This window comes from Bacteroides cellulosilyticus, assembly GCF_020091405.1.
Lineage (GTDB): Bacteria > Bacteroidota > Bacteroidia > Bacteroidales > Bacteroidaceae > Bacteroides.
Map to the genome: position 1 here is coordinate 6,172,822 of NZ_CP081903.1, position 57,671 is coordinate 6,230,492.

The window sequence follows — 57,671 nt, forward strand, 5'->3', positions numbered from 1 at the left end:
TAGCGGCTTTGCCGCTAAATTAAGTTACGAGCTACGAGCTACCAGTAACGAGTTGCTGCGCTGTACTCGTGGGCGAATAATAATTCGCCCGGCTATCACGCCGAAAGGTACTTGTCACTTGTAGCTTGTAGCTCGTTACTTATCGCGCTTTGCGCGATAAATTATCATTTATCCTTCTTTTGTGCCCGCAAAGGTACGCAAGAAAACTTTTTCAGAAAGTTCAGTTTTGCTGAATAAATGTTCTAAAAAACCACTTTTGCACGAAACACTTCCTTTTGCAGGCTGTTGTATATATCTTAAACGACGCGAAAAGCATCGAAAACCAATTAATAACCTAAACAACTTAATTATGGAATGGATAATAAACCAGCTCAGGGAGCGCCCCGAACTTGCCATATTCCTCACCCTGTTCCTGGGGTTCTGGCTTGGCAAGCTACGCATCGGGAAGTTCAGCTTGGGGACGGTCACAAGCGTACTGCTTGTAGGCGTATTGGTAGGACAGTTGAAGATTGACGTGCCAGGCCCCATCAAATCCGTGTTCTTTCTTCTCTTTCTGTTCGCCGTCGGGTATAAAGTAGGGCCGCAGTTCTTCCGCGGACTGAAAAAAGACGGACTCCCCCAGGTAGGCTTTGCCGTACTGATGTGTGTATCCGTATTGGTAGTGACCTGGCTTCTCGCCCTCGTGATGGGCTACAATCCCGGTGAAGCCGCCGGATTACTGGCAGGTTCGCAAACCATCTCCGCCGTCATCGGAGTAGCCGAAGACACCATGGCAAACATGGGACTGGACGAAGCGCAACGCCAAAGTTATATCAATATCATCCCCGTATCTTATGCAGTGACTTACGTTTTCGGTACGGCAGGTTCAGCCTGGGTACTCTCCTCCCTCGGTCCCAAACTATTGGGCGGATTGGAAAAAGTAAAAGCCGCCTGCAAAGAACTGGAAGCCAAAATGGGTAGTTCCGAGGCAGACGAACCAGGATTTATGCACGCCGCACGCCCTGTAACCTTCCGCGCCTACAAGATAGAAAACGAATGGTTCAAACAAGGCCGCCGGGTGATAGACCTGGAAATGTACTTCCAGAAAGATGGTAAACGCCTGTTTGTAGAGCGTCTGCGCAAGCAAGGAGTCGTTCGGGATGTAGCCCCGAATACCGTATTGAATATAGGAGACGAAGTCGTTCTCAGCGGACGCCGTGAATTCGTTATCGGCGAAGAGGACTGGATAGGCGAAGAAGTACAGGACGCGCAGTTACTCGATTTCCCGGCAGAAACGTTACCTGTCACGGTCACAAAGAAAACGTTCGCCGGAAAGACTGTGGCGAATATCCGCCGGCATAAATTCATGCATGGCGTCAGCATCCGCAGCATCAAGCGTGCGGGAATTGAAATACCTGTACTGGCACAGACCAAATTGGATGCCGGCGACGTCATCGAAGTAGTAGGCACCAAACAGGAAGTGGAAAGTGCCGCTGTACAAATAGGATATGTGGATCGGCCTACCCACCAAACGGATATGATATTCGTTGGATTAGGTATTCTGATAGGTGGTTTGTTCGGTGCATTATCCATCCACATCGGTGGTGTTCCCATCAGTCTGAGTACGAGTGGAGGCGCATTGATAGCCGGATTATTCTTCGGCTGGCTACGCAGCAAGCATCCTACGTTCGGACGTATCCCCGAAGCTTCCCTGTGGGTACTGAATAATGTAGGGCTGAATATGTTCATCGCTGTAGTGGGAATAGCCGCCGGACCGAGTTTCGTACAAGGCTTCCGGGATGTCGGACTCAGTTTGTTCATTGTAGGTGCCATAGCCACTACCCTGCCGTTGATTATCGGTTTGTTGCTTGCAAAGTACATCTTCAAGTTCCATCCCGCCATTGCCCTGGGGTGCTGCGCCGGAGCACGTACTACAACAGCCGCACTGGGAGCGATACAAGATGCAGTGGAGAGTGAGACGCCTGCACTGGGTTATACGGTGACGTATGCCGTAGGAAATACCTTATTGATAATATGGGGTGTTGCCATTGTGCTCATGGTTTAAACGATAAATCTTCATCAGATGAAGAGCTAATATCTGCGATATGGAGAACTAATATCTGCGATGCAAGAAACTAATCCCCGGAGTGCAAGAAACTAATCCCGGAGATGCATATAATTATTCATACAACAATTGTTGTAAGAAAGTATTATAACTATTGTAAGATAGTATAACAGCTATTGTAAGAAACAATAATAATTATAGTATGAATAATTTCTTGCAACGCAGATATTAGTTTCTTGCAACGCAGAGATTAGTTTCCTGCAGCCGCAAGATTAGTTTACCGCACCCGAAGAATTTATAAGATACAAACTTAAACTTAACAATATGGATACTAAGAATTTTGAAAAGAAAATGGAGACCATCAGCCCATTCGAGCTGAAGAATCAATTGATCGATATGGCTGATGAAAGCCTGAAGAAAACTGCCCGCACCATGCTGAACGCCGGACGCGGTAACCCTAACTGGATTGCTACCACCCCTCGCGAGGCCTTCTTCCTCCTGGGACAGTTCGGACTGGAAGAATGTCGCCGCGTCATGAACCTCCCCGAAGGCATTGCCGGCATTCCCGAAAAGTCCGGCATTGCCTCCCGCTTCGAAGCATTCCTCAAAAAAAACAATACCGCCCACGGCGCCAAACTCCTGGAGCAAACCTATAACTACCTGTTAATGCAACATGCCGCCGACCCCGACTCCCTGGTGCATGAATGGGCAGAAGCCATCATCGGCGACCAGTACCCTGTGCCCGACCGCATCCTGCATTTCACCGAAATACTGGTACAAGATTATCTGTCACAGGAAATGTGCGACAACCGCCCTCCACGCGGCACATTCGACCTCTTTGCCACCGAAGGCGGAACCGCCGCCATGTGTTACCTCTTCGACTCCCTTCAGGAAAACTTCCTGCTGGACAAAGGTGACGGCATCGCCCTTATGGTGCCCGCCTTCACTCCTTATATCGAAATTCCGCAACTGAGCCGCTACCAGTTCAACATGATAGAGCTGCATGCCGACCGTATGACGGACGACGGGTTCCACCTCTGGCAATACAATGACAAGGACATCGACCGTCTGAAAGATCCCTCCATCAAAGCGCTCTTCGTGACCAACCCCAGCAATCCGCCCAGTTATGCCCTCAGTCCGGAGACAATGGCACGCATTGTCAATATCGTGAAGAATGATAACCCGAACCTGATGGTTATCACGGATGATGTATACGGCACATTCAGCCCGCACTTCCGCTCATTCATGGCTGAACTGCCGCACAATACGCTTTGCGTCTATTCCTTCTCCAAATATTTCGGAGCTACCGGCTGGCGTGATGCCGTCATTGCCCTGCACGAAGACAACATTTACGACAAGCAAATCGCTCGCCTGCCGGAAGATAAACGCAATGCGCTGAACCGCCGTTACTCAAGTCTGACCCTGCAACCCGAAAAAATGAAGTTCATCGACCGCATGGTAGCCGACAGCCGACAGGTTGCACTGAACCATACCGCCGGCCTGTCATTGCCTCAACAGATGCAAATGAGTTTATTCGCTTCCTTCGCCCTGCTGGATAAGGAAAATAAATATAAACTGAAGATGATGGAAATCATTGAAAAGCGTCTGCACGCCTTGTGGGATAATACGGGATTCACGTTGATAAAAGACCCGCTCCGCGTAGGGTATTATACGGAGATCGACATGCTGGTATGGGCAAAGAAATTCTATGGAGATGATTTCGTAGAATACCTGAAACGTACCTACAGCCCGCTGAACGTCGTATTCCGCCTGGCGAAAGAAACGTCTCTCGTCCTGCTGAACGGCGGTGGCTTCGACGGTCCGGAATGGAGCATACGCGCCTCGCTTGCCAACCTGAACGAAAAGGACTATGTGGTCATCGGCCAGGGCATCAAGCGGATTCTTGACGAATACGCGAAAAGTTACAAGCTATAAGCTACAAGCTACGAGCTACGAGCTACAAGTGGGCTGCGCTATAATGCCGCAAGGTACTTGTAGCTCGTAACTCGTAGCCCAGTCACTTCTTCCCTATGGGAAGATTATGCGGAAGCGTGTCAACCCATCACTGTACGTGCGTAAAGAGAACGTACACCCATGACGGGTAAGCACCTCGCGAATAAACACCAGACCGATTCCCTGCCCGTTCGGTTTGGTGGAAAAGAAGGGACTGAAGAGCTTTGCTTCAGTCTCTTTTGTTATACCGGGGCCATTATCTACCACTTCAATCGTGGTAGGAGCGATTGTACGGACTACAACCCTACCCTGCTGGATCGTTCCTTCGGGCGCATGTTCGATACTTTCCGCAGCATTCTTGATAATATTCACCAATACCTGTTCCAGCAATGCCGCATCAAAGCGTACCGGTTCCAGCTTCGGATCACATTCCAGCCAGAGAAGAATATTCCGGTCGTTGCACATACCCTCCATAAAGCGTTTACACATGGAGGCCAATTCATTCAGTTTGCCTGTAGCCAAGGTGGGCTCAGGAATTTTCACGACATCGGCAAAACGGGTGATAAAGCGACTCATAGAGAAGCAACGCTCGGTACAAACGCGCATTACATCGCAGATATCCTCCATATCCTCTTCGGTGGAAAGGGCTTGCTCCACGGTATCGAGAGTAGATGTAATACCCGCCGTCGTATTGTTCACCTCGTGCGCAATCATGCGGATCACCTTCTCATACGCTTTCTTTTCAGCACGCATCACCTCGTCCGTCATCTTCTCTATCAGATAGAAAGGATGATGAAAACCTCTGTCGATAAAGGAGGAATGGGTACATTTGTAGATATTCGAGTCATTCAGACGCACTACTGCCGTCTGATCTTTTGAGATATTCGCCAGTTCTTCAGCCAAAGGAGAGTCTATATTCTCTATTTTCTTTCCCATAATCTCTTCCAGACGTACTCCCATCATCTTCAATCCCATCGGATTGAGCTGGGATATTTCACCGTTCAGTGTGGTAATAACAACTCCCATCGGCGAAGCCTGGATTAGCAAGTCCAGAAAATGGTTTTGCTCGCGCAGACGCAAACGTTCGTTCTTCAATTGCTCCATCATACGGTTGAACACATTTACAATGCGGTCCGCCTCGTATTGCCCTACTTTGCTGAGCCTGCTGCTGAAATCCTGTTCGCGCAGCAATTCCATACCGCTGCCGATAATATTCATCGGTTTCACAATCTTACGGTAGAAGATAAACAGGAACACCAGGATAAATGCAATGATTCCCTCTACAATGTAGAGGTGCAACGGCTTCATCCCCTTTGCCAAGTAGAGAAGCACACCACCTAAACCCAGAAGGAAAAGGACAAGTATGGAGAAATAGAACTTTATTCTCACTTTTCTGTGACTGTTATATTAAACTTTTCCAGTCGGCGATAGAGGGCGGCACGACTAATGCCGAGCGTCATAGCTACCTGACTGAGATTTCCCTTATGGCGATCGAGCGCCTGCAAAATAGTCTGACGCTCTATTTCATCCAGCGTCATGCCTGCCAGAGACGATGCGTCCGAAGCCTTCACCGGTTCATCATGGCGCAGATATTGTGCGTCAAAATCCGAAGCATCCAGCGTCGGTTTTCCGCTGACGAGGATCGTACGCTCTACCAAATTCTTCAATTCACGAATATTTCCCGGATAAGGCAAGCGGGAAAGGAAGTTCAGGGCATCTGCCGAGAATTCCGTGCGGGGCAGTCCGTTAAGCTCTGCCTGGCGGTCGGCAAAGTGGCGTGCCAGCAAAGGAATATCTTCACGGCGTTCGCGAAGGGATGGCAACTTAACGGTTATCAGGTTGATACGATAAAACAAATCTTCGCGGAATGTGCGTTCCGATACCATCTTACGGAGGTCGGCATTGGTGGCGGATACCACACGGATATCCGTCTTGCGGGGACGGCTGTCTCCCAGCACTTCAAACGTCTGATCCTGCAATACACGAAGCAGTTTCACCTGGCAGGAAGGATCGAGGTCACCAATTTCATCCAGGAAGATAGTACCCTTGTTGGCAAGTTCAAAGCGTCCTATACGGTCTGTTGTCGCATCCGTAAAAGCCCCTTTCTTATGGCCGAACATTTCGCTTTCAAAAAGGCTCTGCGAGATACCGCCCAGGTTGACCTTTACAAACGGCTGTTTCACCCGCTGGCTGTTGATGTGGATGGCTTCGGCAATCAACTCCTTACCCGTTCCACTCTCACCGGTAATCAGTACCGAGGCATTGGTACGCGCAATGCGTGCCACCGTATTCAGCACTTCCATCAATCCCTGAGATTTTCCGATGATATGGCTGCGGTTCAGCGTCTCGCTCTGTTCTTCCGGTGCATTTTTCGGGACGGCAGTCAGTTCAAGGGCTGTCTCGATGCGTTGCAGCAAAGCGGCATTGTTCCACGGCTTCGTGATAAAGTCGAACGCGCCTGCCTGCATACCCTGCACGGCAAGTTGTATACTCCCCCATGCTGTCATCAGGATAACGGGTACATCGGGGCGGAATATTTTCACTTGCTTCAGCAGAGTCAATCCTTCTTCTCCCGTTGTGGAAAGGGTGAAGTTCATGTCCATCAAAATGAGGGCAGGTGCCTCGGCACGCACCACATCCATTGCTTCGCGCGGTCCGGGAACAGTTTGCGCTTCATATCCTGCACGTTTCAGCATAAAACTGAGGGAAGAACGTACGGCACTATCATCGTCGATTATCAGTATCATAAGATTTCGTTGTTTTATGGTTTGCAAAAATAACTATTTTAACCACAGAGGACACAGAGGACACAGAGTTTTTTCAATATATTTTCTTTACCTCTGTGTTCTCTGTGCCCTCCGTGGTGAAATTATCCTCTCACAATTTCTTCAAAGTCCGCCTCCAGTTCACAATTCCGTTCAAAATCCCAAAGTGTCAGACTGCGGATCTGATAGAAATAGTACCAATAATAATAAAGCTCGGAAATATGTTTCTGTCTTGCTTCATCTTTTGATTTCTGTGCGTCGTTCAGGTCCAGCGTACTGATTTGTCCGATCATAAAGGTTTCCACACTGGTTTTATAACGTTTCTCGGCAATGCCGTCAGCTTCCTGTGCAATACCCAATTGTTGTGCCTGATTATTGAAGTTCGCTACGAGCAGGAAGATATCCTGATTGAAGTCCATCTGTTCCTGACGGATTCTGGAAAGCACCACTTCACGGTTACTCTTTGCCACACGTACTTTTCCTCGGCGTTTTCCCCAGTCCAAGATAGGTACTTTCACACCTACCTGCACAATCTGATTATCAAGCAGCCCCTTGTAAGCGGAAGTCAAATCACGATCCTGCCCTGTATAACCCACACTGGCAAACAGGTCAATGCTGCGCAAATTTCCGCGAGCCGTAGCTACTTCATAGTCCGCTTCCAACTGACGACGACGGATATTCTGTGCAAACGAGTTCCGATCCAGAGCTTTGTTCAATACAAGATTATATTCCATCTTCATATCCGGTGCAGAAGTCGGCAACATCGGATTCAGGCTCTCGTCTTCCGACAAACCGAGGAACGAACGCAACTGGAACATTTTCGCATTCAGGTTACTCTCCGCTTCCGTCACATCCGCCTTGCCTTGCAAAGCATTCAATTTCAACTGCAACAGGTCATTTTCAGAAATCTGCCCCATCTTGCGCTTTGCCACTGCCACTTCATAGAGGCGGTCAGCATTCACTTTATTCTGGTGAGCAGTTTTCAAATTTTCTTTAGCCAGCAGCAGATTGAAAAAATAAGTGATTGTCTTCATCGTCACCTGTTCCGTAGCAGTGATAAAGGCTGCTTTTGCTTCCGCATATCTCACCGGTTCAATACGACGGTTCCATTTTAAGTTGTTCACTCCGAAAATAGGTTGCGACAATTCCAGGCTGACGGGGACGGACATAAACCGTTTATCTCCTCCTGAACCTAATTGCTTGATATATTCAAGAGAAGAGGCCAGTGACAATTTACCGCCCGTAAACCATAAGTTCTGGTCTATGGAGAGCGTTCCGGAAAGTCCCAGCGTATTGTTACGCACGAATGAGTAGGAACCATCCGAGTTTTGATATCTACTGTAAGATTTATTGTAATTGGGTAAAGTACCGTTCAGATTCACTTCCGGTAACAGGTCGGCACGGAAAGTACGATATTCCCAGTATGAAGTCTTCAATTCATTCAGCGCTACGGCGGCATCCACTGACTGGGTACGTGCCAAAGCTATCGCTTCATTTAAAGTGATGAGACGTTCACGTTCGTTTGTCAATGTATCGTTCTGTGCAAAAGCGGCGAACGGAAATAGCATCCAAGCTGCGAGTAAAATATTCCTTTTCATGTTTATCAAAAAATAGTTGTAAACAGAAAAGCAAAGAGCGTGCCAAAGCGCCAGGATGCTTCTGGACAGGGGTGGGTGTTCATTATCGGACAGTGGGGATGTCCATTTCTGAACGGTGAGAGAAATATGAAGTATGAAGTATAAGTATTAAGTATGAAGTATAAGCTGCGCCGTGACTCTGCATAGCTATACTTAATACTTCATACTTAATACTTAATACTTCATACTTAATATTTAGATTAAAGCACTCCCTTCGAACTCGGCAATTCAAAGTGATAGATATCCCTCTTCACCGCCATCTTTATAGCGCGGGCCAGCGCTTTGAAAATACCTTCTATCTTATGGTGCTCGTTCTGGCCTTCCGCTTTTACATTCAGGTTCATCTTGGCAGCATCGCTCAGGGATTTGAAGAAATGCAGGAACATTTCTGTTGGCATCTCACCAATCTTTTCACGATTGAATTCTGCATCCCATACCAGCCAGGGACGTCCGCCGAAGTCCAGGCAAACCTGGCAAAGGCAGTCATCCATCGTCAGGGCATAGCCATAACGCTCGATACCACGCTTGTTGCCCAATGCCTGATAGATGCAATCGCCTAATGCAATCGCAGTGTCTTCTATGGTGTGATGCTCATCTACTTCCAGATCGCCTTTCACATGGATCGTCAGGTCCAGACCACCATGCTTTCCTATTTGCTCCAGCATGTGGTCGAAGAAACCCAGTCCGGTATGGATGTCGCAGGCACCGTTACCATCCAGATTCAGAGACACGAAAATATCCGTTTCCTTTGTTGTGCGGCGTACTTCCGCTTTCCGTTCTCCGGCAAAAAGAAATTCGGCAATTTTATCCCAATCTTTCGTGACAAGGGCACATACCTCTTCCAGACCTTCGCAGGCAGCAGTTCCACCTTCGGATTCCAGCTTCAGCAATACAGTATCATCCTGCAAATAAATAGCCCGGCAACCCAAATTCTTAGCCAGTTCCACATCCGTCGGACGGTCACCGATAACGAAACTTCCGGCAAGATCGTACTCCGGATTATTCAGATACTTCGTCAACATCCCTGTGCGCGGCTTCCGGGTCGGTGCCATATCTTCCGGCATACTACGATCGATGAAGATTTCATCAAACGTAATCCCTTCACCTTCTAGCGTCTTCATCATCAGGTTATGCGCAGGCCAGAAAGTTTCTTCCGGGAAAGAAGCCGTGCCCAAACCATCTTGATTAGTCACCATCGCAAACTCGAAATCCAATTTGCTACGGATAAAACCGAGATTACGCATCACTTTGGGATAAAACTCCAACTTTTCCAGCGAATCCAACTGGTAATCTACGGGCGGTTCAATCACCAAAGTCCCGTCACGGTCTATAAATAATACTTTCTTCATGTACTCAAAAATTGTACTTTGTAAATTATCAGATTATAAATCCCTGCAACGCTTCTATCAGTTTATCATTCTCCATCCTCGTTCCTACCGTCACACGCAAGCAGTTGCCACAAAGCGATATAGAATTACGGTTGCGGACGATGATCCCCTCTCCTACCAGATAATTATAGATTTTCACCGCATCCGTCACCCGTGCCAGGAAGAAATTGGCATCAGACGGAAATACTTCCACCGTCAACGGCAGTTCGGAAAAACGTTTCTCCAAATCCTCGCGTTCATCTTTCAGCCTCTTCACCCAACGCTCTATCTCATAGTACTTATGCAACATCTCTATTGCCTGTTTCTGAGTCAGTTGGTTCACATTATAAGGGTACTTTATCTTGCTCAGGATACCGATGATTTCCGTAGAAGCAAACGCCATTCCCAGGCGGATAGCCGCACAGCCCCATGCTTTAGAAAAAGTCTGGAACACAACAAGATTCGGATATTTATCTAAATCCAGCAAGAACGACGGGGATTCTGAAAAGTCACTGTATGCCTCATCCAGTATCACCAGCCCTTCAAACTCACGCAGCAACTTCTCTATCTCACTGCGCAACAGATCGTTCCCCGTAGGATTATTAGGCGAGCACAGGAAAATCAGCTTCGTCCGTTCATCCGCAGCTGCCAGCAACTTGTCTGCCGAGAACTGGAAATGCTCGTTGAGCAGGACTTTGCGATACTCCACATTATTCACATCAGCACATACCTGATACATGCCGTAAGTGGGATCGATAGCCACCACATTGTCCACTCCCGGCTCACAGAAAGCACGAAAGACCAGGTCGATAGCTTCGTCGCTACCATTGCCCAGGAAAATATGCTCGGGAGACACCTTCTTTATCTTGGAAAGTTCCGTTTTCAGTTCCCACTGCATCGGGTCGGGATAGCGGTTGTGCGGCAGGTTGTACGGGTTCTCGTTCGCATCGAGAAATACCGATGCCGTTACACCTTTATATTCATCACGTGCCGAAGAATAAGGTTTCAACTTCCAGATATTCGGACGGGTCAGTTCTTGCAATGTTTTCATGATCTATAATATGATAAAGTATTGAACACTAATTACGCGAATTACACAAATTTCATCTTTACCCTTATTCGTGTAATTCATGTAATTTGTATTCTATATTGTTTTTAATCTCACTGTTACCGCATTTTTATGCGCATCCAGATGTTCGTTCGCCGCCATCTCTTCAATAGCAGGGCCGATATTCTTCATACCTTCCGAACGGATTTCCTGGAACGTAATCTTGCGGATAAAACTATCTAGGCTCACACCGCTATAAGCTTTCGCATATCCGTTCGTCGGCAAGGTATGATTCGTTCCCGAGGCATAGTCTCCCGCACTTTCCGGTGAGAGTGATCCCAAGAAAACGGAGCCCGCATTCACCACAAGTTCTGCCACCTGCATATAGTCCGCAGTTTCCACAATCAGGTGTTCGGGTGCATATTCGTTCGTCAGTTCGATGGCCTCTTCCATATCCTTCACCACAATAAGCTTACTGTTGGCAAGAGATTTCTCCGCAATTTCCTTACGGGGCAGAAGTTCCAACTGACGTTCTACTTCCTCTTTCACAGCCTGTTGCAAAGCCTCCGAAGTGGTAATCAGCATCGCCTGACTATCCACACCGTGTTCAGCCTGGCTCAGCAGGTCCGCAGCTACAAATACCGGATTCGCCGTTTCATCCGCCAGCACTTCCACTTCCGATGGACCGGCAGGCATATCAATCGCCACATCACGCAGACTGACCAACTGTTTCGCTGCCGTCACATACTGGTTTCCCGGACCGAATATCTTGTAAACCTTCGGCACGCTTTCCGTTCCATAAGCCATCGAAGCAATAGCCTGTACGCCACCTGCCTTGAATATCCGGCTCACCCCCGCCACCTGTGCGGCAAAAAGAATAGCAGGATGCACCCTTCCTTCTTTATCTGGCGGTGTGCAAAGCACAATCTCCTTACAACCCGCAATCTTCGCAGGCACAGCCAGCATCAGCACCGTAGAGAACAGAGGAGCCGTTCCTCCGGGAATATACAATCCCACCTTTTCAATAGCCACCGCCTTTTGCCAACACGTCACGCCCGGCATGGTTTCCACCTTCTTACCCTCAAAGTGCTGTGCAGCATGAAAAGTCTCTATATTCTGTTTAGCCAGACGGATAGCTGCCTTCAGCTTTTCATCCACCAGCGTCTCCGCTTCTTTCAGCTCCGCCTCCGTCACCGCCAGCGATGTCAGCTCCACCTTATCAAACTTTGCCTCCATCTCCAGCACCGCACGGTCACCGTCCGACTTCACGCGGTCTATAATCTCCCGCACCGTATCGAACAGATTCTCAGTATTCATCACCGGACGTTTCAGTATTTCCGCCCATTGTGATCTATCCGGATTATTAATTAATTTCATACCCTATTCCATTTTTTATATTCATTCTACACCATCACCCCGAATGGTCCCCCGGCCTCACTGTAGGAGCGTCAAACGCTGAAAATGCTACCGGAGTAGCTCCGGAAGTGCAGCCTTGAGTTTTTCTTTTGGTATCTTTTCTTTTGTCTCAAGACAAAAGAAAAGTACATCACAATATCATTTTTTCAATCGGCAACACCAAAATTCCCTCTGCCCCCAGCGACTTCAGCTTTCCGATAATTTCCCAGAAGCACTTTTCATCCAGCACTGTATGTACCGAGCACCAACCCTCCTGTGCCAACGGCATCACCGTCGGGCTCTTCATACCCGGAAGCACCTGGATAATCTCTTCCAAACGTTCTTTCGGTGCATTCATCAGCACATACTTCTTATCTTCCGCCGTCTTCACAGCATCCATACGGAAAAGCAACTCTTTCAAGATTTCCTTTTTCTCGTCACACAGATTCCTGTTACCAATCAGCAGTGCTTCCGATTTCATCACCACTTCCACTTCTCTCAACCGGTTACTCACCAGCGTAGAACCCGAACTAACAATGTCAAAAATCGCGTCCGCCAGTCCGATGCCCGGTGCCACTTCTACCGAACCCGTAATCACGTGTATCTCCGCACTCACATTCTGTGTTTTCAGGAATGTACTGAGGATACCCGGATACGACGTCGCAATCTTCCGTCCTTCAAACCACTGTACACCCGGATATTCGATATCCTTCGGAATAGCCAGTGACAAGCGGCATTTGCTGAATCCGAGACGCTTTACAATTTCTGCATTTTCATTCTTCTCCACATATTCATTCTCGCCTACGATACCTATATCCGCCACACCTGTTGCCACTGACTGCGGAATATCATCATCACGCAAAAATAATACCTCTACAGGAAAATTAGACGATTGTACCAGCAGTGAACGTTTCACCGCATTCAATTTGATATCCGACTCTCCCAGAAATGACATCGTCTCGTCATAAAGACGACCTTTAACTTGTACTGCAATTCTTAATAACATAATCTTATTTATAATTTTACGATTTAACTACTCACAAAAACTAAACTAGACTTAACTAAACTCTTGAAAACAAAAAACGAGGCTTGCCATTATCCGGCAAGCCTCGTCGTTTATATGTTTATTCATTATGCACATACAATCATACGCCTACCGATTATTCGTCAGGTAATGATGATGGTGATGATGTGCAACAATATTTTTCATACAATTCTTTTGTTTTGATGCGACAAAAGTAAACTATCCGTTTGAAACTTCCAAAGATTTATCACAAAAAGTTTCGTTTTCCTATCATTTTCTTAGTTTACGTTACAAGTCACACTGATTTGTACAGACCAATTTATTATAGTGCAGAAATGAAACAAATGATAAATGAGATTTTAGACACGGATTACACTGTTGTTTTTATATACTGCAACAGTGTAATCCGTGTCTAAAATATATTCATAACTGGTGCAGACATGAATCAATAGATACGCGGACGACGCGGATAAGGCGGACGAACGCGGATTAAAAAAGCTGCGCTATACTATTAATAAATTAAAGTCCGCGTTCGTCCGCCTTATCCGCGTCGTCCGCGTACCCATTTGATTCATAACCCTATAATAGTGAGCAAACTTAAATCAGCGGCAAAATCTCCTCCTTCTCCACATCGCAGTGATGAAAGTGCATTTCCTGTTCCGCCTTCTCCTTCGGGAAAGTGAAATAAGTGCATACCGCCTCCGAGCACACCTCTCCCGCCTCATTATAAAGTTTCGCGTCGATAATCACGATATTCCGCTTCTGCTCGCGTATGGAAGCCCTCAACACGACGTGCGAGTCTGTAGTCGACACCGGTTTACGAAAACGAGTTTCCATCTTCGAGGTCACCCCGCTTGTCTGCAACTTACGCACTACCACCCATCCGCAAATTTCATCCAGCAGCACCGACTGAATGCCACCATGCAACGTATTCAGCCAACCCTGATACTCAGGACGCGGCTTCCAGATGCTCACCACCTCGTCGCCATCCTCATAAAACTCCATTTTTACACCGGACTCATTATTGGGAGCACAACCGAAACAATTGTATCCTTCCAAATCTTTCCATGGGTTAATAATCTTCTTCATACAATTTCGTTTTTATTATAAATGGGTATGCGGACGACGCGGATAAGGCGGACGAACGCGGATTTTTATTCATCAATTATAATATGTATATTCACGTTCTTCGTACACCACAGGCACATCGTTTATATACTTGATTCTAATTTTCCAGTTTCCCTGATTGTCATTATGGAATTTATAGACGTATTTCACTTCTTCGGTTTGCCCTTCCGGACGCTCTGTTCCGGAAATCAGTTCCCCTTTGGTATTGTACCGGTACGTATGCTGGCTTTGAGACGTACCATCCGGTGAAAGATATTCCTCGAACACAACACGTCCCTGAAAATTATAGCCTCTCCGGACAGAGCCAACCAGATCAACTCCTTCGGGTTGCAACAGCACTTGCCGCTCTATTTGTTGCCCATAGGAATCATACATATAACGGAATTCACTACATTTTGTTCCATTCGTCAAGTAACCGGCTTCCTGTACCATATTACCTTCTATGTCGTAGCGAAATATATCCCGTTGCATAATTTCACCCTTATCATCCAATATCGAACAATGTCTGAGACGTCCCTCTTTGTCATATCCATAATTCTTGTTTACCGTCAGCACCCCCGCCGGTGTATAATGGCTTTCTTTCAACAAATTCCCATTTTCATCATACTCATACTGAATCTTCTCCCGGCATACTCCCTCTTCTGTGAACCGTTCTTCTTTCATTTTCCGTCCGTTTTCACTAAACTCGTAAACAAAGAACTGTCCTTTCTTCTCTCCCTTATCCACCGCCTGCGGACCTTTGGCGATAGCAACGTACGACCTTTGCTGTACCTTCTTCACTTTACCGCGCACAGGTATTTTCTCCCAGTCATTTCCACCGTCTGCATACTCTATATCCCTGCGGATAATGAAATTCGGTTCTCCATCCTCATTGCAACCTTCAAAACGCTCTGTCCAGTTACCCGCTTCATCTATCTTCCGAATCGGATTCTTCTGATTATCATCTTTTACCACCCGCATCTTCCCAAACCGTAGTGCACCCATTCTTTTCAGAGTCAGTGTATCCCAACTTTCAACCCGGTATTCTCCCACACGTTCCATATTCCCATCCGGACCATCTATCAGGATTACTTTCTCCGGCATTCCCTCCGCATTGTACAACACTTGTCTGCCCCATGACCTATTTTTCACATAGTCTTTGGAGTACTTTTTCAGCACCTTTCCCGCTTCATCGTACAACGCAGAAACAATCTGAAGCGTATCTTCCTGCCCGTTCATAGAGACAATGCTATTCAGACGCCCCTTTTCATCGTACGTATAATTCCAGCAATCACTGACTCCCCTGTCCGCGGTCGCATAAATCTCGCGCGACACCTGTCCGGCAGGGTTATACACATACACCAGCTTGCCATGCGGACTGCCATCCGGCTTCAGTCTGTTCTCTACCATCTTACGGCCTTTACTGTCGTACTTCACGAATGTGATATAATCCACCACCTTGCCGGTCACCCACGCAGTGTCCTTCAGTAACGGCTCATACACCACTGTACGTATGTTCTTAATGCCCGGCTGATCCTGGGCGCGAAGCGCAGCCGAACCGGCTGCCAACAGAAGAAACAAACTAAATATTTTACATCTCCCTGAGATAAATCTGTGTCTCATATCCAATAGTGTTTTTCAATAACGTTGCCACAAATGTAACAATACTTCGGCACGCACAAAAAAAGACGGGAAGTTTTTTACTCCCGCGCCTCCGCTTTTACTTCAAAACAAGAATGATGGACTAATTTCTACAATCCTATTCAATTTCTTCATTCCGAGCATTCCAAACTAACAGTGCCAACAATACTGATAATACCGCCGCACCAATCCAAAACCAATTGATATACGTAAAATCATAGACATCCGCCCCATTCACCACCGTCTTATTTCCTTCTATCAACACACCACTCATCACATCCTGCAATCCGGCACCTATATAACTGGCAATCCCTACTACTCCCAGTGTCGCACCTGAAGCATTACGCGGAGCAATATCGACCGCCATCAGTCCACCCAGGAAACACAGTAACACACCAATACTTGTTCCAAATAAAATCATAGCCGTCACATCTACCCAAGTATGTACACCGGGAATAAGCAGGAACAGACACAAAGCGGCTACATTCATTAATCCAAAAATCAATGCAGGCACATTGCGACGCCCACCGAACAGTTTATCTGATATGAATCCGGAAAAGACTGTACCAACAATGCCGCAAACCGAATTGATCGAAATAATAAAGCTGGCATCCAAAGTAGTATATCCCTTCTCCGCCTCCAGATAAAACACTCCCCAACTATTCACTGCATAACGGCTGATGTACATAAAAGCACTGGACAAAGCCAGTATCCAGATAGCAGGCATCAACTAAACCTGTTTTTGCGCTTTATTGTAATCAGCAGCTTCCGCAGCATTCATTTCTTTTTTCTCTCTCGGCTGATTCATCGCCGGCAGTCCTTCACTCTGCGGAGTATCATGAAGGAAACGCCATATAATCAATGCTCCGATAAGCCCCACGAGACCTGCGCCCAGAAAACCATACCTCCATCCCAGAACACTAACCACAGAAGCAACGATGATGAAAGTCAAAGCCTCTCCTATGTTATGACTGGCAGACCAAAATCCATAGAAAGATCCACGCTCTTTATCACTAAACCAACGGGAAAGCCCCACTACACACGAAGCAGCTCCCATAGACTGGAACCAACCACTAATCCCCCAAAGAATGGCAAACAAGATAAATGAGTTGGTAAATCCCAAACATAGATTAACCAATGCAGTAACCAATAAACCGGTAGTCATGAAACGGTTTATATTACTACGATCAGCGAGAAATCCATTTGCAAATTTTCCGATTGCATAAGTAAAGAAAAGCACAGAACCAATAATTCCTAATTCAGTTTCCGAAAAAATTCCCTCATCCACAATAGGCTTCTTCATTACATTCAGGCTCAACCGACAGACATAATACAAACCATACCCAAAGGTTGCAGCCAAAAAAGTAGACCATTGCAAATGCTTCAACCGTTTCTTCTGTTCGGACAAAGACTCTCCGTTACAAGGTCTCGGCATTGAGACCCTGTAAAAATTAATAATATATTTCAGCATATTCTTGTGAGGTTAATCGTGAAGCTTCTTTGCTTTCAGATATTCCAGTAATAGTGCAGGACGATCTGTCTGAATCAGTTTAGCTCCTTGTCCAATGATCCATCCCCAACTCTCCCCCGGTTGTTTCAACTCTACAGCAAGATCATCATCATGGCCACCACAAAGTTCCGGCCACAAACTATTTATAAAAATCTTAGCACCACTATCACGTACTTTCTTTATCAGTCTATGCACCTCCGGACCGTCATTATCAAATACCAATTCAAAAGCCTGGGGTTTCATGTGTTCTAAATAACCGTCAACAATCGCTTCAGCACCTTCCTTATGTAAATCGATCACAGGCATGAAAATCATCTTATCCAATACTTCACCATTCTCAGCTTTCACCTGACCATAAGGCAACCCGGCTTTCATTATACACTGATGCACAGTACCTGTTTTTTCAAGAATAGCGTATGCCTCTTTAAAATAATCATACCCTTTATCAACATTCACCATAATTTTATCTTTACATAACTTCATCACTTCTTCAAAAGTAGGTATCAAGTGCCGAGTTTTATGTCCGGCTCCATTTCTCATACGGAACTGACGCAACTCTTCCAACGTATAATCTTCCGGTTTACCTTTACCCGTAGTAGTACGGTCAATAGTTTTATCATGCATCAAGATAAGATGCCCATCTTTAGTACGCTTCAAATCAATTTCAACCATATCCACTCCCATATCAATGCAATTTTGAATGGCTTGCAATGAGTTTTCTGGAGCATTACGCCAATCTGCACGGTGCGAAACCACCAGAATTGATTTTTCAGCAGGTTCATTAAATGCTTTATGAATCCGTTCAGCCGGATTTTGCCCCCATAAAGCAACTGTACACAACAACAAGAGGCAACTCAATGAAAATAGATTCCTTCTCATAAATTTTATTATTTATTTCATACATTCAAATAGATCCGATTCATAGATGACATGGCTTTCGGATATGGGAACTGCATCATCAAAAACATACATACGATATTTGTTACCTCCCGGATATACACGCACCATTATATGCCCCTGATGGGATGCCATTCTGTCAACCAGATCACCGATAACAATTTTAGTAGCCGGATGCATATTCGTGGAAAAGATCTTTCTCTCTTCCGGATAAATTTCTTTAGAGAATAGACGATACAATACCGTATGATTAGGATGCAGAGCATCCCAAGTAGACATTATGACATTCTTAGGTGATAAATTCCGGAGAAAATTTTCATTAGTCCCATCCTCATTGCCATGATGATTTAATACCGCCACTTCTACTTTGCCTACCACATCAGAAACCGGGGTCTCAATATCATGCCACTTAGGACGTCCCGGACGGGAAAAGCCTGGTATATCCCCTCCTGTATAGTAATCAAATGCACCATAACTCAACTTTATCACACAGCTATACATATTTTCTCTGGGCATTTCACTTTTTGAATAGTTGCCTTTATCAGAAAATAATGAGGTAACTCCTGTATCTCCATCCCAAACCTTACCATTAGCATATACATTACGCACACTAAATGAATGATATTTTTCCGGTTCATTGCGTAACACAAATTGCTTGCACGATCCCACATTAAAGGTTACACGTTTAGTGCAGTCAGAGATTGATTTTACGAAATTACGATAGTTCATATAGCAAGAATCTTTATCGGAAGGAGGCATAAAGTCATCTCCTCTGTCCACGATTACTTTAGCAGGAAAATTCCGATATACCTCGGAAATCCCAGTCAGATAATACCTGCCTTTACCCTCTTTCTTATGCAACCAACTACCGATATGGTCTGAATGATAATGCGTCAAAAGATAATAATCAATGTTCTCTTTGTCTTTAGGTATAAAATAGCGGATATAATCTGCAATCCACTCACCAGCTTTCTTGGTATCATCAGGTTTTGCAGCCACGACTCTCGCTCCAATTCTATTATTCTCTCCGGCATCAATCAACAGAGTAGTTCCATCCGGCAAAATACAAAATGTACAATCCCCTCGTCCTGTATTTACATGATGGATATCCATATATCCCTCTTTCCACCGAGGCAACTCCTGTGAGAAAGCACAGTCAGCCACCAAGGCAAACAACAATCCCCAAATATATTTCATGTTTCATAGTTTTAGAGGGATGCCTGAGAGGCAATACTTTCAGGCATCCTCACTCAATAAATACTCAGATTAGTTATATCCCGGATTTTGAGGGAACGTTTCCGGATTGTCAATCAAATCAACCTCTGTTTTCGGAATCGGATATAAATAGTCATTCTTTGTTATTGTGAAACCAACCTTTGACATAGCTTCTATCGCCGTATCTGTACGGATCAAATCAAACCAACGATGCAGTTCGAACGGGAATTCCAAACGGCGTTCTTCCAATACAGCCTTGCGGAAAGCACTCTGGTCTTTCAAATCCGTCACTTTATATTCCACTGCATTTGCACGCTTACGAATCAAATTCAAGTAACTCAGTGCCTTACTTGATTCAGAGTTTTCATAGGCTACTTCATTATGAGCCTCAGCACACATCAGCAATACATCCGCCCATCTCAATAATGGCAAGTCAAATCCAACCTTTGCCGTAGTAGCGTCAAACGTATCATAATACTTAGCTATTACATTATTGTTAGCATCCACCTTTTTATATTCGATCATGGCTTTACGATCGTCCGTATTTCCATAAGATTCTAAGAGTTTGCTATCAATAACCGATTTATCCTTAAAGTAATCGTTGTATCCATGTCCTTCCCCAAGAACTGATTTTGAATATCGTACAGCGAACAGAATTTCTTTATTCATCTCCTGGTTTACATCAAAAACATCAGCAACGGTGTTCTGCAAACCATATTTAGATGAATAATCTTTGACTATGTTATCCAGCAAAGTCGCTGCTGCCGACCACTTTTGTTGTGTCAGATAAGCTTTTGCCAATAATGCTTTTGCAGCTACGGAAGTGGCTCTTCCCAGATTGTCATCATCATAAGCAGAAGTAAGCATACCGGATGCAGCCTCCAAATCCTCTTCTATAGCTCTATAAACATCTGCCACTGAACTACGTCCATACCCCTTAGCCTCAATAGCGGTCACCGGTTTCAGGATCAGAGGTGCAGCTCCCCAAAGACGAACAATATTGAAATATGCTAAAGCACGTAAAAACATAGCTTCCCCTTCATACTGCTTTTTCAACGCGGCATCTGTTACCACATCTATACTTGCAAGTACATTGTTACATCTGTATATCTGGTTATATAATTCTTTCCATGCATAGCGAACGACATTATTTCCGGATGTAGCAGTAAAATTATCAATGAAGTAGAACATACCGGCTGCTCCACCGGGATTAATATCTTCCACATTATCAGATCTTAGCTCCATGAGGGAAATGAAATATTCGCCATATTGATAGGTCCCCTGCAAGGAACCATAACAAGCGGACAATGCAGAATTTATATCAGAAGTATTTTTATAGTAATTTGCTGAAGAAGCCTCAGATATAGGTGTCAAGTCCAGAAAATCACTACAGCTGGTAAGCAACAGAGATGCAAAAGCTACAATATAATATTTAATTTTCATATCTTGATTATTTAAAAGGTTACGTTTAATCCGAATACAAATGATTTAGACAGAGGATATGTACCATAATCGATACCAGGAGTCAGTGAACCACCTTTCATATTCACTTCCGGATTGTATCCGCTATATTTGGTAAAAGTGAAAGGATTCTGAGTAGAGAAATAAACTCTTGCCCGGCTTATTCCTACATTGGTAAGCAATGATTTAGGCAGCGTATATCCAAAAGTGATATTCTTAATTCTCATATAAGAACCATCTTCAATATGCCAGGTAGAAGTAGTACCATTCATACCCGTTGCACTTCTGTTTGCACGAACTACATAGCCGCTACCCGGATTACTTTCTGATTGCCAGCGATTCAAAGCATCGACCTGACAGTTATTTCCTCCTTCCATATTATCAATGTAGCGACGGAATATATTGGCAATCTTATTACCTTGTACACCTTGCAGGGCAATAGAGAGATCAAACCACTTATATTTCAACTCTGTAGAGAAACCATACGTGAACTTCGGCATGTAATTTCCTGTAATAGTACGGTCGTTCTCGTCAATCTCCATATTACCGTCCATATCTTTGAAACGGAAGTCTCCCGGTTTCGCACCACTGACATAAGCATATTTACGTTGGCTCTTATCCGGATTCTTCGAGTTATCAATCTCTGTCTGATTAGCGAATACACCATCCGTAACCAAGGTATAATAGTTACCGATAGGCTCTCCGACTTTAGTAATGAAAGTCACACTCTCGGAAGTAGTTATCATTTCATCAACACCACCGAGGTCTTTCACTTCATTCCGGTTGGCAGAGATATTAAAGCGATTGTTCCATGTAAAATCTCCCCAAGAATTTGTAGTAGAAATAGCGAATTCGACACCCTTATTATTTACTTTTCCGATATTCATAGGTACTGTACTGAAACCGGAAAACTCGGCAACCGGTACATTCAGTAGCATATCAGTTGTATTACTGTTATATAAATCCAGTTCTAAAGTCAACATATTAAACAGTCCTATTTCCAGACCCAGATTGAACATAGCTGTCTTCTCCCAACCTAAATCAGGATTTCCAGCTGTTGCAGGACGTAAACCGCTGGCCAAAGTGCCGTCAGCTTTTCCAAACACATAATTGTCTTCCGATAACGTAGCATAATACTCGTAATTTCCAATATTAAAATTACCACTGATACCGTAGCTCGCACGCAATTTCAAGGAAGTAAGCCATTTTATATCTTTCATAAAATCTTCTTCACTGATATACCATCCGGCAGAAGCTGACGGAAACATACCCCAGCGGTTATTCTTTCCAAAACGGGAAGATCCATCCACACGAGCAGCAGCCGATAGTAAATATTTACCCTTATATGAATATTGCACACGTGCCAATGCCGATAACAACGACCATTCGTAAGCGGTTGCACTCCAGCTTGTAATAGCTGATGCTGCATTCATGGTATGTACCAAGTCATTAGGATAACCATTACCGGCCAGCAATGAAGTGTTCACAGATTCTTTCTGTGCAGTCCATCCGGCTATGGCAGACAAATTATGTACATCCTTAATGACTGTAGTATATGACAATGTATTTTCCCATACCCAGTTCAGCATATTCTTATCACGCTTCGACCCTTCCGGTACTGAAGGCGGAAGTCTGTCTAAAGAAGTTGGCAAAGTGGAAGGTCTATAATAAGAACGGCTGTAGCTGTTGAAATCCACACCGAAACTTGTCTTGAATTTCAGATTCTTATAGAGTTCATATTCCCCATAGACATTCCCCATAAAACGGTAACGTTTCATCTGATCTTCCTTTTCGTCTGCCAAAGCTACAGGATTTACAATCTGCGGATGTTTATACTGCCAGTTCCATTGATCAAAATTATAAGAACCGTCGGCATTGTACACCGGCATAGTGGGTGACATGGCCAAAGCAGAAGCAACGATTGTCTCTTCTTTATATCTGTCCTCGGTAGGAACGATGTTATACACAGAATAATTAAAAGACAGATTAGTCCCGAAGGTGAATTTCTTATAATTAGCATCGACTTTTCCTCTGGCTCCCATCTGTTCAAAATCCGAACCGATAACAATACCCTGCTCTTTCATGTAATTACCGGAAACAAAATATCTGGCAGCTTTGTTTCCTCCGGACAGAGAAAGATTATGGCTTGTGACGATTCCTGTTCTCATAACTTCGTCTTGCCAATCCGTATTCGTCAGTCCGGTTTCACCATTGATATATGGCATTATTTCGGGAGGTAGCAAATAAGCCTGATTGATAACATCCGGTTTCTTCCCCAACTTCTGGTTACGAACTTCATTAGAGTCGTTGATACTTCCTTCAAGACCTTTACTTTCCAGCAAATCAAGATAAGCATTGTTGTGTCCGTCATAGGAGAGCCAAGCATATTCATACGCATCCAGCATATCTATCTTTTTAGTACGTTGCTGGAAACCTACATATCCATCATATTGCACGGTAGGCTTCATATCCTTGCCTTCTTTACCTTGCTTAGTAGTAATAATAACTACACCATTTGCACCTCTTGATCCATAAATGGCTGCCGCCGAAGCATCTTTCAAAACTTCAATGGACTCAATGTCATTCATATTAATGGAACTCAAAGGAGACACATTCTGTCCTGTACCATTTCCTGCTTCACCGGACATGGGAAAACCATCTACCACATACAACGGTTCCGTACCGGCAGTAATACTACCACTACCTCTTACCTTAATAGATAATCCTCCACCAGGGATACCATTCGGTTGTGAAACCTGCACACCGGTCATCTTACCGACAAGCGCCTGATCCACACTAGAAACTGGAACTGCCAATTCACTCGCTTTCATTGAGGAAATAGAAGTGGTTACATCGCGTTTACGTTGTACACCGTATCCCACCACTACGACTTCATCCAACATTTCGCTATCTTCCTTCAAAGTGACATTCTGTAAGGCTTTGTCATTAGCTTTAAATGTCAATGTCTGGTAGCCAATGAATGAAATGGTTACTTCTGCATTTTCCGGAACATTGGCTAAAGTATATTCACCGTCAATGTTTGTAATTGCCCCCAATGTCGTTCCTTGTATTGCCACACTCGCCCCAATCACCGGTTCACCGTTTTCATCAATGATCTTTCCGGTGATTGATCTTACTTTTGTTTGGTCATCACCCGGTATTAGCTTTTTGAGAGAAATCACAATCATCTTATTCTTTAGATTCACCTCCAATGATTTGTCAAGGATAGATGACAATGCCTCTACGACGGGAGTATTTTCAAAAGTCACATTAACCTTTTTATTCTCGTTTATTTCGTTTTTCTGATAGATAATGGACAGCCCTGTTTGACTCTCTATTTCCTTCAATACAGTTTTCAATGTTTGTTCCTTAAAAACTTTGCTGACTGTCTGGGCATTTACAGACAATGAACCCAAACTGAGCAAAAGCAAAAGGAATAAGCATAGAATTGATTTTCGGTTGTTCATAGCTTTTTCTTGATTTAATTAGTTGTTACAAAATTGATTTTATTCTCTGATATATATATCCTTTCCTCTACGTTCGACGGTTATCGGGATGATCTCCTGTAAAGCAGCCATCACCTCTCCTATCGTCTCACGGTTTCTTAATGAAATGCGGAAGCGTTTGGCACCTACTTGTTCCGATTCCAGACTGATATTGACGTCATACTGGCGGGACAACTTCGCTACCAGTTCTTTCAACGTAATATCCTCAAATTCAATTCGATTCTCCGACCAGGCTTTCCATTGCTTCACATCATTACGGGTACGTGTGATTTTTCCGGTAGCCATATCCAACTTTACAAATTCACCGGGTATCATCTCTATTCGCTGTTCCCCACGATGGATTTCTACAATTCCTTCCATCAGTGCCGTAGTGACAACTGAGTCTTCAGGATAGGCGGAAACATCGAATTTAGTTCCTTTTACTACTACATCATATCCGCAGGTTTGCACGGTGAATTTGGCTTTATCCTTCTTTGTGACTTCAAAATAAGCCTCACCGCTAAGTATTACTTTACGATTCCGCTCGTTGAACTTATCCGAATACTTCAGTACGGAACCGGCATTCAGCCATACCACTGTACCATCTGCCAAAGTCATCTTACTCTTTTCTCCGTAGGGAGCTTCGAATACGAAATAATCTTCAGTAGAAGATAAGGAAGCAATGTTCCAGATGCCCAACGTAGCCCCTGCAGTAAGCACCACGATGGCGGCTACGGCAGCCACTCTGCGCCAGAAGCTGAAATTGCGACGGGGCAACATCGGCATAATAGCCTCTTGCGTACGAAGACGGCGTTGCAGACGTTGCCATTCTTGCATGGTCTGTTCGTCTCCTTCATTAGTAACCTTCCATTCTTTTTCCCACTGGCGAAACCGCAGGCGGTTTTCCTCCGCTTGCTCAATATAGTTGAACAAGAGTTTCTCTTCTGCCTTTGAAATTTGTCCTTCAAAGTAGCGGATCGCCAATTCGTGAATGTTTGTTTCTGTTTTCATAAATTCTCTTTCTATAGGATGTAACAACTAATTTTAATTCTACCCAACCCCGGAAAAAGAAAAAAGCAGAAAATTATCAGTTTTCTACTTTTTCTCTTCCTGGTTATTCTGTTTATTCGTTCATAATCACCCAAGCTAAGACCATTATATAAATGTCTACCGGATACTTATCCTTGAAGTGACGTTCAAAAAGGGCAAGGGCTTTAGAAATATGTTTCTCCACGGCTGTAGTGGATATTTGTAGTTTATCGGCTATCTCCCTGTTCTTGAGATGTGTGAACCGACTCAGCAGGAAGACTTCGCGGCAACGTTCAGGCAGCTGACCTATGACGAGCTTGATTTGCTCCTGCAATTCATCATAGAGAAGTTTATTGTCTGCATCAAAGGTGAAGTCGGTATAGTAAAGCCGTTCTTCCCCGTCAATGGATGCCAGGTACTCAATCCGGTGCTTCTCTACAATGGATACGTGTTTCAGGTAGTTCAGGCATCCGTTGCGCACCATTGCAAACAGCAAAGAAGTTATGGAGACCGACGAAAGTAAGTCTCTCTTCTCCCAGAACTTCAGAAAACATTCCTGAATAATATCCCGAACGATTTCTTCATCTTCAATAAAGCGAACAGCATATCCACGCAAACGCGGAAAGTAATTTTTAAACAGATAAACGAATGCTTCTTCGTTTCCCCGTTTTATCTCCTCCAATAAATAGCTATCATCTGAAAAATCAGCCATATTCTTTTCCATGCTTATATTTTAAGGAACAAAGATTGTTAGAAGTGAATAATTAGGTTTTGCAAACCTATTAAAATTTTGTTCCAATACAAAATGAAAAAGAGATTGTTTTTTATTCGCTTACTGATTTTGAAGAATTGAGCAGAAAATATTTTTTATAAAATCATTCATTTACCTTTATATCATAAAAAAGAAATATAACAATTATAAAATAAAACTATCCTACAGAAAACAGATAAGGTCTTTAGGAGGTAAATTCTGAGTGTTAGCGTTTTATCCCCAAAAGGAACAAGTCTCATTTTACAATTATATTGTAAACACTCACAAAGACAATATATTATGAATAAGCTTAATAATTATTTTAGTCGAACCACCTCCCCTAAAGCACTATTGTGTATTTGAGCATTCGGAGCATATTTATCAATTAAGGCACGAACTATTATTCTTTCAGCGTCAGAAGCAGATGGGCTCAACGTAATCTCCATTTTGTCTAAAACCTCATCTTTAAGTTTCATATCATAGTATGTAAAAGGCAAAGGTTTATTTCCCAAAAGGCAATGCATAACTATGCTGGAAATATCTGGATTTGCACCCTCTAACATAGGGTTAAATGGAAGTATATAAAGTACAAATCTTGTTTCATTTTGAAATTCCCAACGTTTATTTTTATAATAGCCAAAAAGCTTCATTTGCATATTCATATTTCCATGTCCATCTTTAATATTAGTTAGCTGAATGGCATCTTTGGTGTATTGAAAAACATCATCTACATACTTTATGCGTCGATAAAATAAATCATTATCGTAGTCTAATACAGGGAGAATCCAAAAATCTGAATGAGCCAAATCTTCCGGAGGGATCTTTGTTATGATAAAGCCTTGTGGCTTTAAACCTCCAAAATCTAAATTAGATATGATATACTCTTGAAACATTTCTCTCTCCATTGAAATTCGGATACCACCAAAATCGCCACCATACATTTTCCAAAGAGGAATACTTTCATCTGAATTCTCCGTCCAACATGAAGCAAATACATATTTGCAAAAGCAAATTCCCAATGATTCAGTATTACCTTCTTCAAGGTCATCTACTTTATCAAGACGATTAAATCTAATAGTTTTATTTTTTAGAATCATTGCTAATGATTCTAAGTTTGTATAGTGATATATTTTCATACTTATATTGTTTTATATCTTTTATATCTTAATAAATCTCTCTTATTACCCCCCTTCAACTCATCTTCCAAATTAATATTCTAACTGATTGAAATATAGACCAAATACAGCCTGTATGTGCATATGGTATCCTTCTTTATCTGTTATTATTTTCCTGGCTATATAGATTTATACAGACATTTATCCCCCTCTCAACTCCCAATGCCCCGACTTGTTAGAGCCAACACGTTTGATTAGCCCTTTCTCCTTTAATGCTGCCATAATACGTTCACCTTGTCGTAAGGAAACCGAAAGCGATTCTGCAATCTCTTTTGCAGTGATTCGGTTATTTATCCGGATAAGCTCTAATACACGTTGTTCGTTTATACCGACATTTATACCGACATTTATACCGACATCGACACGAGGTTCTAAACCTTCATCCTCTATGGATACCTGATAATTACGAATCGTCTGCTCTAAATTACGGATATGCTCATCGAACATAAAGTTGTGAAATGGTTCTATATCATCGTTTTCACGAGTAGCTATAAGAGATTCAATATATTCCGCTTTATGGTCTTTGTTAATATTGGTAGGAATGATTCCAAACTCAAACTGCAACTGATTCATCAGCAAACGAGACATCCTGCCATTGCCATCAGCCCACGGATGAATTGTTACTAAATAGAAGTGAGCGTCGAAACTCAACTTATAGCATTCAATAACATTCGTTTTTGAAAGAGCCTTTCGTCGCTGATTTATACTTTCGCAAAGTTCTGTCAACTTTGTAGGTACCTTTGAGTAATTCATATAAGAGCGTCCTCCAGTTCCGGCTGTAACGTTCAGTAATCGTAAATCTCCATTCGCTGACGAAAATTCACCTAATGCAGTTTGATATATTGTTCCAGTATTCTTCAGAACGATAGAAGATAGTTTCTTAAGCATATCAACTGAAATATCACTATGGCTCTTTGCAAAAGTAATAGATTGTTCGTATGCTGCTTTCAGGTCTAAGTTCATTAGTTGCTCAGTCATAGAACGACCTTTCACACTGATGCCCTCATCAAACAAAAGTTGATTCTCAATTTCGGTGACAGTAGACCCCTCAATAGCTGTAGAATGAGTGATAAGGGAATAGAGATAGAACTTATTGTAGTCTATCTGTTGGCCGATACCCAGCTCTTTAAACTGAGCTAACAAGGATAATATCTTCTGTTCTCTTGTCATAAAAATGTTTTTTGATGCTACCTTTATATGACTATAAAGGTATGCAATGTTTTTTTGCAAAGTTAGCAAAAAGGCGGACTACTCCGCCTTTTCCCCTTTAATCTTCCAACAACTCCCCTGCCTGTACCCACTTCGTATACGATACCAGCGACTCTTCAATAAGAGCATACTCGCAATCACTGGCTATTTTCAGTTCATCGCACAATTCTTCTAAGTCCATAAATATTATTTTTTAATTTTTATCCTCAGGTAAGCACGGTCATCAAAGGAGCAGTTTCCTTTCTTTATCCCTTTCGTGCTCTTATACAACCGCATACACAAAGGATCTTTCTCCAGAATATCTGCAAGATAACATTCCGATTCATGCAAGGTGGAATATAGATGAGGATAACCGTCAGAAGACAATACCACCTCTTCCGCATCACCCACAGGGAAAATATTCACCTGCTTCATCTGCACGGGAAAGCCGTCAAACACAGGGAAGGCAAACCGCTGTTCTTCTACCGGACAATTCTGCAAAACAGCCTGTTTCTGCAGAAAAGGATAGATAAATTCCCGTCCCGGATCGTGAGATTCCAAATCTTTCACCGTAGCCCCGTTCAACAAAGCTACTTCATTGACCACCGCACGGGCATTCGCCATAATAGCATCAATCTCTTTCTCATTAGAGGAATACAGATTACCAATAATACACTGGCAATCACCCACCTGCCAAACTTCATTCCGGGCATAACTATAAATCACGCCATTAGCCGTGAAACGTTTACCCGGCTCTGCTTTCAGTTCATCAAGTAAATTATGCTCTACATAGAAATTATGCATTTTCTCTGTTATCCGGCAAATAGCCTCAGCAGCATCAATATCCTTCGGAAAATCACGTATAGCCTCCAAAGCAAGCTCCATAGCCAGCCGACCGGTTTTCTTACCCTCGTAAGTGAAGGTAGATTTAGCCGTAGCCCCGTCAATCACCGCCGCAAAGTAGGGAGTAACAATAATACCATCCTCATTGGTCTGCGGACTTTGCTTGCCTTTCAGGAAACACTCCTCAACTGTAAAATGAGGAACAGAAGGAGCCTGAAATTCATTTTCTGACTGTAGATAGGTCCAATCGCGTTTACAATCCATTACTTTCGATTTATGTTTCAAATAGTCAATCAAGTACGCCGGGCGATCCGTTTGCAATATCGTTGCGCCCAAATTATCTATTAGATAACCATAACCTTTATCCCGGTTTGCCAGTGAACAGTCGTCATCATGCCCGCCCGCATGGGTATCCCACAAGGTGTTATACCAGATATGGGATTTCCCAGCCATTATCTTCTTCACTTCGTAAGGCAACGGATTGGTATCATGGGCGAACTTAAATTCAATAGCCACTGGTTTCAACACCCGAAGATAATCATTTAACTTCCGAACGGCATCTTCTTCATCCAAATTAACTTTCGGCATGAAAACCACCTTATCCAGATATTTCCCGTAATCACGTTTCACATCTTCCGCCGGAGCATTACTTTTCATGATCACCAGATTGGTGGTTCCTGTCTTTTCTAACAGTTCATACACCTGATCGAAATAATCAAAAGCTTTATCCAAATTCAGCATCACCTTCCCTTTGGCTGTCAATAATGCTTCTTCCAAAGTGGGAACCTTATAAATAGTCTTGATATGACATCCGTTCCGCAAACGCAACGCTTTTATTTCGGCCAAAGTATGATCTTCAGGTTTTCCGTTTCCCGTAGTTGTTCTGTCAAGCGTTTTATCATGCAACAAAATCAGATGTCCGTCTTTAGTTCTCGCAAGATCTATCTCCACAATATCCACTCCCATCTGAATGGCATTTTCTATGGCTTCCAATGAATTTTCACAGGCATTGCGCCAATCGCCACGGTGGGCGGCAACAAGTACTTCCTTACTATTCGGTTCAAATAATTTAGAACGTATCTGTACCAATCTTGAAACCTTTTCCTCTGACAGTTCCAAATATTTCTTCGCATACCGTTTTCCTAATTCTCTTTGCGACCGTGTATCAAAGTGGAATTCATCAATATTAGTCAACCCTTCGGAAGAAACAAGCCCGGCATAAGGTATGCTATCGGGAATCAAAGCAATTTTTTCTACGATATGCGAATAGTCCGGATTCCAGCGTCCTATTTCTCCAGCAATAAATGGCAAGTCCGGAATCCCCAAATCGCTACGCAAATCAGCAACCAATGTATTCAGATGATTCAGATAGTTTTGATAATCATCCCGGTTCGACTCCCCTTGATGCCAAATGATAGCTGCCGGCTTCAGGTCAGGGCGCTCGCGCAAAGCTTGTTTGATACGGAACAATGTTTTCTCATAATATCCGGCAGTATCGTTTTTCATAAAACGCTCTAAAGCGGTTCCTCCACGCGCATTGACCACAAGAAATATAGTATCTTGTAATTGCTCGGACAATGTCTCAGCAAAAGTATATCCGGGGCCCAACTTCTGCATAGCGATATCCTTGCGGATATTCGAAAAACGATTCAATGGGTTTCGGGCCACTTCAAAATGCCCATCGATATTCAGCAGTTTTACCATTTGGCAAGCTGCCATATCCGCATCTTCCACCGGTGCTCTGCCTGACATATTAGACTGTCCGAGCAGAATAAACAAACGCTTATGGGCACTTGCCTGGGAAGCGACCAAGGTAGTGACCAACAGAAATAAAAATATATATATTTTCTTCATACTCATAATAAATATAAATTCTTATCCAATATTTCTATAAATTTCAAACGATTATTTAAAAGAGTCTTGAAGTCGTACTTTCAATGAATCGATTTCCTTTTGTTGCTGAATAGTATAAAGCGTAAGTTCCTCTATCTTTTGCAACAGAATTTTATTCATATCATGCTGAGAATATCCTTCTTCTGCTACTTGCTTGGCAGAAGGAACACCAGGCAGATGATCGTTTTCAGAAATAAACTCCTCCACTTCTGCAATCGTCTTCAAAGCGTAATCTTCATTGAATACAAAGTCAGACCAACTGGATTGCGGGCTAATACCATAATCTTCCGAAAGTACTCCCTTGGCAACAAACAGTCTATACTTCTTTTTAAACTCCTGGCGAATCTGACTAACAAAAGTATCAATCAGCCCAACATAAACGTTCTCATAGTCAGCATCAAGATACAAACAACTTTTATTATTAGTACCCAAATAAAGTCCGTGCTTGGACATTGTTCCAATCCAACCATCATCCTTGTCTATATCCTTTCCGAAAAATGTTTTAATTCCATTAGCTTCTGTATATATGGATCCACCTACATTCAGAGCATAATCAGGACTTGTCATTTGACCTACTATCAGTTTATTGTCCTTGATCAATACATGTGGATTATCTTCATTATCCATGTTGCCATTTCCCCAAAATGCAACTCCATTCTGGCCTCCTACTCTTAACCACTTTCCATTTATTTCACCTTTAACTGTAGGGGCACCATTTCGTCCTATTTTCATAGTTATAGCATTGGAAACAAGCACTGTTCCATCGGCATTTACCAATAAGTTGGGGGTATCATTCGTTCCTGCATTTCCATCTCCCCAAAAACCTATTCCACTTTTTGCGCCAATGCGTAAACGTTTGCCACTAAAATTTGAAACCATCAAGGGTTCTTGATTTCTTCCCATCTTAAAGGTCACCCCCTGATCTGCATAATGCCCTATAAGGGATAAATGTAGAGAATTAAATATGGATGTCTGATTTGTTGTGATAAATACTTTATTTTCTTTATTGGGATTAAGTCTTATTCCATAAAGCCCGGTAATGGTTAACTCTTCACCTGGAAAACCGATACTACCAAGATAATAATTATTTGCTGTATAAAAATTCAACGCTGGTTTACCATTAAATGCACCAACTATAGATGTAGTACCATTGGCTGAGACTCTAAAACGCTCTCCATTATTACCTCCTGCCCAAATAGAAAAAAGACGTTTATCTATTGGAAGAGATTCGTTCGTACCTATAATGCGAACAAATCCTTTTTGACCACTTAGCCAGTCATAATCATCCCAAGATCCTATATATGGAAGTCGAGCTCCCGGAGCATACTGAGCATAAACACTGTTTCCTGTCAATGATCCTAAAAGCAATACAATTAGTATCATATATAATTTTGTTGCTCTCATAATTAGCTATTGATTAGAAGTTAATAATTATTTTCTTATTTATTTTATAAAAATCTGATTCAACTGTAACCAAGTAGACACCAGATGTTTGTATATTTATTTTCTTATCCAAAACTGTCCCCCCCAAAAAAACGAATTCGCAAAGTAATGTTCCTTGAATCCCAATAAGCCGAATTTTCACATTCTCTACTTTAGGAAAACTTATATAAATTCGAATAGCCTGTATACTCTTATCAAAATAAATTTCTTCATATAGAGGACGCATGCTATTATCTTCCTTCATATAAGTTTTCATTTGATTGTTTGTATCAATTTGCCCAACACACCACTTTTGAGAATCAGTATCATCCATAACCTGTTGAAATACACTTTCATGTGTACCTGTCAGATTCATACCAGTCGCAATATTACTTATAGTAAAGACTCTTCCTTCTAAAATGTCTTTCAAAGGATTAAGAAACCACTTCTGATAATCAGATTCCACATGAGACATTACTAATAAATCGTAGCCAACATCAGCACTTATAAAAGATAAATCACTTTGCTTTTGCAGAGCATACTGCAATGTTTTCTGGAATCCTACACAATGAAAATACCAAGTAGAAGAACAAAGCGGAATGCCAGTTTCTACATTAATCAATGATTCACTTCCCATGCTGAGTTGCGATTCAGACTGATATAATATTGAAACTTGCTCACTGGATAATGTAACATCATAAATTTTAAAATCATCCATCTCGGCAGCAGGGATACCGTCTACCGAGCCAATGCACATTGATGTGAGCAGATTCCAATCCGGCGTAAAAGCAGAATAACACTCTGTCATTTTTCCTTTAGGAGTAAACAAATAAAAATGAGTACCATCATCAGCATAGGTAATTGTCACGAAATACCATCCCTCTCCTTCATAAAAGTTCGAGTCATCCCACATCCATTGCTGATCCGGTAATATATTCTTTTGATTATCTGTATGATAGATATTCAACATAGCCCGTACTCCTTTTCTGCCCATCCCAAGCAATAAATTCCCATCATGATCTTTTGTCCAAAAAGCCTGAGTGATAGAATCCTGACTCACATATAACCAGTAAGTCAAAGTAAGTTCCTTCCGTTCTTGTTCACCAGGCAAAAGAGGGAAAGACAAATAACTATCTTCTTTATCAAAAGATATGGCTTTTCCTTTTGCTCCAAACCTATCGGTAAAAGCATGAACAATACCATGAATATCCGCAGCCTGACCAGACATAATATCTTCTGCATTAGTTCCGTTCAGAGGAAAACATCTTTGCGGTAATGGAATCTCTTGAGCACATAAATGAACCGCAAAGAATAGGGTTATCATTGATATACATTTTTTCATAAACATTCTATTTTTAGTTATCTTCACAAAAGTGAGTTTGCAATTCTTTTCTCAATTCTATATATTTAAATTCATAAATAGCAATTTCATCAGGCATAGTAAATGTAGCAGAGGGATTTGCATCGCCAAATACTATTATAGAAGAATTCGAACGCCCCAAATAATCGTTCATGTAATTATGATCAGGCAAATTTATGCCAAAAAAGATAGGAGTATGCCATTTATTTTCGAGTAATTTTCGAGTATCCCTAGTTTCCACCCATAGAAAAAAGCCAGTAAAAAATAGATGTACTTCCCATTGTGATACTCCTTGATTAACAGTGAACATAGGATCATATAATATATAATCATAATAGTTATTTGATCCCGAAGATAATTTCCTCCTAACAACTATTGTTCCACTATCATAGAAAATATCCAAATAGGAATTTTCTTCCGTTCCATTAGTAAAAGACAACAATTTCAAAGGACGGGACAATTGACTTAAATTTTGTCTCATATTGAAAACAACAGTCAATCCATCCATCCCTGAAGTTACAGGAGCAATCTCACTCATCCGTAAAATAGTCCTATTGGCATCTCTAACTTCTCTATAGAATAAGCTTTTACCTAGAGGAGTACCATAATTATGATTATCCTGAGAGAAAATGTTCAAAAATGTCATTAGTCCAACCAAAAACAACTGAAATCTTAAATTGAAATTTTTCATAAGCCTCCTTTTATGGAAAATTATATCTTATTCTAAATATAAATGCTTGATACAGCATTAATCTACTATATACTACATTATTGCGATATTTGGTTATATATATCTATTATCTTATCCCAAATATCTGTTCTATCCGTTGTCATTACCATTATTTTAGCATAAGGAATGGTCATTTGTAACAAATGATCTCCACGAATATCTTGTCTCAAATCTTTCATACTCCAATCTGCCCATCGATTAACCACCCCTTTGGGATCCATGGCCTCTTCAGGATATTGTCCTGGTCGTAATCCTGTTTTCTCATAAACATAATGCAACAGATTTTGATACTGCTTACCTCCTCTTTCAAATGGAACCAAATATCTATCTCCAATATATCTATAATTTGTTTGCCAAGCGGCAAGTTGCTTGCCTGCTTTTGCATACCAATCATCTATAAAATTCAAATGCTCTTTATTATCAGGGTAGATTACAGGCATATACAATACTTGCGATAAAGTATCCTCCGAAATATACTTTCTTACTTCATCATAGGAATAAGGTAATTTGAAAGCCACATACTGAACTGCATTTTTTTCCATCGCTATCTTAATGCATCCCCTAAATATCTCCACCCAACTAGCAAAAATTTTTCTTTTTGCTTCCTCACCATGTGTTTTAGGGTCATACATACAGTTAGCTATACAGTTTCCATTACGATCATAGCGCGCCCTCAAGTCTTTGATGTCAACAGTAAAAATCAATTCCACTTCCTTAACTAAATCTATTAGGTCTCCAAACATCAAGTAAGGATAATTAGATACTTCTGTATTTTTCTTTCGGAGCTTTAGTCTTGAATAAACATCCTTGTTCACTTCAAAAATATATTTATCCCCCTCATAGTTAGATAAACGATGCATACTATAATCATGAGAAGCTATCAATTGATGATCGCCTGTTAACATAACATCTGACTCCAAAACATCTGTATATTTCTTTGTTTCTCTAATAGCATCGGAAGAATTTTCCGGATAACTATTTCCTAAATTAAATCCCCAAACACCTCGATGAGCAGCTAATATCAAATCTATAGGTTTGTTTATATCCGGAGATTTAAAATGACTCCATGCTTTTGTTACAAAATCAGCAGCATGCCTCAAGTCATAACAATAATGATTAGGATGAAATAAATAGTTGCCACCATTCCTATCAATAAGTCCTAATCCCGGAATCTTGCAAATTTCCATTACTGAATTTGCTTCAGTAATTTGTATTTTCAAATTGATATTATGTCTCAAAAAAGGAAATGGATGAATTTTTGAAGAATCATAAGAAAAACGTTCTATTGATCCTAAAGAAGTTTTTATATCTCTACTATTCCATGTATTTGGATAATAAATAGCTCCAGAACCTAACGCAGACTTATTATATACAGTGCCTATACCTGCAAAAGCAGAAGATGTGGAAGTTATATAAGCATGATAAACGAGTGTATTTGTTGTTTCCGCATAAATTTTCACATCAATCTTACCACCTGCATTAACAACTCCTTTTATACCGTTTTCCATATCAGTGTAAGGGCTAAATAGTACTTGCAAATCAATTACAGCTCTTGTTTCTTTCCCTTCAAGTTCCATTATGAACATCAAAAGAAAACACATACACATAAATCGCAAAAAACTATATTTCAAATTTTGCATACTTCAAGTTTATAAATGATAGATAAAAAACATCTCATATTCAGCAAGGAGAATGTATAAGAAGCCATATTCCATAAATATATATTTCATTATAGAGCTCTTCATATGACATAAGAGCCTAATAAATAATCATAGAATACTCAAAAAAAGGTTTACCAGCCTAGATAGAACTAAAAAACATCACCATACGGCAACCCTTTCAAAGTAAGGTTGCCGTATGTAGTATATATATATTAATTAGTAATATCCTTCATTTTGTTCCTCTTCAATCTTTCCTGCCGGTTTCAAGCGGTCAATGTGATTCTGAGGAATAGGACGTAGTTTATGAAATGGTCTCATGGTACCAGCTGCTTTAGCTTCCTTATTAAATTTCATTACCCAATCATATAAAACCCCACAACGCACTAAATCTTCCCAACGGCAAATCTCACCTAACAATTCACGCCCTCTTTCATCTAAAATAAAAGTAACAAAGTCACCTTTCAGATCATCCGGAGTAACTTTTATCTGATCATAAGTACATTCAGTGTCATTCATTTCTCCGCCCTCTTCTTTCCAATATTGAGGAGCTTTTACTTCACCATCAGCCCATGCTGCACGCTTTCTTATAACATTAATATATTTAGCGGCTAATTCATAGTTTCCCTTTCTTCCTGCAGCTTCAGCTGCAATCAAGTAGGTTTCACCCAAACGCATACGCACCCATTCCCGAGAGCCTTCTTTTGTATTTTTATCAGGTCGTGTAGGATCTAAGTGCTTTAACAAGACAGGATTTCCTTCTATATCATGCATCTCATAAGGCATATACACATACTTAAAATTGGCTAAATATTGTCGCATTTCCATAGTGTTAGGGGTTAGTCCACATTTATGTACTGAAAAATAAATGGCTGTATCACCCAACTCAATTTTTCGACTACCGGCTATTTGCCCTTTCGAAGGATCAGGTGTAAAATAGACTTGTCCATTGTAAGAGAGTTCTTCCCATTTAGGTAGTGTTTTCGGATTGTTAGCATAGAAAACCATTTTGAAACTTTTGTAGAAACGTGAATCGTTTTTACGATCAAATAAGGTCAACAAAGTTTTATCTGTCGGTCTAATCATACCATAAGGTCTTCCATTTTCCACATCACGAATCATTCCGGGTTGTTTCTCATACATAGCTGCATTCCAATGCAAATGAAACTGATTTCCATCACCATTAAACAATGGATTACTTGTGAACTGGACAGCATAAATAACTTCAGAATTACCCATATTTTTCATGTTCCACAAATCTGCAAAATTATCCATCAATTTATGAGTTCCACCATTTTCCGGCAATACACTTTCCGAATAATAAAGACAACTATCTAAATCAGTCGGTTGCATACCACGAATATCCGTTTCTGCACTTGCCCGAGTAAGATATACTTTAGCTAATAAATGTGCTACAGCATATTTATCGGCTTTTCCCTTATTAGCAAGTGCAATAGGAAGCAATGACTCCGCCGTTCGCAAGTCTGTAATAATTTGCTTATAAACATCTGCTACTGAAGCACGCTTATAGTCTGTTCTCACTTCAAAATTACCTTGCGTTTCTAAAGGTATCTTCCCAAAATGTTGAACCAAGTCATAATAAAAATAAGCTCTAAGAAAAAGTAATTCACCTATACTTGAATTCTTTTTAGACTCAGAAAGTTCTTGACTTTCATTTACTTTTTGCAGAGCTATATTTGCTGTACTAATAGCCTGATAATGATTCTCCCAAAATTGATACAACATTTTTAAAGATGGATTCATAAAACCCGATTCATAGCGATTAAAAGATTCTCTTGTACCTCCATCCCTTGCTTCCGTAAAAAGATCTACTCCTAGTTCATTCATCATATCCGACCTTTCTTTTGCTCCCCATCTCATGTATGAATAAACTGAAACAAGTGCAGCATCAATTCCTTTCTCTGTCGAATAATAATCATACGTCAACTTTGAAGAATCCTCTTCTCGTAGCCAATCACTGCATCCTTGAAGCAGCATGACTGATAAAATTATAAAACATATAAATTTAATTTTCATAATATTTTCTATTTAATGATTTTTAAAAAGAAAGATTTACGCCTCCCATCCAAGTAGAGCAACTTGGCGTCGTATATCCAGCTGCCCCTTCTGGGTCAATTCCCTTGAAGTTAGTGAAAACGAATGGATTGTTAGCAGCAAAATAGAGTCTTATTCTTCTTGCCCTCAATCTACTGGTTATTTTGTCAGGTAAGGTATATCCCAATGTAATATTCCTTATTCTTAAATAATTTGCCTTTTGATATCGCAACGTACTAACATAAGCTGGTTCCTGATTATCCACACTAGGACGAGGATATGCATTAGTCGGATTATTGGGTGTCCAATAGTCTATCACTATACTATTCGCACGCCCGGGCTTATTTTCATATTCTATATCATTATTGAGCATAGAACCCATACTGGCATATAGAAAGAAAGAAAAATCGAATCCTTTATAGCTAAAGTTATTTACCATACTAGCTATAAACTTCGGGCTGGTAGTTCCCAATATTTTTCTATCAGCTTCAGTAATTTTATTGTCTCCATTATCCCAGATTTTAATATCTCCCAGTTTAAAACTAGCCCCATTGTCGTTAAACTTCTTCATTTCAGCAATATCTTCGGGAGTATCCTGCCAAATTCCAATTTTCTCATAATCATAAAACACATGTAATGGTTGCCCTATAAACCAACTATTTCCAATATCATCAATCTTGCCATTATATAAAGACTCAATCGATTCTTTATTAGCATAGAACATTACATCTGTAGTCCATTGAAAAGCTTTGGAATTAATGTTCATTGATGATAAAGAGACTTCTATACCTTTATTCCGAGTTTCGCCAACATTTGAAAGTACGCTTCCAAAACCCGATACCACAGGAATCTGCCTTTCCAACAGAAGATCGGAAGTATTTTGCAAATAAAAGTCTATAGCACCACTAAGTCTATTATCAAATAGCCCAAAGTCTAAACCAATATTCCATTGTTTAGTAGTTTCCCACGTCAATGCATCATTAGCCATTATTGATGGAGCATATCCTAATACTTCTTTACCACCATTATCCCATACATATTTAGCTAATTTTAACCCACCTTTAGTCATATAAGGATCAATTGCTGAATTTCCAGTTTTACCCCAACCTACCCTTAATTTTAAATTGGATATAATATTTTGCTTCTTCATAAAGGATTCTTCACTAATTCTCCATCCCAGAGCTATTGAAGGGAAAAGTACCCATTTATGTCCTTCCGCCAATCGCGAAGAACCATCATAACGTGCAGAACCAGTAAATAAATACTTTCCTTTATAGCTATAGTTCACACGTCCCATAAAAGATGCCATATTCCATTTTACCAACTTGCTACCAATATTATCAACAGTTAAAGCCGAAGCAATATCATTATATTGTAGTTTATCTGAAGCTATGTCTTGTACTCCCACTTGATTAGATTCATTTTTATCCTCTTGTATAGATTGCAGTAATGTAAGCCCTAATGAATGGTCTTTACCAAAATCCTTATTATAAAAAAACATATTCTCAAGAGTCATCATAGTGTATTTACTCATCCCATTTTCAGCATATGATGTTCCTAACTGTCTTTTCGATGTCTTAGAAGAATAAAATTGATAATCTTGTACTGTACGTGAATCCAAACCTAAATTACTTCTAAATTTTAGTCCCTCAATAGGAAAAGTTACTTCTATATAATAACTACCTAAATAACGGCTGGTCTTCAAAGGTGCAGACACTGCCCCATCAACTAAATTCATTAGAGGATTCCACATTTGAGCATCTGCCGCAACTAGTTCAGTGGGAGTTCCATCATCATTTCGCAAAGCTCCTAGAGGACTGATTCTATACATGTATTGATCTCCTTCCATTCCACTCCCACGCTGCTCGATCGAATGTGAGTATTGAGTTTGTAATCCAAACTTAAACCATTTATTAATTTCATGATTCAAGTTTAAACGTACCGAATATCTTTCATAGCTTTTATCTTTAATAACACCATCCACTCTGTTGTAAGTGGCCGAAGCTAGAAAATTAGTTTTGGTATTTCCACCTTGGACACTTATTTGGTGATCTGTTACAATTCCGTTTCGAGTAATATGGTCAAACCAGTTGTCGGTGCGGACATTACCAGGATTATAATTCCCGTTCTCATCATATCCCATCATTAAAGATTCAAGCACATAAGCATCCTGCTTAAACATCGGATTTGCCATATCGGCTGATTTATCGGGACTATCTGAAGTATACTTGCCTGAACTGTTCGTATTACGATATGCTTCACGTGTGTATTCTGCATATTGAGCTGCATTCATTAGTTCAAGTTTATTTTGGATTGTTTGCCCCCCTACATAACCGTTATAATCAACCATTGTTTTGCCATTTTTTCCTTGTTTTGTCGTAATTAATACAACCCCATTAGCACCTCTGGAACCATAAATAGCTGTAGCAGACGCATCTTTCAAAACCTCCATTGATGCAATATCCGAAGGACTAATTTCACGAAGCCCACCTGTGATGGGAACACCGTCAACCACATACAGCGGTTCATTACTTGCATTGATTGAACGTTTACCACGAATTAAAACTGACGGAGAAGTACCCGGTGCCCAATTATCCTGAGAAACCAATACACCGGAAGCACGTCCTTGCAAAGCTTCGGAGGCAGAGGTAACAGGTACAGAAGCAATCTTCGCTGCATCTACAGAAGTCATTGCACCTGTTACATCCCTTTTTCTTTGCACACCATACCCCACCACCACTACTTCATCTATCAATTCGCTATCTTCCTGAAGTATTATATTGGAGAGATTTTTATCGGATGCTTTCAGTTTAATAGTCTTATAACCAACATACGAAATAGTCAGAGTAGAATTCTCAGGAACATCTGTCAAAGAATATTCACCATCTATATTAGTTATCGTACCATTAGACGTCTCATCCACTAAAATACTGGCACCAATAACAGGTTCGCCTTTTTCATCAATAACAGTACCTGAAATCCTTTTTGTTTTCCCTGTTTGCTGTAAAGAGTCCGAAGTCTTCTTCTCTTTCAGATAGATTTTCTTCTCACCAATTTCAAAAACCACATCCGTACCAGTGAATAATTTACTAAGCACATTCGATAGCTCTTCATCTTTTGCTTCAATGGTAACAATCCTGTCCGGATAAACTGTAGGGCGACTGTATGCCACAGTCAGCCCGGTTTGTTGTGTAATGGCATCAAAGACTTTTGTTAACTTAACTTGCCGGAATTGCAAAGTCACTTTCTGAGCAGAGACTGTTAAACAAGTCATAAAGCCCAAAAGAAGGACAAGTAAAATCTTGTGTTTCATAACTTAAATTTTAGATTAACATTAGTATAAAAATTCGCTTTATACTAAGTAGACACACAAGATTTCGGAGCGGGTGAGAGAAAAAAGATTTTTTTTCGATAAATCAGGAAAAAGACTCTTAAAAGCAAAGAATCGTCATTGGCGGTTCTAAATGTAGCTCGTCATCTTGTATTCTATGTATCTGCGTATAATTGTCCAATCATCTATGATGATTTGTACAAATCTACGACTTTTATTATTATAAGCAGTAGTTTCGTGCAAGAAATCTGAGGGTAATATAAACTGTTCTATTTGATAAAGAAACTTCGTTCATAGAAGACAAAAAAGATAAAAGGCAGCTATTTCTTGCCGATACCGGCAAAAATCACCGTTTTTTGTGAATAATACAAAATCAAAACTTGCCGATAGAATAGTCTTGAATTATTACTCATTTCCATATTTCCAAAATGGTACTTACTTTCTCTTTAGCGGAGATAAGATAGAACGTCTGGAATAGTTTATTGGCAATTTACGTTTAGATATTCTGCATAATCAATGCATTAGACGGGAATCCTCTTTTTTTCTTGTGACTATCACTTCCCTTTCAGCCTCCTTATATTCAAACCGTAACGGTGCAATCTTTTCCAAATCCTGAAGAACTTTTTCGAGAAGCGTATTCTCTGACGTAATCGTAAAGTATACATCTCCAACCGTCGCGTCTTCTATCTTGAAGTCTACATCATACCAGCGATTCAGCACCTTGATAACCTCGGACAATGGGGCATCTTTGAAAGCGATCACGTTCTTTTTCCACAAAGAAGAAATCTGTGCATCCAAGTTCCGGGTAATGGTGCAATGTTCACTCTCCTTGTTATAGACAAGCTTCTCACCGGGTTTCAACGGATATTTCTTATCAGAAGAAAGCGTCAGATTAACACGACCTTCGTCCAGACAAACAGTGATATCCCGATTCTCCGGGTAGGCATGAACATCGAACGAGGTTCCCAAAACATGTACGGCAGGTCCGTTAAGATTGACAATGAAAGGCCGGCGGGAATTTTTCGATACTACAAAATAAGCCTCACCTTCCAAGTAGACTTCACGACTGGAGAACGCAAATTTCTTTGGATACTTCAGGCGTGAATCTGAATTTATATAAGCACGTGTGCCATCCTGAAACATCATTTGCAGGCGCTCACCTTTGGGCACATAGATTTCTTCGTAACCAGAATCACCCAGCAGATCGACACGGGTATTCACCTGAACAAACAGCCCTATCAGCAGCACAAACGGAATGAGTACGGCAGCCACACGGAAAGCAATCCTGCGGACGCGCTTCTGCCGGATGTTGCGACGGATATGGGCAAGCATCTCTTCGGACGGGATTTCGTGATTGACATAGAGCTCTTCGAATCCCTGTTTGATTTGTATGGCGTCACGTTCCATACTTTTAGCCAGATAGGCCGCACCCTCATCCGTAGCAAACCAAGCCGCTACAATCCGGGCAACTTCAGGAGTAGATGTGCCTGCCAGTACTTCCTGTATCTGTTTTTCTGTAGGTATATTCATATTCTCTGTACTCATACTGTTAAATAGACACTTAAATACCTTAACAAGGTGAGGTACGTAACAAAAATTAGCAATTTTCCCAGATGGATGCGCAACAGTTTCAGCGCATCGGAATAATGGGTTTTGATTGTATTGATCGAGAGTTTCAGGCGGTCGGCTATCTCCTGGTTGGAGAGTGCTTCACGCACTTTCATCAGGCAGATTTCCCGCTTCTGGGGCGGCAGCATATCGACTGCCTTATAAAAGATGGACATCAGTTCTTTCTTTTCCAGACTGTCAACAAGGGTATCTTCGTAAGCAGGGGTACCTTGGGCTATCTCATAATTCTTGGTAAGGGCAGTATTCTCATTGCGTATCACATTGAGTATATGATTTTTAGTCATTGTTATCAGGTAGTTTCTCAGGCTGATGCCCACCCGAAGCTCCGAACGGAATTCCCAGAAACGGGTAAATACGTGCTGCACAGCGTCTTCTGCCATCGCGGAACTCATCAAATAGCGATAGGCCAATGCATAAAGCAGTTTGTGATATTTATTGTAAACCGCAGTAAATGCCTCTACATCTCCCCGCTCCACTTTAGCAAAAAGTGTTTCATCTTCAATATCAGATGTTTGCGGGGTTTTACGCTGCATTTAAACTGTATTTTTAAGGTTAAAAGATAGAATGATACGGGCAAATATAGTCATTTTTGACAAAGGTGGGGTATGGATGGGAGATTTTTATGTATATAATACAATCGTGCTTCCAAAGTCTTAGCTTTGGATATGATTTCAGTATGATGACTAAAGCCGATTGAAAAGAAATCAGTCCAATTGAATTCATCAGCCAATGGCGAATAAATAGTAAACACATCGCATATCTACAAATAAATGAGTGAAAAGAAAGAGTATGAATCAGAACCGGTAAATCAACTCCCACCCTAGAATATGCCTGTCCAGATCACTCTCGTGCTGGTAGCAATAGAAAACATCTGCCGACCAGGAGGACGACAGTTTAGCTTCCACCCCACCGCGGGCACGGAAGCGGGAGGCATGAAACCATTCATCTTTGCCCAGGCCGTGATATTGCTCTAAAGAAACATACGGTGACCATGTAGTTACCTTATAGGCCGCTTTCAAGCGGGTGCGGAGACGGAATTCATCCGCTCCGTGTCCGTCGAAAGTATGCTGGAAACGTTCGCGCAGGGTGAACGTCCATTGTCGTTTTTTGAGAGTGAAAGAGACGCCCGCATGGTAACGGTGCCGGGATTTCCAGCCGTCTTCACCACGGTTGCGGTAGTGGTATTCGTAACCGCCCTCAGCTTTTAGAAACGGAAGAAGAAGAACAGAAGTACCTACGCCGAAGCCCCAACGGTCTATCTCATCCAGTGCGTCACGGGTACGCATCTCGACATCTCCGTAAAGTTCCACTTTGGAAGATACATCGTGCCGGGCTTTCATCTTGTTCCAAGTCACGAAATCACTGTCCTGTGCCTGCAAAGGAGGCAGACAGAAGACAAGCAGTCCTACACACAATATGACAAATCCCCGTAATACAGAATATTTCTTTAGCATATCATTCTCAAAGGTTTACTTCAACTTATTTTCTTAGAAGATGCAAAGCTAAAGAAAGATTCTGTAATAATTCTGTAATATTCCTGTAATATCAAGAAATCACTTGATTTTATCGTATTGCTGTTCGGCCTTGATTTCCGTATACTTGGGTGCATCTATCATTTCCACCAATGCCCTCAGCACCGGCCCCTCTCCCATCGGATCATTCTTCCACTGGGGACGGTTATAGTAGAATGACAAAGCGGGCATTATACCTGTACCTGCACAGATAGCCGTTACATCACCCTCTGGAGTAATCTTAGTGAACATGCCTTTCAACCCTTCCCATGCCACATAGATATAGTCGGGATGCAGCCACCCTTGTTTCACCCCTCTGGCAATGCCGAAGACGAACATGGCGGTTCCCGTGATTTCTTCATAGGAATCTTCCTTATCCAGAAGCTGATGCCACAATCCGTTCGCATCCTGATAACGAATCAGTCCGTCCGCCTGCATACGGAAGTTCCGGATGACATCTTCACGCATCGGATGGTCGGCGGGCATTCGTGCCAGCAAATCGGCAGTAGCCATGAAAACCCATCCGTTTGCCCTGGACCAATGGGCAACGCCATGCGCTTTATTATCCGTGTGATAGCAATGATAGTACAATCCTTTTTCAGGGCACCACAAGTAGCGGGTATAGTTCAATATCTGATTGGCTGCATCATCAAAGTATTTAGCATCACCTGTCGCCTCTCCCATCCTGACCAGAAAAGATAGGGCCATAAAGGCATCATCGGCCCAAATGGTATTGACATGCGGCCATAACCGGGCAATAGTGCCATCGGCAAGACGAGGTTCGGACACCATCAGGTGATGATCGGTCTGGTCGATATACTTCTGGAAAGCCTGTTCCGGATGACGGCGGTTGAGCACAATCAGACTGGCGCCCATAGGACCATTATCATCCAGACGTTTATTCCGGTAAATCATGTGCCAATTCACATGGTTCACGGCTCTCCAACCTTCCTGCTCCAATGTTTGGTCGTACAGGCGATGGAAGTAGTCCTGGTTTGCATCGTCGAAAATGAAATTCATGTTCTTCAGAACATAGTTCTCGTACTTCGAAGTACCTAATTTATCTCCCAACTCCATCAGAGCTATGTTAGTGACTCCGTTTGTGTAATGCCAATCCAGGTATTTGCTTTGTACTTTCACATTCTTATTTAAAGGTACGTTTTTGAGCGATGTATAGGTCTTGCCGCTTTTCTTATCTACAAAATCATAGGTTGTTGACTTCAGAATGCGGTCGGCAATCATTACAGCAGTTTCTCTGGCTTTCTCATTGGTCTGCGCAATCAATGAAGTGCTGCACAGCAGGGCGAATGAGAAGATCAAATAAGTATATATCTTTTTCATTTGTTTATCAGGAATATGTAGTTTTCAATATTAGTATATCCGTTGGAAGCTATCTTCATAGCATCGGACGGATCATTTTTATCAAGTCCGTATGTATCTTCAAAGTCGTCGGGCATACCATCATTATCCGTATCCAGTGGTTTGGTCCCCAACTTTATTTCACCGGGGCCTTGTGTAGGCAGGTCCATCTCCGTGAGAATGATTCCTCCTTTCTTACCCAATGAAGTTAATTCTTCAACAAGATAGCTATCTACCTGGTCACGGGCGGGTAATGAAGCTCCGCCATGCTGCACAATCCACTCGTAAGCATCCCGAGCGGTCATCAAGCCTTCGATAGTGGGATGCACATCCGACGGTTTATCCAGAAAAGTAGGAGTTATCACGACTTCAGTGCCAGACTCTTGTTTCCGTTTCGTGCAATCTTCACGGGTCAGTTCGCGACCATTCAACACTCCATCTTTATTTTCATCATAATAGTTACCGGATAAATGGGCACGGAAATGTTTGTTATAGCGCGTGAAGGGAGCGGTGGATCCCAGCGTTTTCCCATCATAATTTAAAGTAGCACCTACTATGAAATAGTTATTCCGGATATCGGCTTCGGAAGTCTGTTCCGTATCACCCATGATATAAGCACCGCCATTACCCCAGTTGTAAACGATGTTATTTACAAACTGATTCAGGCCTTTCACTTTCGGATTACGGGTTTTGTTGTCGATATACAGGTTACGGTATAAGGTCACTCCATTTTCAGCCGTAGTCTGGATAAGTCCTCCGCAAGAATGTGGTTGCAGGCCTTGCCCTATAAAGGAGTTCTGGATAGTTATATTCCGGGGCTGATCGCCCGGTTTCTTCGGATCTCCATTGATGGAAAAACATTCATCACGTCCCCAGGTGACCGACATGTGATCAAAAATCATATTCGCTCCGTAAGCGACACCGGCGGCATCTTTACCGTCTTTCCCGTTCACCCCCATCCGTATGCGCAGATAGCGGCAAATGACATTGTCGGCCCCGGAAAAAGAAACATGATTTCCATAAATGACAATTCCGTCACCGGGAGCCGTTTGTGCAGCAATAGTCAGATTCTTGGAAAAAGCAAGCGGGGATTGCAGGCGAATGATTCCCGCAACATCAAAAACAACGATTCTTCCGGGTTTACTCACCGCATCACGCAAAGAGCCTTTTCCCAAGTCAGCAAGCGTAGTGACGTGATAAACCTCGCCACGTCTTCCGCCTACCGCATTGCGCCCGTACCCTTCTGCTCCCGGAAAAGCAAGTACTTCTCCATAATCAGGGAAAGGAACAGACGGACCGGAAACCTCCTCTTTTTCATCGCAGGCTAGCAGAACCCATGCCAGAAGAAGTATTCCAATTGTAGCATATCTCATTATTCTAATCTCCTATTTTTAATAGTGTAAGTCAACAGGCGACCCGTATGGACGGATCAAAATCCGTCCATACTAAGCACAGCCCTCTTACAGAATCTTACACTTTCTGTTTTTATCAATAAGTTAGTATTCGGAAACCGTTATCCAGCGCGGGTCACCATATTCCTGAGTATAAACCGTAGACTCGGTATTGATAATCGTAAAGTCACCATCTTTGGCATTCCTGAAAAATGAAGAATCCGACATGCCCAGATCTATCAACGTCAGTCCCGTATCGGCCGCTTGTTCAAAGTCTGTGGTACAATAATTATTCTTTCCCGTCAGGTTGGTTTGTCCCGGAACCAGCGCTTTTCCTGCACTATATCCAAACACACAGGCATTAACGGATAACGGCAATGCCACAGACAGTTTTGAGAAATCGCCAATTGCCGTATACGACGACTTGCTTGTAGCCCAATTATAGAATGTACAATTCGAGATAGAAACCTTAGCGTTAGCCGAAACCGGTACATCAGCAGTAAGCACTCCAAAGACGCCCGGCGAGATATAAAACTCATAGAAGGTGGAGTTCGTTACAGCAACATCATTCCAGACATTGGAGCCTTTATTGATGGCGTGTATGAATCCGAATTGTTTCGTCACATATTTGGTGTCATTGATTCCGGTAACCAGACAGTTATCGATCCGGATATGGTTGATGGTCGTCATTCCTTCGCTGGCATCGCTCATCATCAGAACGGTAGAAGGAAGGACAATATCGGAGTTGCGGATTTCAAAACGATCTATCGTGATATCAGTTCCGGCATCATGTTTGCTGATATTCAACAAGCGTGTTTTACTACCACCACTTCCACCGGACACGATTGGTTCTTTGACATTCACATTCTCAACAATAAAATATTCGATTTCAGGAATCTTATTCACTTCCGGTTTAATGATAAAGCCACCTTTACGTATATAGAGCGTAGGACGGTCTCCGGGATTAGCCAAGAATGCAATGCTTTTCGTCAGTTTGATGTCACCGGTGCTACTTTCGGGAAGTCCGTTTGCCGACAGATAATAATCAACCCCATTTTTCAATTGAAAGATCAAACTTGATTGGCTGTCATCATCCATTCCCTCCTTTATCTTCGACAGTAAGTCAACGCCGTCCGTCACCAGTACGGCACCGGAAGGCATACCGGCTGTTGTGAATTTCTGCCGGTTGTACTTTTCCGCACCTTCGGGAGCTTTACTATTGGTCAATGCAACATAGTAGGATGTACGGGGAGTCAAACCTGAAATTACATACTTACCTGAAGCTATTTCCGATCCGGACAAATCAAAATGCTTTTCATCCGTTCCATTTCCCTGTTGCCAGATGGAAACACCATCCACAGGATTCTGCTCAGAAACCCTCCACTCTATCACAGCCGAATTCTCCGTTATCTGATGTTCATCCAATGCATAAAGTACTTTGGGTATGACACGCGTCAAAGTGGTGATAAGAGAAGAATATTCCGTCCAGTTTGAAATAATATTCAAGCTCTCATTATTTGCTCTTACTCGGGCATAATAACCTGTTTCATAGCGCAACCCTGCAAAAGTGCACTTACCGCTGTTTACCGTCTGCGTTGCAGCGGGTTCCGACTGGAAAGTCTGGTCGCGTGAAAGCTCCACCGTATAAGAGGTCGCTTCTCCGGATGTTCTCCAGGCAAGGGTAATCGAATTACCTTCCGCAAAACAGGAGGAGGCTATGAAGGAAGGCCTGAACAAGCGGGGCAGATCTTCCGCATCATCCTTGCATGAAGTAATATTCAATAGACAAAATGCCAATACAGGTATCAAATATATCAATAACTTTTTCATACTCTCTTTTTTAATATCCATAATAATTCTTCAATAGTCCCTGATGGCTCGACAATGCATCGGGCGGTATAGGCAATAGGTAACGGACAGGATCGACTTCCGGATTCACTGTTGCCGCATTCGATTCGTTGATATACCCATAGAATGAGAACAGTACGGCAGGGGCAGGTACCCACTGACGCGGATTCGAAGTATTCTTGACCTGCGTGCAATACTGGTTGCACATATTTATAAGTGTGTATCCTGTAGGTGCTTTTGAAGGATATGATTCAAAAGACTCATCATAAGAGCTCTTGCCTCCTTCTTTATACCAGTCTATGGTTTGCGACACACAGACGGCAGGCGGATTCACGGCATTAACCATTCTGTAATAAGCCACAGCCGGATAGGAATTGAAACGCTCATCATAAGTCGGCTCTTCAAACGCAGTGGACGCATTCTCATATTGCTTGGTGCGGGCTACTTTTCCTAAAGTAATCCAGTCGAAATAGAGGTTATAGAGGGTTTTTCCGTACAGATTCCAACGTGCCAGGTCATAACGTCTATGCTTCTCACCTCCCAATTCCCAAGCGCGTTCCTTCACTATCGCATCAAAGAAATCTTCTTTAGAAGTAAGTTTATCGACATAGGCGTCTACCATCTCCGCCTGATCTTCTGCCGCGAAAGCACGGTTGCGAACTTTCTTCAGGGCTTCTTTCGCTTGTGCCGTAGGCCCGTTATGGTTTTCATTGGCAGCTTCGGCGTACATTAGCAGTACGTCTGCATATCGCATATAAGTGTAGTTTATTCCAGTACCTTTATTGGAAGTGCTGCCCAAAGGGGTTGCCATAAACAGGCGGTTCCATTTCCCGCAATAAACCGTAAGGGCAGCTATAGGTTTCTGTACGATATTAGTCATTCCCGAATTTTCATAACGGAACATCTCGCACGTAAGGTCGCGGCGCAAGTCTTTATGATCAAATGACAGCATATAAGTAAGCGCCAGTTTTGAACCTCCCGAAGAATATCCGTGCGGAGCATTGGATGCATTCTGTCCTTCCGAATTCTTCTGCGAAACGATATAGGTTCCCCAAGAATATCCCAACTCTCCGGAACCACCTACCTTTGCCGGTACATCGAAAATATTATCATCATTCACCGGAACGACCCAGCTACATTCGTCCACCCAAAGCTGACGGAATGAACGATTCAGCGAGTGTTTGCCTTCATTAATTACTTTGCCTGCATATTTTTCAGCTATTTCATAGTATTTCTGCCAGTCATCATTGCGCTGCATTGAACCGATAGCAGCAGGGTTCGAGTAATCCGGACGCAGAGTCCATCCTCCTCTATACAATGCCATGCGGGCAATCAATCCCTGGCAAAACTCTCTTGAAGCAGCTTCCACTCCCCTGTCCGATTCTTCCGCATACCACATCACCGGCTCGACTTCAATAAGATCATTGATCATATCCGCCAATATAATGTCACGGTCGGTTGCACCGATAAACAGTTCATCCTTGTTTCCCGCCGGTTTCCTCCTATAAGGCACGTCTCCCCAGTTTCTCACTAATTCCAGATAATACATGGCACGCAAAACTTTCGCTTCACCATAATAGTGCATCACCCGGGAAGGTTTGGTTTTATCGGCAGCCTCAAACAAGGGACTTTGCTCGATACCTTCTATCACGTCATTCGTCCGGTTTACTCCGTCATACATACCTGTCCAGATGCTGCCATACGAACTGATATCACCTGCACTCGGTTCGAAAGCACTCTCTTTCAGATTGGACGACGTGGTGACCGTAGTGAACTCAACATCCGTATTGAACAGCATCTTCTGGGCTATGTTACCTACCCACCCCTTACCGCTGACCATCGGTACATACATACCATTGACAGCCGTGGCAATCTCCGATTCGCTGTTAAAGATATAATCTTTATCAAAAGTGGAAGGAGAGTTTACATTCAGGTAATCTTCACAAGATGTAAGTATCATCAATATGATAACTGGAATATAAAGTTTTCTCATGATTCAATATTCTATTTTTAAAAATTCAAATTTATTCCAAGTGTATAAACCCGGCTACGCGGAGTCACATTGTTATCGATGCCCGGAGTCAGACCTTTCTGAATGTTCACTTCCGGATCGTAACCGCTATACCCCGTCAGAGTAAACAGGTTGCTGCCGGAGAAATACAGACGCAGGCTCTTAACCCCCACCCGGCTCAGCCAACGTTGCGGAAGCGTATACCCCACAGTCAGGGTACTCAGACGCAGAAACGAACCGTCTTCAATCAAATCGCTCATCGTGATACCCTGAGTAACGGACATCCACGAATAAGTCGCGGCGTTCTTATTCAATTCTGCCAGTGCAACCGGATCATTGGAAACATTGACACCCGCATCATCCACATAACGGAAACGGCGTGACAGACTCATATTCGTTGACAAATTAGAATAGTTGCGACGGACAGCGGAGTTCAGATAGAGTTTATTTACATTGAACACATCAAAATCACACATATAATTAAAGAACGCAGTAAAATCCCAATTCTTCCAACTGCCGGACAGTCCGAAACCTCCTGTTACCTTCGGATTGGTATCGCCAATAATGGTCATATCTTCTTCCGTTATCAAGTCCGACTCCGAATCGGACAGTTTCTTGAACTTCATGGCACCCGGCTTGAAGCTAAAGTTGCCCGAACTAAAGGAAGAGTTATCCGGAACTCCCGGTTTCAATGTCCATTTCTTGGTGGTTTCATCAAAGTTAAAGTCGTCGACCGTATAGAAGCCGTCATTCACAAAACCGTAAATCAATCCCATGCTCTTGCCTACTTCCATCTTGTAATTATAGGTTCCATACCAATTGGAGAGGGAAGCCTTCGTTTTCCACTCCGTTTCACCGGAAGACAATTTATCAACCTTATTCTTATTAAAGGCGACATTGAAGTTGGCTGACAAGCTAAAGTCCTTCGTCTGGACGATTTTTCCGTTCAATGAGAATTCAACTCCCCGGTTGGAAGTCCGGCCCACATTCGTCATCTGCCGTGAATATCCTGACGAGTTCGGTATAATGGACGGAACCAGCAAATCTTTAGTTGTATTCCAGTATACATCAACCGTACCACTTAAACGGTTCTTAAAAAAGCCGAAGTCCAAACCAAGATTCCGTGTAATGGTGGTTTCCCACTTCAGGTCGGGGTCATACAAATAAGTCTGATCTGCAAACTGATAATAATTATAGTCTTCATTATTAAAACCGGGAGCGCTCGAACCGCTATATACACGATAGATATTATGCCATAAATCATCACTGATGCGGTTATTACCCGCCAAACCATAACTAGCTCTCAACTTCAGTTCAGAAACAGATTTGAGCGGCTTCATCCAATTTTCTTTAGAAATTCTCCAGGCTATAGAACCTGCAGGAAATACGCCCCACTGCTTGCCCGGTGCAAACTTGGTAGAACCGTCCGCACGAAATGTGAAATTGAAATAATAACGGCTTTTATAATCATACAGTCCGCGACCGAAGAAGGAAGCCGTTCTGTCCGGAGCTGCTTTATAGCTGGTACTTTGGTGAGGTGTACCCAATGCAAAGTTTTCAAGAGCCGCTTCGGCCGTAATGGAAACGGGGAAATAACGTGCACTCATATACGTATTGTCATTTTGCGAATGATTTATTTCCTGTCCGATCATCAGGTTCACATTATGGATTTTACGGAACAAATTGCGATAGGTCAGCGTATTCGCAAGACGATATGATTCTTTATGTGTTTTTGTACGCTTAGCCGAAGGCATATTGTTCATTCCTGCGGCAGATGCCGTACCAGACAAAGCTCCATAGAACTGGTCATCACCGGAATTGGTTGTACTGATACCATACTCCGAACGGAACTGCATTCCTTTAAAGACATCCCATACCAAAGCCGCTTTAAGGCTGATTGCAGTTTCTTTCCTTTTCCTATAATTCTGCTTGTTCTCTTCCAACGGAGTGTACTTCTGATTCAAAGAATTACCGTCCTCGTCCAGATTCTCATCATCGTCATCCGGATCGATGGCTGTGCCGGAAGTCAGTCCGTTGGTAGGACGGTAGCGGAGAGCCGTCACGATATTGGTACCCGACGTACCTGCTCCATCAATAGTGCGGGTGCGGTATGTGGAATTTGTCTCCAGTTTCAGATTCTTAAATAATTCATGATTCAACTTCAGGATAATATTATTACGCGTCAAACCGGAACCAATCAACTGTCCCTCATCTTTATTATGGTTATAACTCAAATTAAATTTCGTCTTTTCACTCCCCCCACTGACTGTCAGATTATAGTATTGTGAAATCGGATTACCTCCCAATACTTCATCCTGCCAGTCTTTAGAATCTGTATACTTATATAATTCAACATCGTCATAATAACCAAAATTCTTGACAAAGGTCTCATCCGATCCTTTACGTATCATCTGATACTCGTACTCTGCCATCACAAATTCATAATTGCCCATTACCGGTAATTTACCCGCCAATGTACGCGTCTGGACATAGCTGTTGAACTGTACTGACGTCTTGCCCGTTTTCGGGTTCTTCGTAGTTACAATCACCACACCATTCGCACCCCTGGCACCATAAATAGCAGTCATTGACGCCTCTTTCAGTACATCAATAGACTCGATGTCCGTAGGCGGAATACCACTCAAATCATCCACCGGAAAACCGTCGACCAGGAACAACGGTGAGTTATCCTGAGTGATTGAGCCACCACCACGTACACGAATACTGATTTCAGCATCCAATGCACCATCTGCCGTAGTGATCTGTACACCCGCCATCTTTCCCGCCAAAGCATCGGCCACAGAGGCAGAGGCTACTTTAGAGATAGATTCCGAAGAAACGGACGCAATAGATCCCGTCACATCACTACGACGAATATTACCATATCCCAAGACTACAACCTCATCCAGTAATTCGCTGTTTTCTTTTAATGTAATTTTAGCCAGTTCCTTACTGCCAGACTTTAGCTCAACAGTCTGGTAACCAATATAAGAGATTAAGATGGTAGCACCATCGGGAACATCGTTCAACGTGTAATTTCCATCAAGATTAGTGGTCACACCATTAGTAGTGCCTTTCACCATTACAGTAGCACCGATTACCGACTCACCGGTTTCATCTACCACTGTTCCCTTTATAGTTCTTGTCTTCGACTTCAGGACATCATTCCCGATTTTTTGTTTACCTACAGATATTGTATTATTATCCCTATTGAAAAACAAATTGGTTTGCTCCGTAATCTTGTCCAAAACAGCCTGTAGGGGACTATTCTTTACTTTGATAGATATGCGCGGAGCAGTGTTCACAACATTTTGATCATAAAAGAATTTCAAGCCTGTCTGCTTGCCCAACTGAACAAAAACATTCTCTACAGTTTCATTCTGAACGTTCAACGTTACAGTTTTTTCCTTCTGAGCTCGCGCCTGATCAGGCATCAATGACAAGCATACGAATAGTAAAAAAGCTAAAAACGAATGTATATTTCTACTTTTCCTTTTGGAATTAGGAAGATTATTCATTTATTTGTGCGTTTTAGTAATTGATTAAATTAATTAGAACAAAGGAGTAATTCGCGATACATGATTCACGCGGGTCGAAACGAATGAATACCTGTTCGCATTACAAGATAGGGGCTTCTCTGTGAGACAGCTCCTATTTTTCTTAGAGGAGACGCTAAGTGGGTGCTTTCATATTCTATATTCTCTTTTAATTAAAGGTTAAACATATTAATACTCACATATATTATAACACACATCCGTTTACCAGCCGGACGTATATCCATGCTTTTCTGCTACTTGAATAAGAAGATATGATTTCCTTCTTTTCTATACCGGATGCCACTGGTATATTCCATTGATTGGAGTACCGCCTCCAAACTTTTATTTTCATGTTCTCCGGAAATCAGGTTGTTGAACTCCTGTCCTTCCGCAAACGTAATGCGACAATTATACATGCGTTCAAGCTCTTTAGCCACATCGCGCACCGGAGTGCTGCTAAAACGTAATCCACCTTTGCGCCATACGGCAACATCACGTTCTTCGCGCCGTTTGCTGTATTCACCGGAAAGTGTATTGATCGACACTTGTTCCTTAGCCTGCAAACGCATCATCGCTTCAGGCAGATCTACCTGTACTTTGCCACTTTCCACATCTACAGAAACAACTTCATCCGAAGAATAAGCTTTCACATCAAAGCAAGTTCCCAGAACCCTTACATCAAAACGGGCGGTCCTGACAATAAAAGGTTGCTTTTCGTTTCGTTGAACCTGAAAATAAGCTTCGCCTTCCAGTTCTATCTGCCGTTCATCTTCTACAAAACTACTCGGATAGCGAACACGAGAACAGGAATTTAAGATCAGCTGTGTTCCATCCGGCAACCGGATTTGTCTGGATTCACCATAAGAGGTAGAGGCTTCCAAATAAGAAATCTGCCGCTTATCCATATAGCCCAGTAGATTGATTCCCCCGAAAATGAGCAGTACAACAGCAGAAACACTTGCCACCGTCAGGGCTATCCGCCGAAACCAGGTGCGTTTCTTATGTTCGATACGTTTCAGTAACCGACCGGCTTCTTCCTTATATTTTTCACGCTCCATGCCGGTAGTAAGCTCTTCCATAGTGGCCTCTTTCCAGACATCTGTTGCCAGCTCATCCAGCATTGGGGCATGAATATCATCTTTCAGTCGGGATAATAATCCACGTGCCTCTTCCTGGGTGTACAAATCGTCCAGATAACGGCGCATTATAGATTTGTCTGTTACATCATTCTTCATTGTGCGGGCTTTTTTAGTATAAAGGTCATGAAAACTTTTCCTTTACATAGAGTAATACACAGTAAAGGAAAACATCTGGGGCGTGATTAACATTTATTATATATTAAGGCAAATTAGCAGCAACAGCAAATCCACATATTCACTGCCTGAATACTTAATGAGATAGGTACGAATCAACTTAAGGGAGGTAGATATATGCTCCTGAACGGTGTTGACGGAGATGCCCAACTTATCTGCAATCTCTTTATGGGAGAGCTGGGCTTCACGACTCATCTCGAAAATCTCACGCTGGCGGGGAGTCAGCTGCTGCAAGGCATGGGAAATGAGGGATTTCAAATCATTCAGCATTACTTCACGTTTGGTATCTTCCGTGTAGTCCAATGCCTGTGAAAGAATACTTTCCTTTAGTTTTTCCTCATTAGCGGCATTGCGCAACTGGTTCAGTATCCGGTTGCGCATGATGGTGTAGAGATAGGAAGAAAAAGAAGCATCGGGATTAATGAAACGGCGGCTTTGCCAAACTACAGTGAAAGCATCCTGAAAAACATCTTCTGCATACTCCCGCGACTTCAGAAAACGCATTGCAAAGTATATCAGACGGTTTTTATAAGTAGCATACAATTCACAAAAGGCGTCCTCATCCCCCTCTATCAAGCGGAGAATGAGTGAACGTTCTTCTGAGGAATTATCTGCACACATATAGCAATCTTTAGTTTTTTTCGGGAAACAAAAGTTTAATAGATGCTGCAAACGTATGTAAAATCCGGGAAATAAAAAAGGGAAAAGATAAAATAAGAAAAAGTATAGTTTACTTATTCTATCAATTTATCCCTGTGAAATTCGTTTCAGGTGCTCTTCTATCTTTTGAAAAAATGATGCCAGATGCGAACCATCTACAAAGGCATGATTTACATAAATGGATAAAGGAAATACCAGACGCCCCTCGCGGGTTACCGCTTTACCGGAAGTCATCAAAGGGTAGCTGCAACCATTACCGGCTTCGGCCAGCGTATAGGTGGTAGCAGTAAAATACATCTTGGGGACAGCGCTTAAATGCACTACATCATAATCTCCCTGTTTTGCCAACTCCTCTTCGGCACCATAAGGATTGCCATCTTCGGGGATATTGGTTATCAACTCATACGCTTCGGCATAAAAGCGTTTGAA

Annotated in this window: 38 protein-coding genes and 1 pseudogene (1 of these 39 running past the window's edge); 2 read left to right on the plus strand and 37 right to left on the minus strand. The window is 42.2% G+C overall.

What is annotated here, in order from left to right; translation table 11 throughout:
* The first annotated feature begins 349 nt into the window (after window positions 1–349).
* Window positions 350–2,044: an aspartate-alanine antiporter gene (gene aspT, locus K6V21_RS23805; protein WP_224320095.1), complete on the plus strand. Its 1,695-nt coding sequence runs from the start codon at window positions 350–352 to the stop codon at window positions 2,042–2,044.
* Window positions 2,045–2,368: 324 nt separating this feature from the next.
* Window positions 2,369–3,979, plus strand: a complete 1,611-nt coding sequence (gene aspD, locus K6V21_RS23810; protein WP_224320096.1) for an aspartate 4-decarboxylase — start codon at window positions 2,369–2,371, stop codon at window positions 3,977–3,979.
* Window positions 3,980–4,072: 93 nt separating this feature from the next.
* On the opposite strand, the gene K6V21_RS23815 is transcribed toward aspD, so the two are convergent.
* The 37 genes and pseudogenes from K6V21_RS23815 to K6V21_RS23990 form a co-directional block, all read right to left on the minus strand.
* Window positions 4,073–5,386 carry a sensor histidine kinase gene (locus K6V21_RS23815; RefSeq protein WP_217715888.1) on the minus strand — a complete coding sequence of 438 codons (1,314 nt, stop codon included), beginning with the start codon at window positions 5,384–5,386 and terminating at the stop codon, window positions 4,073–4,075.
* A complete protein-coding gene (locus K6V21_RS23820) occupies window positions 5,383–6,744 on the minus strand; it encodes a sigma-54-dependent transcriptional regulator (RefSeq protein WP_217715889.1) in 1,362 nt (453 codons plus the stop codon). Before K6V21_RS23820 ends, K6V21_RS23815 begins: the two co-directional genes overlap by 4 nt.
* A 122-nt stretch (window positions 6,745–6,866) precedes the next feature.
* Window positions 6,867–8,360, minus strand: a complete 1,494-nt coding sequence (locus K6V21_RS23825) for a TolC family protein (RefSeq protein ID WP_224320097.1) — start codon at window positions 8,358–8,360, stop codon at window positions 6,867–6,869.
* 239 nt (window positions 8,361–8,599) lie between these two features.
* Window positions 8,600–9,748 (minus strand): bifunctional histidinol-phosphatase/imidazoleglycerol-phosphate dehydratase HisB, encoded by a 1,149-nt coding sequence (gene hisB, locus K6V21_RS23830; RefSeq protein WP_224320098.1) that lies wholly within the window; start codon window positions 9,746–9,748, stop codon window positions 8,600–8,602.
* A 28-nt stretch (window positions 9,749–9,776) separates the two neighbouring features.
* Window positions 9,777–10,817 (minus strand): histidinol-phosphate transaminase, encoded by a 1,041-nt coding sequence (gene hisC, locus K6V21_RS23835; RefSeq protein WP_224320099.1) that lies wholly within the window; start codon window positions 10,815–10,817, stop codon window positions 9,777–9,779.
* Window positions 10,818–10,910: 93 nt separating this feature from the next.
* Window positions 10,911–12,191: a histidinol dehydrogenase gene (gene hisD, locus K6V21_RS23840; RefSeq protein ID WP_224320100.1), complete on the minus strand. Its 1,281-nt coding sequence runs from the start codon at window positions 12,189–12,191 to the stop codon at window positions 10,911–10,913.
* A gap of 169 nt (window positions 12,192–12,360) precedes the next feature.
* Window positions 12,361–13,215 (minus strand): ATP phosphoribosyltransferase, encoded by an 855-nt coding sequence (gene hisG / locus K6V21_RS23845; protein ID WP_224320101.1) that lies wholly within the window; start codon window positions 13,213–13,215, stop codon window positions 12,361–12,363.
* A 615-nt stretch (window positions 13,216–13,830) separates the two neighbouring features.
* Window positions 13,831–14,322: a PaaI family thioesterase gene (locus K6V21_RS23850; RefSeq protein ID WP_007214527.1), complete on the minus strand. Its 492-nt coding sequence runs from the start codon at window positions 14,320–14,322 to the stop codon at window positions 13,831–13,833.
* Window positions 14,323–14,394: 72 nt separating this feature from the next.
* Window positions 14,395–15,963, minus strand: a complete 1,569-nt coding sequence (locus K6V21_RS23855) for a hypothetical protein (RefSeq protein WP_224320102.1) — start codon at window positions 15,961–15,963, stop codon at window positions 14,395–14,397.
* A gap of 136 nt (window positions 15,964–16,099) precedes the next feature.
* Window positions 16,100–17,452 (minus strand): annotated as a pseudogene (locus tag K6V21_RS23860) (MFS transporter).
* A gap of 12 nt (window positions 17,453–17,464) precedes the next feature.
* Window positions 17,465–18,370: a glycerophosphodiester phosphodiesterase family protein gene (locus K6V21_RS23865; protein WP_224320103.1), complete on the minus strand. Its 906-nt coding sequence runs from the start codon at window positions 18,368–18,370 to the stop codon at window positions 17,465–17,467.
* 12 nt (window positions 18,371–18,382) lie between these two features.
* Window positions 18,383–19,585 carry a ComEC/Rec2 family competence protein gene (locus K6V21_RS23870; RefSeq protein WP_224320104.1) on the minus strand — a complete coding sequence of 401 codons (1,203 nt, stop codon included), beginning with the start codon at window positions 19,583–19,585 and terminating at the stop codon, window positions 18,383–18,385.
* A 69-nt stretch (window positions 19,586–19,654) separates the two neighbouring features.
* Window positions 19,655–21,046 carry a RagB/SusD family nutrient uptake outer membrane protein gene (locus K6V21_RS23875; RefSeq protein ID WP_224320105.1) on the minus strand — a complete coding sequence of 464 codons (1,392 nt, stop codon included), beginning with the start codon at window positions 21,044–21,046 and terminating at the stop codon, window positions 19,655–19,657.
* Between the two features lie 11 nt (window positions 21,047–21,057).
* Window positions 21,058–24,531 carry a SusC/RagA family TonB-linked outer membrane protein gene (locus K6V21_RS23880; protein WP_224320106.1) on the minus strand — a complete coding sequence of 1,158 codons (3,474 nt, stop codon included), beginning with the start codon at window positions 24,529–24,531 and terminating at the stop codon, window positions 21,058–21,060.
* 39 nt (window positions 24,532–24,570) lie between these two features.
* Window positions 24,571–25,560: a FecR family protein gene (locus K6V21_RS23885; RefSeq protein ID WP_224320107.1), complete on the minus strand. Its 990-nt coding sequence runs from the start codon at window positions 25,558–25,560 to the stop codon at window positions 24,571–24,573.
* Between the two features lie 112 nt (window positions 25,561–25,672).
* The gene (locus K6V21_RS23890) at window positions 25,673–26,290 is read right to left on the minus strand and encodes an RNA polymerase sigma-70 factor (protein WP_171032080.1); all 618 of its coding nucleotides are present in this window, start codon (window positions 26,288–26,290) and stop codon (window positions 25,673–25,675) included.
* 356 nt (window positions 26,291–26,646) lie between these two features.
* Window positions 26,647–27,465, minus strand: coding sequence for a DUF2971 domain-containing protein (locus tag K6V21_RS23895; protein ID WP_224320108.1), 819 nt, complete (start codon window positions 27,463–27,465; stop codon window positions 26,647–26,649).
* A 180-nt stretch (window positions 27,466–27,645) separates the two neighbouring features.
* Complete coding sequence (locus K6V21_RS23900) at window positions 27,646–28,674, minus strand: Fic family protein (protein ID WP_224320109.1); 1,029 nt, start codon at window positions 28,672–28,674, stop codon at window positions 27,646–27,648.
* 97 nt (window positions 28,675–28,771) lie between these two features.
* Entirely contained in the window at window positions 28,772–28,894 is a 123-nt protein-coding gene (locus K6V21_RS26705) for a hypothetical protein (RefSeq protein ID WP_262903770.1), read from the minus strand.
* A gap of 5 nt (window positions 28,895–28,899) precedes the next feature.
* Window positions 28,900–31,389: a sialate O-acetylesterase gene (locus tag K6V21_RS23905; RefSeq protein WP_224320110.1), complete on the minus strand. Its 2,490-nt coding sequence runs from the start codon at window positions 31,387–31,389 to the stop codon at window positions 28,900–28,902.
* A 51-nt stretch (window positions 31,390–31,440) separates the two neighbouring features.
* On the minus strand, window positions 31,441–32,832 hold the full coding sequence (locus tag K6V21_RS23910; protein ID WP_224320111.1) for a hypothetical protein: 1,392 nt from the start codon (window positions 32,830–32,832) through the stop codon (window positions 31,441–31,443).
* A 13-nt stretch (window positions 32,833–32,845) separates the two neighbouring features.
* Window positions 32,846–34,192 (minus strand): LamG-like jellyroll fold domain-containing protein, encoded by a 1,347-nt coding sequence (locus K6V21_RS23915; protein WP_224320112.1) that lies wholly within the window; start codon window positions 34,190–34,192, stop codon window positions 32,846–32,848.
* A gap of 13 nt (window positions 34,193–34,205) precedes the next feature.
* A complete protein-coding gene (locus K6V21_RS23920; RefSeq protein WP_224320113.1) occupies window positions 34,206–34,901 on the minus strand; it encodes a hypothetical protein in 696 nt (231 codons plus the stop codon).
* A gap of 77 nt (window positions 34,902–34,978) precedes the next feature.
* Window positions 34,979–36,580: a glycerophosphodiester phosphodiesterase gene (locus tag K6V21_RS23925; RefSeq protein ID WP_224320114.1), complete on the minus strand. Its 1,602-nt coding sequence runs from the start codon at window positions 36,578–36,580 to the stop codon at window positions 34,979–34,981.
* A 237-nt stretch (window positions 36,581–36,817) separates the two neighbouring features.
* Window positions 36,818–38,635, minus strand: coding sequence for a RagB/SusD family nutrient uptake outer membrane protein (locus tag K6V21_RS23930; RefSeq protein WP_224320115.1), 1,818 nt, complete (start codon window positions 38,633–38,635; stop codon window positions 36,818–36,820).
* Window positions 38,636–38,657: 22 nt separating this feature from the next.
* On the minus strand, window positions 38,658–41,966 hold the full coding sequence (locus K6V21_RS23935) for a TonB-dependent receptor (RefSeq protein WP_224320116.1): 3,309 nt from the start codon (window positions 41,964–41,966) through the stop codon (window positions 38,658–38,660).
* A gap of 531 nt (window positions 41,967–42,497) precedes the next feature.
* Window positions 42,498–43,529 carry a FecR family protein gene (locus K6V21_RS23940; protein WP_224320117.1) on the minus strand — a complete coding sequence of 344 codons (1,032 nt, stop codon included), beginning with the start codon at window positions 43,527–43,529 and terminating at the stop codon, window positions 42,498–42,500.
* Window positions 43,526–44,146 (minus strand): RNA polymerase sigma-70 factor, encoded by a 621-nt coding sequence (locus K6V21_RS23945; protein WP_224320118.1) that lies wholly within the window; start codon window positions 44,144–44,146, stop codon window positions 43,526–43,528. Before K6V21_RS23945 ends, K6V21_RS23940 begins: the two co-directional genes overlap by 4 nt.
* A gap of 261 nt (window positions 44,147–44,407) precedes the next feature.
* Window positions 44,408–45,067, minus strand: a complete 660-nt coding sequence (locus tag K6V21_RS23950; protein ID WP_224320119.1) for a DUF2490 domain-containing protein — start codon at window positions 45,065–45,067, stop codon at window positions 44,408–44,410.
* A gap of 99 nt (window positions 45,068–45,166) precedes the next feature.
* The gene (locus tag K6V21_RS23955; RefSeq protein WP_224320120.1) at window positions 45,167–46,465 is read right to left on the minus strand and encodes a glycoside hydrolase family 105 protein; all 1,299 of its coding nucleotides are present in this window, start codon (window positions 46,463–46,465) and stop codon (window positions 45,167–45,169) included.
* Entirely contained in the window at window positions 46,462–47,856 is a 1,395-nt protein-coding gene (locus tag K6V21_RS23960) for a polysaccharide lyase (protein ID WP_224320121.1), read from the minus strand. The genes K6V21_RS23955 and K6V21_RS23960 overlap by 4 nt, the downstream gene beginning before the upstream one ends.
* A gap of 123 nt (window positions 47,857–47,979) precedes the next feature.
* The gene (locus K6V21_RS23965) at window positions 47,980–49,704 is read right to left on the minus strand and encodes a fibronectin type III domain-containing protein (protein ID WP_224320122.1); all 1,725 of its coding nucleotides are present in this window, start codon (window positions 49,702–49,704) and stop codon (window positions 47,980–47,982) included.
* A 10-nt stretch (window positions 49,705–49,714) separates the two neighbouring features.
* Window positions 49,715–51,715 carry a RagB/SusD family nutrient uptake outer membrane protein gene (locus tag K6V21_RS23970; protein ID WP_224320123.1) on the minus strand — a complete coding sequence of 667 codons (2,001 nt, stop codon included), beginning with the start codon at window positions 51,713–51,715 and terminating at the stop codon, window positions 49,715–49,717.
* Between the two features lie 17 nt (window positions 51,716–51,732).
* The gene (locus K6V21_RS23975) at window positions 51,733–55,125 is read right to left on the minus strand and encodes a TonB-dependent receptor (RefSeq protein WP_224320124.1); all 3,393 of its coding nucleotides are present in this window, start codon (window positions 55,123–55,125) and stop codon (window positions 51,733–51,735) included.
* A 398-nt stretch (window positions 55,126–55,523) separates the two neighbouring features.
* Window positions 55,524–56,504 carry a FecR family protein gene (locus K6V21_RS23980; RefSeq protein WP_224320125.1) on the minus strand — a complete coding sequence of 327 codons (981 nt, stop codon included), beginning with the start codon at window positions 56,502–56,504 and terminating at the stop codon, window positions 55,524–55,526.
* Window positions 56,505–56,600: 96 nt separating this feature from the next.
* Window positions 56,601–57,203, minus strand: coding sequence for an RNA polymerase sigma-70 factor (locus tag K6V21_RS23985; protein WP_224320126.1), 603 nt, complete (start codon window positions 57,201–57,203; stop codon window positions 56,601–56,603).
* Window positions 57,204–57,329: 126 nt separating this feature from the next.
* Window positions 57,330–57,671 carry the 3' portion of a chloramphenicol acetyltransferase gene (locus tag K6V21_RS23990; RefSeq protein ID WP_224320127.1) on the minus strand. Its footprint extends 318 nt past the window's final position, so only the last 342 of its 660 coding nucleotides appear in the window; its start codon lies beyond the right edge, outside the window; it ends in the stop codon at window positions 57,330–57,332.

Bases quoted from the DNA above. Each gene is read 5' to 3' on its own strand.
- aspT (WP_224320095.1), top strand. From the start codon at position 350: ATGGAATGGATAATAAACCAGCTCAGGGAGCGCCCCGAACTTGCCATA.
- aspD (WP_224320096.1), top strand. From the start codon at position 2,369: ATGGATACTAAGAATTTTGAAAAGAAAATGGAGACCATCAGCCCATTC.
- K6V21_RS23820 (WP_217715889.1), bottom strand. From the start codon at position 6,744: ATGATACTGATAATCGACGATGATAGTGCCGTACGTTCTTCCCTCAGT.
- K6V21_RS23825 (WP_224320097.1), bottom strand. From the start codon at position 8,360: ATGAAAAGGAATATTTTACTCGCAGCTTGGATGCTATTTCCGTTCGCC.
- hisB (WP_224320098.1), bottom strand. From the start codon at position 9,748: ATGAAGAAAGTATTATTTATAGACCGTGACGGGACTTTGGTGATTGAA.
- hisC (WP_224320099.1), bottom strand. From the start codon at position 10,817: ATGAAAACATTGCAAGAACTGACCCGTCCGAATATCTGGAAGTTGAAA.
- hisD (WP_224320100.1), bottom strand. From the start codon at position 12,191: ATGAAATTAATTAATAATCCGGATAGATCACAATGGGCGGAAATACTG.
- hisG (WP_224320101.1), bottom strand. From the start codon at position 13,215: ATGTTATTAAGAATTGCAGTACAAGTTAAAGGTCGTCTTTATGACGAG.
- K6V21_RS23850 (WP_007214527.1), bottom strand. From the start codon at position 14,322: ATGAAGAAGATTATTAACCCATGGAAAGATTTGGAAGGATACAATTGT.
- K6V21_RS23855 (WP_224320102.1), bottom strand. From the start codon at position 15,963: ATGAGACACAGATTTATCTCAGGGAGATGTAAAATATTTAGTTTGTTT.
- K6V21_RS23865 (WP_224320103.1), bottom strand. From the start codon at position 18,370: ATGAGAAGGAATCTATTTTCATTGAGTTGCCTCTTGTTGTTGTGTACA.
- K6V21_RS23870 (WP_224320104.1), bottom strand. From the start codon at position 19,585: ATGAAATATATTTGGGGATTGTTGTTTGCCTTGGTGGCTGACTGTGCT.
- K6V21_RS23875 (WP_224320105.1), bottom strand. From the start codon at position 21,046: ATGAAAATTAAATATTATATTGTAGCTTTTGCATCTCTGTTGCTTACC.
- K6V21_RS23880 (WP_224320106.1), bottom strand. From the start codon at position 24,531: ATGAACAACCGAAAATCAATTCTATGCTTATTCCTTTTGCTTTTGCTC.
- K6V21_RS23885 (WP_224320107.1), bottom strand. From the start codon at position 25,560: ATGAAAACAGAAACAAACATTCACGAATTGGCGATCCGCTACTTTGAA.
- K6V21_RS23890 (WP_171032080.1), bottom strand. From the start codon at position 26,290: ATGGCTGATTTTTCAGATGATAGCTATTTATTGGAGGAGATAAAACGG.
- K6V21_RS23895 (WP_224320108.1), bottom strand. From the start codon at position 27,465: ATGAAAATATATCACTATACAAACTTAGAATCATTAGCAATGATTCTA.
- K6V21_RS23900 (WP_224320109.1), bottom strand. From the start codon at position 28,674: ATGACAAGAGAACAGAAGATATTATCCTTGTTAGCTCAGTTTAAAGAG.
- K6V21_RS26705 (WP_262903770.1), bottom strand. From the start codon at position 28,894: ATGGACTTAGAAGAATTGTGCGATGAACTGAAAATAGCCAGTGATTGC.
- K6V21_RS23905 (WP_224320110.1), bottom strand. From the start codon at position 31,389: ATGAAGAAAATATATATATTTTTATTTCTGTTGGTCACTACCTTGGTC.
- K6V21_RS23910 (WP_224320111.1), bottom strand. From the start codon at position 32,832: ATGAGAGCAACAAAATTATATATGATACTAATTGTATTGCTTTTAGGA.
- K6V21_RS23915 (WP_224320112.1), bottom strand. From the start codon at position 34,192: ATGAAAAAATGTATATCAATGATAACCCTATTCTTTGCGGTTCATTTA.
- K6V21_RS23920 (WP_224320113.1), bottom strand. From the start codon at position 34,901: ATGAAAAATTTCAATTTAAGATTTCAGTTGTTTTTGGTTGGACTAATG.
- K6V21_RS23925 (WP_224320114.1), bottom strand. From the start codon at position 36,580: ATGCAAAATTTGAAATATAGTTTTTTGCGATTTATGTGTATGTGTTTT.
- K6V21_RS23930 (WP_224320115.1), bottom strand. From the start codon at position 38,635: ATGAAAATTAAATTTATATGTTTTATAATTTTATCAGTCATGCTGCTT.
- K6V21_RS23935 (WP_224320116.1), bottom strand. From the start codon at position 41,966: ATGAAACACAAGATTTTACTTGTCCTTCTTTTGGGCTTTATGACTTGT.
- K6V21_RS23940 (WP_224320117.1), bottom strand. From the start codon at position 43,529: ATGAGTACAGAGAATATGAATATACCTACAGAAAAACAGATACAGGAA.
- K6V21_RS23945 (WP_224320118.1), bottom strand. From the start codon at position 44,146: ATGCAGCGTAAAACCCCGCAAACATCTGATATTGAAGATGAAACACTT.
- K6V21_RS23950 (WP_224320119.1), bottom strand. From the start codon at position 45,067: ATGCTAAAGAAATATTCTGTATTACGGGGATTTGTCATATTGTGTGTA.
- K6V21_RS23955 (WP_224320120.1), bottom strand. From the start codon at position 46,465: ATGAAAAAGATATATACTTATTTGATCTTCTCATTCGCCCTGCTGTGC.
- K6V21_RS23960 (WP_224320121.1), bottom strand. From the start codon at position 47,856: ATGAGATATGCTACAATTGGAATACTTCTTCTGGCATGGGTTCTGCTA.
- K6V21_RS23965 (WP_224320122.1), bottom strand. From the start codon at position 49,704: ATGAAAAAGTTATTGATATATTTGATACCTGTATTGGCATTTTGTCTA.
- K6V21_RS23970 (WP_224320123.1), bottom strand. From the start codon at position 51,715: ATGAGAAAACTTTATATTCCAGTTATCATATTGATGATACTTACATCT.
- K6V21_RS23980 (WP_224320125.1), bottom strand. From the start codon at position 56,504: ATGAAGAATGATGTAACAGACAAATCTATAATGCGCCGTTATCTGGAC.
- K6V21_RS23985 (WP_224320126.1), bottom strand. From the start codon at position 57,203: ATGTGTGCAGATAATTCCTCAGAAGAACGTTCACTCATTCTCCGCTTG.